At 51.6% G+C, this 47,218-nt stretch carries 39 protein-coding genes (1 of these 39 cut by a window edge); 13 read left to right on the top strand and 26 right to left on the bottom strand.

Features of this window, described 5'->3' with window-relative positions:
- On the bottom strand, positions 1-289 hold a 289-nt coding region (locus SQ11_RS09910), incomplete at its 3' end, for a cytochrome P460 family protein (protein WP_041513997.1).
- A gap of 418 nt (positions 290-707) precedes the next feature.
- Between SQ11_RS09910 and SQ11_RS09905 the strand changes: the two genes are divergently transcribed.
- Positions 708-1,685, top strand: coding sequence for a helix-turn-helix domain-containing protein (locus SQ11_RS09905; RefSeq protein WP_198140835.1), 978 nt, complete (start codon positions 708-710; stop codon positions 1,683-1,685).
- 289 nt (positions 1,686-1,974) lie between these two features.
- Here SQ11_RS09905 and SQ11_RS09900 read toward each other — a convergent pair whose 3' ends face one another.
- The 10 genes from SQ11_RS09900 to SQ11_RS09855 all read right to left on the bottom strand — a co-directional run bounded on the left by SQ11_RS09900 (position 1,975) and on the right by SQ11_RS09855 (position 15,383).
- Positions 1,975-3,807 carry an asparagine synthetase B gene (locus SQ11_RS09900; RefSeq protein WP_232297962.1) on the bottom strand — a complete coding sequence of 611 codons (1,833 nt, stop codon included), beginning with the start codon at positions 3,805-3,807 and terminating at the stop codon, positions 1,975-1,977.
- A 154-nt stretch (positions 3,808-3,961) separates the two neighbouring features.
- Positions 3,962-5,197 carry a pyridoxal-dependent decarboxylase, exosortase A system-associated gene (locus SQ11_RS09895; protein WP_041513995.1) on the bottom strand — a complete coding sequence of 412 codons (1,236 nt, stop codon included), beginning with the start codon at positions 5,195-5,197 and terminating at the stop codon, positions 3,962-3,964.
- Positions 5,194-6,780: an acyl-CoA ligase (AMP-forming), exosortase A system-associated gene (locus tag SQ11_RS09890; RefSeq protein WP_041513994.1), complete on the bottom strand. Its 1,587-nt coding sequence runs from the start codon at positions 6,778-6,780 to the stop codon at positions 5,194-5,196. Before SQ11_RS09890 ends, SQ11_RS09895 begins: the two co-directional genes overlap by 4 nt.
- A gap of 54 nt (positions 6,781-6,834) precedes the next feature.
- Positions 6,835-8,187: a PEP-CTERM-box response regulator transcription factor gene (gene prsR, locus SQ11_RS09885; protein ID WP_041513993.1), complete on the bottom strand. Its 1,353-nt coding sequence runs from the start codon at positions 8,185-8,187 to the stop codon at positions 6,835-6,837.
- A gap of 197 nt (positions 8,188-8,384) precedes the next feature.
- Positions 8,385-10,466 (bottom strand): XrtA/PEP-CTERM system histidine kinase PrsK, encoded by a 2,082-nt coding sequence (prsK, locus tag SQ11_RS09880; RefSeq protein ID WP_041513992.1) that lies wholly within the window; start codon positions 10,464-10,466, stop codon positions 8,385-8,387.
- A gap of 22 nt (positions 10,467-10,488) precedes the next feature.
- Entirely contained in the window at positions 10,489-11,844 is a 1,356-nt protein-coding gene (locus tag SQ11_RS09875) for a TIGR03013 family XrtA/PEP-CTERM system glycosyltransferase (protein ID WP_232297961.1), read from the bottom strand.
- A gap of 782 nt (positions 11,845-12,626) precedes the next feature.
- Positions 12,627-13,292, bottom strand: a complete 666-nt coding sequence (locus tag SQ11_RS09870) for a response regulator transcription factor (protein WP_041513990.1) — start codon at positions 13,290-13,292, stop codon at positions 12,627-12,629.
- A 28-nt stretch (positions 13,293-13,320) separates the two neighbouring features.
- Positions 13,321-13,806 carry a DNA-binding response regulator gene (locus SQ11_RS09865; RefSeq protein ID WP_232297960.1) on the bottom strand — a complete coding sequence of 162 codons (486 nt, stop codon included), beginning with the start codon at positions 13,804-13,806 and terminating at the stop codon, positions 13,321-13,323.
- A gap of 241 nt (positions 13,807-14,047) precedes the next feature.
- The gene (locus SQ11_RS09860; RefSeq protein WP_041513989.1) at positions 14,048-14,842 is read right to left on the bottom strand and encodes a serine protease; all 795 of its coding nucleotides are present in this window, start codon (positions 14,840-14,842) and stop codon (positions 14,048-14,050) included.
- Between the two features lie 283 nt (positions 14,843-15,125).
- The gene (locus tag SQ11_RS09855; RefSeq protein ID WP_004175790.1) at positions 15,126-15,383 is read right to left on the bottom strand and encodes a DUF2024 family protein; all 258 of its coding nucleotides are present in this window, start codon (positions 15,381-15,383) and stop codon (positions 15,126-15,128) included.
- Between the two features lie 276 nt (positions 15,384-15,659).
- Here SQ11_RS09855 and SQ11_RS09850 point away from each other — a divergent pair, with 276 nt between their 5' ends.
- A complete protein-coding gene (locus SQ11_RS09850; protein WP_041513988.1) occupies positions 15,660-17,342 on the top strand; it encodes an OprO/OprP family phosphate-selective porin in 1,683 nt (560 codons plus the stop codon).
- An 88-nt stretch (positions 17,343-17,430) separates the two neighbouring features.
- Here the strand turns inward: SQ11_RS09850 and SQ11_RS09845 are convergent, their stop codons facing one another.
- A complete protein-coding gene (locus tag SQ11_RS09845; protein ID WP_041513987.1) occupies positions 17,431-20,532 on the bottom strand; it encodes a DUF748 domain-containing protein in 3,102 nt (1,033 codons plus the stop codon).
- Between the two features lie 138 nt (positions 20,533-20,670).
- Positions 20,671-21,042 (bottom strand): DUF2784 domain-containing protein, encoded by a 372-nt coding sequence (locus SQ11_RS09840; RefSeq protein ID WP_041513986.1) that lies wholly within the window; start codon positions 21,040-21,042, stop codon positions 20,671-20,673.
- Positions 21,043-21,358: 316 nt separating this feature from the next.
- On the opposite strand from SQ11_RS09840, the gene SQ11_RS09835 reads away from it, so the two are divergent.
- The 3 genes from SQ11_RS09835 (at position 21,359) to SQ11_RS16460 (ending at position 24,259) form a co-directional block, all read left to right on the top strand.
- Positions 21,359-22,339 carry a sulfite exporter TauE/SafE family protein gene (locus SQ11_RS09835; protein ID WP_041513985.1) on the top strand — a complete coding sequence of 327 codons (981 nt, stop codon included), beginning with the start codon at positions 21,359-21,361 and terminating at the stop codon, positions 22,337-22,339.
- Between the two features lie 388 nt (positions 22,340-22,727).
- Positions 22,728-23,528, top strand: a complete 801-nt coding sequence (locus SQ11_RS09830) for a DUF2490 domain-containing protein (RefSeq protein ID WP_232297959.1) — start codon at positions 22,728-22,730, stop codon at positions 23,526-23,528.
- Between the two features lie 347 nt (positions 23,529-23,875).
- Positions 23,876-24,259 carry a hypothetical protein gene (locus SQ11_RS16460; RefSeq protein ID WP_156972458.1) on the top strand — a complete coding sequence of 128 codons (384 nt, stop codon included), beginning with the start codon at positions 23,876-23,878 and terminating at the stop codon, positions 24,257-24,259.
- A 19-nt stretch (positions 24,260-24,278) separates the two neighbouring features.
- On the opposite strand, the gene SQ11_RS09820 is transcribed toward SQ11_RS16460, so the two are convergent.
- The 4 genes from SQ11_RS09820 to SQ11_RS09805 form a co-directional block, all read right to left on the bottom strand.
- Positions 24,279-24,812 carry a TlpA disulfide reductase family protein gene (locus SQ11_RS09820; protein ID WP_041513983.1) on the bottom strand — a complete coding sequence of 178 codons (534 nt, stop codon included), beginning with the start codon at positions 24,810-24,812 and terminating at the stop codon, positions 24,279-24,281.
- A gap of 224 nt (positions 24,813-25,036) precedes the next feature.
- A complete protein-coding gene (gene dsbD, locus SQ11_RS09815; protein WP_156972457.1) occupies positions 25,037-27,001 on the bottom strand; it encodes a protein-disulfide reductase DsbD in 1,965 nt (654 codons plus the stop codon).
- Complete coding sequence (cutA, locus tag SQ11_RS09810) at positions 26,998-27,327, bottom strand: divalent-cation tolerance protein CutA (protein WP_041513982.1); 330 nt, start codon at positions 27,325-27,327, stop codon at positions 26,998-27,000. The genes dsbD and cutA overlap by 4 nt, the downstream gene beginning before the upstream one ends.
- Before the next feature lie 61 nt (positions 27,328-27,388).
- Positions 27,389-28,294 (bottom strand): SDR family oxidoreductase, encoded by a 906-nt coding sequence (locus tag SQ11_RS09805; RefSeq protein ID WP_041513981.1) that lies wholly within the window; start codon positions 28,292-28,294, stop codon positions 27,389-27,391.
- 55 nt (positions 28,295-28,349) lie between these two features.
- Between SQ11_RS09805 and SQ11_RS09800 the strand changes: the two genes are divergently transcribed.
- Positions 28,350-29,399 carry a CDP-6-deoxy-delta-3,4-glucoseen reductase gene (locus SQ11_RS09800; protein WP_041513980.1) on the top strand — a complete coding sequence of 350 codons (1,050 nt, stop codon included), beginning with the start codon at positions 28,350-28,352 and terminating at the stop codon, positions 29,397-29,399.
- A gap of 121 nt (positions 29,400-29,520) precedes the next feature.
- Here SQ11_RS09800 and SQ11_RS09795 read toward each other — a convergent pair whose 3' ends face one another.
- From SQ11_RS09795 to hemC, 9 genes are all read right to left on the bottom strand, one after another.
- Complete coding sequence (locus SQ11_RS09795) at positions 29,521-30,501, bottom strand: methyltransferase domain-containing protein (RefSeq protein ID WP_198140834.1); 981 nt, start codon at positions 30,499-30,501, stop codon at positions 29,521-29,523.
- 237 nt (positions 30,502-30,738) lie between these two features.
- Positions 30,739-31,629, bottom strand: coding sequence for a hypothetical protein (locus SQ11_RS09790; protein WP_041513978.1), 891 nt, complete (start codon positions 31,627-31,629; stop codon positions 30,739-30,741).
- A complete protein-coding gene (locus SQ11_RS09785; protein ID WP_041513977.1) occupies positions 31,626-32,249 on the bottom strand; it encodes an adenylyltransferase/cytidyltransferase family protein in 624 nt (207 codons plus the stop codon). The genes SQ11_RS09790 and SQ11_RS09785 overlap by 4 nt, the downstream gene beginning before the upstream one ends.
- Positions 32,250-32,266: 17 nt before the next feature.
- Entirely contained in the window at positions 32,267-33,385 is a 1,119-nt protein-coding gene (locus SQ11_RS09780; protein ID WP_041513976.1) for a citrate/2-methylcitrate synthase, read from the bottom strand.
- A 122-nt stretch (positions 33,386-33,507) separates the two neighbouring features.
- Positions 33,508-34,488 (bottom strand): malate dehydrogenase, encoded by a 981-nt coding sequence (locus tag SQ11_RS09775; protein WP_368730365.1) that lies wholly within the window; start codon positions 34,486-34,488, stop codon positions 33,508-33,510.
- A gap of 399 nt (positions 34,489-34,887) precedes the next feature.
- Positions 34,888-36,093 carry a heme biosynthesis HemY N-terminal domain-containing protein gene (locus SQ11_RS09770; RefSeq protein WP_041513974.1) on the bottom strand — a complete coding sequence of 402 codons (1,206 nt, stop codon included), beginning with the start codon at positions 36,091-36,093 and terminating at the stop codon, positions 34,888-34,890.
- A gap of 114 nt (positions 36,094-36,207) precedes the next feature.
- Positions 36,208-37,266, bottom strand: a complete 1,059-nt coding sequence (locus SQ11_RS09765; RefSeq protein ID WP_041513973.1) for a uroporphyrinogen-III C-methyltransferase — start codon at positions 37,264-37,266, stop codon at positions 36,208-36,210.
- Positions 37,263-38,066, bottom strand: a complete 804-nt coding sequence (locus SQ11_RS09760) for a uroporphyrinogen-III synthase (RefSeq protein ID WP_041513972.1) — start codon at positions 38,064-38,066, stop codon at positions 37,263-37,265. Before SQ11_RS09760 ends, SQ11_RS09765 begins: the two co-directional genes overlap by 4 nt.
- The gene (gene hemC / locus SQ11_RS09755; RefSeq protein ID WP_041513971.1) at positions 38,063-39,028 is read right to left on the bottom strand and encodes a hydroxymethylbilane synthase; all 966 of its coding nucleotides are present in this window, start codon (positions 39,026-39,028) and stop codon (positions 38,063-38,065) included. The genes SQ11_RS09760 and hemC overlap by 4 nt, the downstream gene beginning before the upstream one ends.
- 123 nt (positions 39,029-39,151) lie before the next feature.
- On the opposite strand from hemC, the gene ppc reads away from it, so the two are divergent.
- From ppc to SQ11_RS09720, 7 genes are all read left to right on the top strand, one after another.
- Positions 39,152-41,965, top strand: coding sequence for a phosphoenolpyruvate carboxylase (ppc, locus tag SQ11_RS09750; RefSeq protein ID WP_052494143.1), 2,814 nt, complete (start codon positions 39,152-39,154; stop codon positions 41,963-41,965).
- 82 nt (positions 41,966-42,047) lie between these two features.
- Positions 42,048-43,403: a tRNA (N6-isopentenyl adenosine(37)-C2)-methylthiotransferase MiaB gene (gene miaB / locus SQ11_RS09745; protein ID WP_041514013.1), complete on the top strand. Its 1,356-nt coding sequence runs from the start codon at positions 42,048-42,050 to the stop codon at positions 43,401-43,403.
- 168 nt (positions 43,404-43,571) lie between these two features.
- Complete coding sequence (locus SQ11_RS09740; protein WP_041514012.1) at positions 43,572-44,552, top strand: PhoH family protein; 981 nt, start codon at positions 43,572-43,574, stop codon at positions 44,550-44,552.
- Positions 44,536-45,045 (top strand): rRNA maturation RNase YbeY, encoded by a 510-nt coding sequence (gene ybeY / locus SQ11_RS09735; protein WP_041513970.1) that lies wholly within the window; start codon positions 44,536-44,538, stop codon positions 45,043-45,045. Before SQ11_RS09740 ends, ybeY begins: the two co-directional genes overlap by 17 nt.
- Before the next feature lie 76 nt (positions 45,046-45,121).
- Positions 45,122-45,976 carry an HlyC/CorC family transporter gene (locus SQ11_RS09730; RefSeq protein WP_041513969.1) on the top strand — a complete coding sequence of 285 codons (855 nt, stop codon included), beginning with the start codon at positions 45,122-45,124 and terminating at the stop codon, positions 45,974-45,976.
- 18 nt (positions 45,977-45,994) lie between these two features.
- Entirely contained in the window at positions 45,995-46,510 is a 516-nt protein-coding gene (locus SQ11_RS09725; protein ID WP_052494142.1) for an inorganic diphosphatase, read from the top strand.
- Between the two features lie 100 nt (positions 46,511-46,610).
- Positions 46,611-47,218 carry the beginning of an ATP-binding cassette domain-containing protein gene (locus tag SQ11_RS09720; RefSeq protein ID WP_041513968.1) on the top strand. 1,318 nt of this gene lie beyond the right edge of the window, so the window shows 608 of its 1,926 coding nt (coding positions 1-608); it begins with the start codon at positions 46,611-46,613; its stop codon lies beyond the right edge, outside the window.

Here is a 47,218-nt window from a genome sequence, read left to right as displayed (position 1 = left end):
CCTTGATGAGTATGGCGCCGTCTCGAAATTTACCTGTTTTTTTCCAGTGCTCCCAGCTCTCAGGGTCAATGTAAACGGTATGGAATTCTTGGAAATTGGCCTTTCCGTTATTCATATCATTTGGGGTGAGAGGCGTACCTACGTAAACCCATTCGCGAAATCCCGTAGGGCGTTCCAACACGTTATTTTTGATAGTGAAGTATTCTTTAGCAGAAACGCTGCCAGACGTTAAGGAAGATCCCAAGGCAGCCAGGATCAATAAACCGGTTAAATATTTGTCAATTCTCATTCAATTCTCCTATCGATTATAAGATTCGGTGGATTCACGTCTTTGCAGCTATTTCGGTGATCCTTCGTAAAGCAATTTACTGATTCTTGGTATTTCGCTTTTCTGAACTCCCTTCCAGTAATATTGCTGTTAGCAGTTTAATAGGCGTGAAATGTCTTTTAGTCCGAGAAATAGGTCCTAAAGTCCAAGATACAGCTCGGTGACTTTTCTATTTTGGTTACAATACGGGAGATTAAAAAGCGAAGGATGTACTATGATGCTTCTGCCAGCGCAAACCACTTCGCGCACCGGAATGCCAATTCCACCTCTATGTCATTGTGATAAATGATGCGTTTGAGCCGATATTGTTTTTGCAAGCATGGTCGCTGTGCGTAACCGGCCTTTAATGCGAATCTCCTCATCAGATCTCGATAGTCTGATGAACGCCTTGGACGTGAATTTCGTCACATTGACAGAATGTTTAGTTAGTTCAGGGTATCGCCTGGACATGGGCGGGATCAACGTGCCAGGCATCCATTACAACTTATCCGGAAAAGGGCGATTTATCGTCGGCAATGAGCCGCCAATCGATATCGTCCCACACACATTAATTATCGTTCCACTGATGTCGTCGTTTCGAATCGAAGTAGCCGGAAAGAATCCATCCCTCCCCCTCATTACTGTAGATGGTCGTGCGCAAGCAAAAGGACAAACGATTTCAGGTGGAACAATCAGGCGATTTGTTGCAGGCGACGAGGAATCGCCGGAGGTTCTGCTGATCTGTGGCGTCTTTCGCACTTCCTATGGCAGTGCAACAGATCTCTTCGCGAACCTAACGGGACCCATCGTCGAACAATTCGATTCAGCTGATATGTTGGATACGCGTTTGGAAATGGCGTTAAAAGAACTTATCGCGCAGGAGGTAGGCGCTAAGGCCATGAGCGCTGCTTTGATGAAGCAAGTTATCGTCGCGCTGTTGCGCCGATCACTGAGCTCACTTAATGTCTGGGTTGAACGATTCTCAATCTTGAGCGATTCAAAAATTACACGCGCTTTTGCAGACATGGCCGCACGCCCTGGTGCCAACCATACGTCCGACAGCTTGGCGCAAACCGCCTGCATGAGCCGGTCTGCATTCTTCGCCCGGTTTACTGAGCTAATCGGACGGTCCCCAATGGATATATTGAGAGACTTACGGCTACGTCAAGCCGCTCAACAGCTCACGGCAACAAAATTGACCATCGAGCAAATCGCAGGTAACAGCGGTTACGGGAGCCGGAGCAGTTTTGTGCGCGCATTTAGGAAGGCCTACGGTAACGGTCCTAATGAATACCGCGCGGAAGCGCAGAAGAAGAATCGGTCGGGCAGGGCAGAAGGAGCCGAAGCGAGCGAACTGCCCGACTCGTCAGCATCGTAGTTCTAAGGTTCGAGGCCCCTCCAGGATCTTCTGTAGAAGTGAAGACCGATTCGAGCTTTAAAGCACGCCAAGGACACCAGCGCGTCAATCGACACCGCGAACACGGCGATCTTCGCCGGAAACACGCCGTCCCAAAAATCAAACCTGAGAAACTAAATCAATGGAATCAGGGCTCGAATACATCTCAATCTTGCGCCAGCTTGAATTTAGCACGTTTGATTGCCAACGTGCCATAACAGGATGCCGGGGTGATCAATTGAGGGAAGAGGACTATCGATCTGCTTGAGGGTTACTGTCCGTGAGTTCCGCGCTGCCTGTACCATTGCTCCAGCATCATCAGAACCCAAACCATGGTGCCATGATAGCCTGCATGCTCGTCGAGGTGCTGCCCAAGTAGCTTGTCGATAAAATCGGCGCGTATAATATTCCTCGACTTGAGATCGCTTAAGCTATCTGCAGCCAGGGCCTGCAATGGTTTGTGATGCTGGAGCCACACCCCGAAAGGCAAGCCGAAACCATGTTTCTGCTTGGTGATGATCTCTTCCGGCAGAAACCCTCGCAACGCTTCCTTAAAAAAATAACGCAGCTTTGTGCCCTTGAGTTTTAGCTGAGGTTCAAGTCGCAAAGAAAAAGCAGTGATCTCGTCGCTAATGAGGGGGAAAGCCACATCCATTCCCGCCAATTCGCAAGTTTTTGCCACTTTAGGTAAATCATTATCGGCAAGCGTGAACTTGCGATCAAAGGCAAGCATGCGGTTTATCAGGCTGTTAGCATTGGTCTGATGATAGATTTCGTTCAAGAGGCTAGCGGGATAGCCTGCATTGACAGTAGCCAGGAACTCTTGGGTAAAGACTTCTCCATGACCATAACGCTCCAGAAGATTATAGGTTTCCGTACGCGCCGGCATCGCGATCGACGCCTGTTCTATATAGCTGCGGGCCTTTCGCACCAGAGGCAAGGCAGCTCCACCTGGCACACCAAAAACCAGCGGCTCCACCACTCCCTTGCGCAACGCTGAAGGCACTTGTTCATAAAGAGAAAAAAGATGTTGTTTGGCGTAGCGCACGTTGCCGCCGAATAACTCGTCTCCGCCATCGCCGCCCAGCATTCTGCTCAGGCCGTCCTCTTTAGCCATGCGCGCGCAATAGAAAGCAGGAATGGCGGAAGAATTACCGAAGGGTTGATCGAAAATCGCTGCAACCTGTGGAATAGCACTCACTATGTCATCAGGAGTAACATAGTATTCTTTATGCCGAGTGGAAAAATGCCTCGCCGCAATACGCGCATATTCCATTTCGTCATAACCGGAAGCATCGAAACCGATGGAGTAGGTGCGGGCCGCCTCACCGCTGACTTCTCCCAATATTCCGGCGATTGTCGAACTGTCGGTGCCCCCGCTGAGAAAAGCTCCGGCTTTCTCTTCTCCAATCGCCTCCCGCACGCTTGAGCGCAATACATCCAGAAAATCCTGCTTAAGTTCCTGAAAGGGACGTTTCTCGTTTTCCAGGAATCGCATTTCCCAGTATTTATGAGTCTCTGCCCGCCCCTTCCGGTAAATCAGATACTCGCCGGGCAGAAGACGCTTTTGTCCCTGATAAATCGTGTCGGGACCGGGCACCATGTGAAAATAAACATAGTTATATAGGCCCTGCGGGCAAATCTCGGATCTTGTTTGGGGATGTAAAATGATGGCATCCGCCGATGAGCCAAAAACCAGGCATTCACCCGAAATCTGGAAAGAAAGCGGATGAATCCCCATGCGGTCTATAGCGACAATGGCTTCGTTCTCTCTTTCATGCAGAATACAAAGGGAAAATGCCCCAGTCAGACTCTCAAAGACTTTTTCTCTTTTTTCTCGCCAATTGTCGGCCAGAGTTTTCACCATGCCCTCAGCGCGCGCAAGCTGGGCCAGACGGGGGTCGCTAAAGCCGGGACGTCCCCATATTGCTACGAGAAGCCCTTCTTTCTGATAAACCTGCGCGCCGTCGCCGGTTGCGGCGACTGCCAGGGCGCTGCTTCCCCCAGCCAGCACCCGCGCCTCGCTGCCATCAAAACGGGTAAGCGGCCCAGCCATTCGCTGAACAAGCTGCACGTTATCATTGAGGGTAGTGCCGTAGCCCATCCAACCACACAATCCGCTCAAAATAGCCCCCTCATTTTCCTCAACATTACCGTTCCATTATTTTTGATTAATGATGATTTGATGCCATATTTGCGGCTACGGCGTGCATTATCTTCCAGAAAGATAAACATTTTATGACTGACAGCCTAGCAGCCTAGACCAGTACTTCAACAGGTGCGGGATGGCTGAGGAATGCGGTAGGGCTTGCGGTCAGACCGTAAGCCCCTGATTGAAAGACAACCATCAGGTCTCCAATTTCGGCTCTGGACATCTCCATCTTATCCGCCAATAGATCCAGCGGCGTGCAGAGGGGACCCACCACCGAGACAATTTCACGTTCGTTACCGTACACCTTGTTGCCGACAACGACGGGGTAATTTTTGCGGATTACCTGGCCAAAATTACCCGAGGCGGCGAGGTGATGATGCAGGCCTCCGTCCGTCACCAGGAATACCTGTCCTCTAGACATCTTTCGTTCCAGCACACGGCATACATAAATACCTGCTTCCGCTACCAGATATCGTCCCAATTCGATTACTACGCGCGCCTCCGGAAGCTGCCGCTTTACCTCGGGTAGCAGACGCTGCAAGTTTTGGCCAACTGCTGCTATATCCAAAGCCTCGTCGCCTGGAAAATAAGGAATGCCAAAACCGCCTCCAATGTTCAGCAGGCGAACTGGGCTCGGCGCATGCTGGGCAAGAGAGATGCCGAGCTGAAAGGTCTTTTCATGAGACTCCTGAATGGCCGCTGCCTTCAAGTTTTGAGACCCGCTGAAGATATGAAATCCTTCGAAATCTAGTCCAAGCTCGCCGATTCGGGCGAGCATGGCCGGAACGCGCTCCGCATCCACCCCAAACTGCTTGGGTCCTCCACCCATTTTCATGCTGGAGGACTTAAGCTCGAAATCGGGATTGACGCGAATCGCTACCCTCGGACGGATCCCAAGATGAGTACCCAGACTGGCGATGCGCTCCATTTCCTGTTCGGATTCCATATTCAGGACAATGCCTGCGGCAATCGCACAAGTGAGTTCGTCCTGGCCTTTTCCCGGCCCGGCAAAACTAATCAGATGCGGTGGCATCGGCGTATCCAGCGCAACTCTCATCTCGCCTGCCGATGCCACGTCAATTCCATCCACCAGGCTGGCCATGTGTTGCACGAGTGCAGGCATGGGATTTGCCTTCATGGCGTAATGCAGGTGGATCTCCGCGGGAAGATGCTGGCGCAGGTAAGCAACCCGTCCGGCAATCTGCCGACGGTCATAAGCATAGAAAGGTGTTCTGCCGACCCGCTGCGCCAAACGTGTAAGAGACATGCCGCCAATCTGGAGACAGTTATCATGTATGGGAAACTGCGTCACGGAGGCATGTCTTGGGCGGTTATTACTCATGTGCCGCTTTCCATGAAGACATTCTGAAATTCCTGAGCAAGCAGTTTACGATCTATCTTGCCGTTGGGATTGCGCGGTAAATTACCTTCTCTGACTTCGATCCGGGTCGGCATCATAAAAGCGGGAAGATGAAGCTTGCAAGCAGCCAGCAACGCATCGGGGTCCAGTTTCGTATCTTTCCGCGATGTTACGATCAGAATAATTGCCTGACCCAGTACTGGATGAGGGATTCCAATGGCGGCAGCTTCTCCCACAAGTTCCGTGGCATAGATCACCTCTTCCACTTCGGTGGGGCTGACACGATAACCCGATGTTTTAATCATTTCATCGCGGCGGCCAATGAAATATAGGAAGCCTTCTTCATCCATCCGCACCGTATCCCCCGACCACACCGCCAATTCCGGAATAGTCAGCCCCGACTGACAGGTAGGAATAGGTTTAAAGCGCTCGGCGGTTTTTTCCCGGTCATTCCAATATCCCATGGAAACCAGGGCGCCACGATGTACCAACTCTCCCGGCTCACCAGCCGCACACAGCGAGCCATCTTCGCGTAGCACCAGCACTTCAGCATTGGGGATGGCCTTGCCAATGGAGTCAGGACGCCTATCCACTTCCTCCGGGGAAAGAAAGGTCGAACGGAACGCCTCGGTGAGGCCATACATCAGAAACACCTGGGTATTGGGAAATTTGCCGCGCAGCAAGTCTAAAGTTGCTCCCGGCATAGCGCCGCCGGAATTTGTAATGTAGCGCAATAAAATGTTCGCCGGCCAATTCAACTGAGCCAATTGAATCCACAGGGGAGGCACTGCGGCAAGACCCGTAATGCGCTCCTTTTCAATGGCTTCGATGATGTCTCGCGGCAACAAATAGTTCATCAGGACACTCGTCGCCCCAACATGAAAGGCCGTGGTGAGTTGACTCAGCCCATAGTCAAAACTTAAGGGCAGTACCGATAGAATACGGTCTTCGGGATGGTTGTTCAGATACTGAGCAACACTTGTCGCCCCTGCTACCAGATTGCGATGGGAAAGGACCACGCCTTTTGGCTTACCGGTACTACCGGAAGTATAAAGAATCGCAGCCATGTCACTATCGATACTATGATGTGCCTTGGCATGTTTACTGGCGGCGAGAGCTTCATCCCAGGATAGGACATTCAAGCCGGGAATGACCGGCGCAATCGCTGCCGGGCCGACCATCATCACGGTGTGCAGATCATGGCACTGCGATAGAACCGGGGCGAGCGATTTCAACCGGTCGGCTGAAGTGACCAGGATTCTTACGTTGCAGTCGCGAAGAATATAGACTACCTGTTCCGGCTTGAGAAGCGGGTTGACTGGCACGAAAACACCTCCAGCGGATGTGGCCCCAAAAAGTGCCGCGACCGTTTCCGTACGTTTCTCCAGATAAACCGCAACGCGTTCCCCTCGATCCAGTCCCAGAGCAAGCATTGCCTTCCCAGCCGAGTCAACCATCTTGGCCAGGGCGGCATAGCCCATGCGCTTGCCCTGATAAACCAGCGCTTCCTTGTCTGGAAAGTGATCTGCGGACTTGAAAATGAGCTTGTGAATAAGATCTGCCATCAAAAAACCTGCTTATCAAATAGGTTGCGAGATAAAGTGATCGAAGAAAATTGCTTACTTTAACCCATAGCGGTTCATTAGATCATAAATGGTGGGGCGGCTGACGCCTAATAATTCCGCCGCCTTGACCACACTGCCATCCACTCTCGCCAGCGCTTTCATCAAGGCATCGCATTCCGCCTTTTCCCGGATCTGACGAAGGTTAATGGGTTCCATCGGCGCGACCGACGTCTGCAACCCGAGATCCTCCGCGCTGATCATGGGGCCGTCGGCCATGATAACGGCCCGCTTGATGCAGTTCTCCATCTCTCGGACATTACCTGGCCACGGATGGCTTTCAATCGCGGCAAGCGCCTCTTGACTAAAATTCAGTGAGGGACGTTTTTCCTGGACCAGGAATTTATTCTTGAAGTGATGCGCCAACAACGCGGCGTCACCCGCTCGTTCACGTAGAGGAGGAATTGTAATGACGATTTCGCTCAGGCGATAATATAGATCCTCGCGAAAACGTCCTTCCTCTATTAATTTCTTCAGATTCTGGTGCGTTGCACATACAATCCGCACGTCCACCGGGATCTCCTTACGTCCGCCAACTCTTTCGATCACTCGCTCCTGCAAGAAACGAAGAAGCTTTGCCTGGAGCGGCATGGGCAAATCGCCTACCTCATCCAGAAAAAAAGTACCCTCGTTGGCGAGCTCGATCTTACCCAGCGTCTGCTTGGCTGCACCTGTATAAGCGCCTTTTTCATAGCCGAACAATTCACTTTCCAAGAGTGTTTCAGGAATCGCCGCGCAATTGATTGCCATGAAGCGCTTTCCCTGCCTGGCACTCGAGTGGTGCAGCGCTCTTGCCAAAATTTCCTTTCCCGTTCCACTCTCGCCCAGCAGGATTGCCGTGGCATCCGATGACGCCACTTTCTCCACGTTACGACATACCTTGATCATTCCAGGATCGCGGGTGATGATACCGGTTATGGGCAAATTTATCTGAGTTTGCAATAATCTTCGATTCTCCTGCTGCAATGCATATAGATAGAAAGCTCTTTCCACCACGAGGCCCAGCATCTCGGGATCGAAAGGTTTTTGATAAAAATCGTAAGCGCCTATCCCGATCGCTTTCAGAGCATTTCCATGATCCTGATTACCCGTAAGAACAATCACCTTGGTATCCGGCGCGAGCTCCAATATCTGTTTTAGCGTACCCAGCCCTTCAGAGGCCCCATCCGGGTCGGGGGGAAGACCCAAATCCATCGTGACGACCGCCGGCTCATATCGCCGAATCAGCGTCAGTGCGCTTTCACGATCGCCCGCCACCAGTACTTCATAGCTATCGAAGCTCCAGCGGAGCTGTTTCTGCAAGCCGGGATCGTCTTCGATCACCAGCAGACTCTTCTTATCCTGATTCACTTATGCCTCTCATTCGTTTCATTTTTCCGAACCCTCATGTACATGCACCCAAGCTTGCCACGATTCCAAGAGGACCCATCCGCGGAGAAGCCGCGGAATCCCACCGCTTTTCCAAATTGATCAGGCCATAGGGAAAGCTGGCTTTTTCTATTATCAGAAGCTATCTTTGTTATCAACTTAAGAACTAAAAGTTGGCTTTACGTAATGACTTGGGTAGCACGGTCGCTTTGATGAAGCGGCAGGATTACACGGAAAATAGTACCATCCGACTCACTGCTGACCACCTCAAGTTCTCCCCCCAGTTCAGATACATATTCCTTACTTTCAAATACCCCTATACCCATACCTGCTGACTTGGTTGTTTCGAAAGGCTTGAAGAGCTTTTCACGGATGAATTCTTCGCTCATGCCGTGTCCTGTGTCTTTTATTTCAATTATCGCGAAACCTTTTTCTCCTCTCAACCCAACCCGAACCTGGCCGTCTCGCGGAGTCGCCTCGATTGCATTCTGTATGAGATGACCTATGACGCGCTCGAGACGCGACGAGTTGGCATATACCGCAAGGCTGGAGTCCAGTACTTCAAGAACTGGCTTGGGCTCGGCAATGGATTTACTCTTTACCGCCTCTTGTAGTAATCCGTCAATGAACAGGGGTGCAGCTTTCTCCGAAGAGTCGTCACTACTTAATTTCTCTAGAAGGCGCTTCATTTTCTGAACGGACAAGTATACCGTTTCGATCATATCCTTTTGAAATTCAGGATTTCTTTTATGCTTCTCGGCATTGGAAAGCAAAAGCGATAACTGGGAAACCAGATTCTTCAGATCGTGTACGACAAAGGTTGACATACGATTAAAGGATTCGAATTGACGCGCCACCAGCAACGCATTGGCCGCTTCGTGTTGCGCAAGATAACTTGCCGCCTGGTTACCGGCAACCTTGAGCAGGTCACTCACTTCCCAGTTAAGTTTTACACTGCTTCTGGGCTCCGCCAGCACGACAAAGCCAAACAATTTCCGGTGCTGAATCAGCGGCACCACCAGCCATGCCTTGGGAATGGCTTGCAACCATTGAGGTAAAGTGATTCCCGAGTACTTTTCCGGATTGGTCGCATATTCCTCCAGCTCGATGACCCATTCCTTATACTCCAGAAACTTGCAGAATGAACTGTTAACGGGCTCCAGTCCGCTGGCCATGGGCATATTCCAATGGGTCACGGGCTCGCAATTGCCGGATTCCCGGCTGATCCACAGGCCGCCGCCAGGACTTTCCACCAGTTGGGCCAGGGCCTGGATTACACGTTCGCCCAGTGCATGTTCGCCCATCGAAAGCGTGCGCGTAAAATGCAGCCATTCTTCTCGATAGTCGTAGTTGTAGCTGAAAAAATGCTTGCTGATGGAAACCCTGAGCCAAGAGCGTATGGTACCGGAGAACAGCACCAGCAATAGCAAGACCACCGCGCCAAACAGGAAAGTGACCTGCATGACGGTGCCCCAGCTTCCGCCAAAAAAACGGAGGTAATAACCGGCTGCAGCCATGGTCAGTAAATACATGGCGGCACCAAACAGTGCAGCCGAATAGAATAGGATGCGGCGCGACACCGTAATACCCAACGACCATTGTGGATTTCGTGCAGCCGATACGGCAATAAGCGGAACAACCAAGGCGTTGACTATCCCGCGCGCCGCCCAAATCTCGGGGTTCACATGCTTGAGCAGCAATGCATCGCTGTACAAATAAAAATCATAGGCAAAAATCGCACCGATACCGAGACAGGCAAATTTTATTCCCCATCGCTGTTTTATCGGCGTATTTCTATAGAGCTGTTCCACCAGAATCATGCCAACGACTGCCATTGCCACGCTTCCAACGATGCTATTACTAAAATCCATGGTTTGATGGGACGATGGATTGAAGTCTCCATGAGCGTAGAACGCCACGCCAAGGCATGCCAGATAGAGTGCTGCGATAACCGCTAAAACCGGTCTAATCCTGGAGACTGAAGAGGACTCCACTTGGCGGAAAGGTCCAAGCAGCAATATCAGAAAAGCGGACCACCCTGCGTTTCTGAGGATCTCCACGACATCCGTCAGGAGTGAAAGGGAAGGGGGGCGACTTGCCTGATAAGCAAGGGTTGCCGCCCAAAGGGCGGAAAACACGCACGCGACCGGTAGTACGATTCCGTGTAACCGGCCCCGCCAGCGGGTTAACAGGAGCATGGCCAAAAGAAAATATGCCGCCGCCGACACTGAGTAACTGGCTGTCGCGATACTGGTCAGCATGGTCTATTGCCGCGCCCGAGAATCATCTCCCGCCCTTGCCGAGCACAACAACCTCGACGGTATCTATCAGGATTATGACGTCAAGGAACAAACTGTGGTTCTTCACATAATACAAATCATACTGAAGCTTTTCGATTGCATCTTCCAACGAGGCCCCATACCCATAGCGAACTTGGGCCCATCCTGTTATCCCCGGCTTGATGCTGTGCCTTACATTGTAATAAGGAACTTCCGTGCAGAGCTGGTTTACAAAATAGGGTCTTTCCGGACGAGGACCAACAAAACTCATTTCGCCATTCAAGACATTGAATATCTGAGGAAGCTCATCAATTCTCAGTTTCCGGATAATCCTGCCCACGCGGGTTGTTCGGGGATCGTCTGCCGCCGCCCATTGGGGTTTTCCGCTCTTCTCCGCGTCATTTCTCATACTGCGAAACTTTAGAACCATGAAAGTTCTCCCGCCTTTTCCGACTCTCTCCTGCCGGTAAAATACAGGTGCGCCGTCCTCAATAAGAATGCAGAGGGCGGTAACAAGCATGACAGGTAGCGTGATAAGCAGAAGAAGTCCGCTTGCGATCAGATCGAATGCACGCTTAATGCCCGATCTAAGAGGACTCTGATCGAACCCCCCACCAAAAACCAGCCAGCTTGGATAAAGGGAATTTACCCGGATTTGACCTTGTTCGCGCTCGAAAAAAGCGGCCGAATCCGTTACTTTAATTCCATTCAGCTTGCATTCCAGCAGATCCTGGATAGGAAAGCCGCCGCCACGCCGTTCCTGAATCGCGATAACGATTTCCCTTGCATTGTATCGATTAACCAAGGATATCAAGGGTTCCACCCTCGGTAAAACAGCGGAAGACGGCACGTGGAGCTCTTCATCCGACAATGGAACAAAACCGATGATTTTGAATCCCCTGTGGTGAGGATCTTTTTTAGTCTGGTCAACGAATTCCTTTGCCCTACTGCCTATGCCTAACACAATGGCCTTCGACTCCAGAATTCCCAGGCTCGACCACTTAAGAAAAGCCGCTCGCGTCAGAAGAATCCCTGACAAAGCAAGAAGCATCACCAGCCCTAATATCCCACGACCGGAATAAAGATCGGGCAGCAGATAAAAAATCAGGGTCATGATTCCGAATCCCAGCAGCATCGACGGCATGAGACGGAATAAGGTGTCTTTAATATCCGGCCGGGAATCCAGTTGATACATCCCCATTGCCGCCATACTCAAGATCATGACGGAAGTGAAAGTGCCCGCCACAAGAAACAGGGAGGAGAGGGAAAAAGGCAACGACTCGATTTGACTAACGAAACGAAGCCCCGTACCCAGATAAAAAGCAATCATCAGCACAAAAACCTCTGTACTGATAAGCAAGACTGTAGTTCTGGAAATGTAATGATTATAAATACGAAGCAATTTTGACCCTCCTGGCGCCTGTGGACGATAGGCACCGCTGCCGCATTCTGGTGTTCTTATTACCTAGCCGCGAAATAGTACCTGGCGCGTGACCCGCTAGCAGGCACAGGCATAAGGTTCAACTTTGCAGTGTAGGATACGCCAATCCGGGAATTTCTGAATCTTGCTGCACCTGCCCGTCATGCAAAAGAGTGGTTAATGCATACTCTGAATAAATCCGAGCGGATTTTTCCTTCAGAAACTGTTTAACCCAGACAATCCTGTTCGGCGGCTCGTGCATTTTTTAGAACTGCGCAACTATCCTATATGTGCACGATTCTGATCTGGGGATAACTTCCTTTAAGGAACAGCTGCCAGGATTAACCCTCTTTGCGTCAGACCATATTCGCATCATATCAATTTCACCGGCAAGAACAATTGGACTTTAGTACGCCAATCGAGAAATGGGTAAATTGAACCAGAATATGCCTCAGATATCCGTTGGACGGCTCTCTCCCAACCAGCAAAACTGTCTCGCAATCTGTCCGCCATCATCTCGCGCTCTAATGAATTCCGGGTTGAAGAATTTCTGCAATCCTTATTTCTTCACCGGCAGCACGACCATCCAGCAATGATGGGAATGAGTGACGCTAAAACAGGGCTTGTCGGAACGGCAAAGCAGCTTAAAAATTAGAGAAGCTCGGATATTTGAAGGCCGGACACGCGAATACGGACCGGAAAATGAAGGACCCGGTATTATATTAGTGTCCTAAACTCGCCGGATCCGGGGGTGGCATGGAACCCTTCACGATTAACGCCAGTTTCAGCCGATCAGCAACGTCCAGCTTACGAAAAACCTCCGTCAAATGGGCCTTCACCGTGCGCTCGGTAATGTCTAACCGCCGTGCAATTTGTTTGTTGGATTCGCCGTCTCCCACAAGCGTGGCGATTTCATATTCACGCCGCGTAAGATTTGCAAGCAAATCGCTGACAGCTTGCTTGATTTTGTTCTTCTCCTGCGTAATCATCACCAGTTCGTTCAGGAGATGCCAGCTGAGTGTTCGCCGAATCCACAATTCACCTTGCTGAACAGCTTCAACAACGCTTTTAAGCTGCTCCGGCTCAATATCAGCTCTGCAACAACCTCTTATACCCGTCCTGAATAACCCCCATTCGATCTCATCGGAAATGGCAGGGCTCAAAATAATTACCTTGGTGTCCGGATTCAATTTCATCAGACCTGAAATGCCATTCGGGCCATCCAGCTTAGGTAAATTATGATCAAGCAGGAGAACTTGCGGCTTTATCCGTACCAATTCACCCCTGACCGAATCGAGATTGGTTGAACAGAAAACAGGAGCAAGACCACGTACACCCTGCTCCCAGCGGAATAGGTCATCCTGAGATGGACTCGCAAGCAAGATCAAGTATGTCTCCCATCATCAATATTCATGATTAGTGCAATACCTTGTCCATCATTTTAGCAAGCATTTTGCGTGTCACCCAGATCTCGCCTTTATCCACCACACGCACAGCCTTTAAAAAATAGAATGGATCCGCTTCATGGTTCAAACAACCGCGCGCGCCATTAGCCAGTGCCTCTAAAATCTGCTCATCTTGCGCCGATTTATCGGTTAATAACACCACAAGTGTCTCGGGACATGCCCGCTGTAAAGCCCCTAACAAAGCAAAATCCCATTCGGTAGACTGATCGAAATTGATAAAAAGAATACGGGGTCTGAGCTGACTGATTCTTGCAACCACTTCTTCGATTGTTGTCATGTCCGCATCTGACTCAAGCTGATGGTCAATCGACGCATCACTTCCATCTGGCATAACATTTGTAAGTAACTTGATGCCTTGCCCGCCTCGCAGGGATTGTTCCAGTTTTGCACGTCTTCCCGGGTTTGTATCGGCGATCGCTACAGTAACTGTTTGCATGATTTCTCCTTCCCGCTCATTCATCATTATTAAAGGCAGTTAAGCCAGTTCCATTTTTTACCGCTGTTAACTTCCAAGCCATTTTCGTTCCAATCAATGAGGAAACGGCCTCTAACGCTTTCGACAATGATATCGTACCTTATACCTGAGATTTAATAGCCGGCGAATCAAAAGACTACACCGGTCAAATTAATTATAAAAGCTAAAAGCAACTTTTCGGATTCAAGCTCGGATTTTTCATTTATTGCTGTTTGCGCAGTAATAGGTCACGAATGTAGTTTCCGGGAATAGCATAGGTTATGCCACTGGGGTTGCTGAGCGCCGCTTCTTTTCTACCCTTTACGAATACCATGTTAACGACGCCGTATACAACCCCGGTTACGGGATCGTAAAGTGGACTCCCGCTGCTACCCGGATAGGCGGTGCCATCTAGCTGAAATACCACATAAGCAGTTTTTTGCAGCTGTCCAATCAATTTTGCATTGAGTTGCCTTGAGTTATGCGCGGGTAATACAATCGGCGTAATCGAGGAAACCATGGCCCGATGCGTGACTGGATAGAATCCCAGAATCATGCCAATTGGAAATCCTGTGAAAATCAGGGTCTGCCCTTCCCGAACCTTGCCGGCATCGCCAATCTCCATGGCCGGTAAAGCTGCACCGCTGATTCTCAGCAAAGCCAGATCATGCTCCTTATCGACCGTAACGATAGTCGCCTCTCTGAGTTCCGGCTCTTTTCCCTTGCCGGTAATTACCGTGTATGACTCCTTGTTTGCGATGTCCAGCACCTCAGGAACGACATGAGCACTGGTAATTACATGAAGACCATCGTCCAGCACAAAACCGGTGCCCAATATATTAACCGGTGGTGAGCGTGTCCTTTGAACGGTTCCTACCCCAACAATCGATGGCTTGATGTGTTCGATAGTCTTGACAACGTCAGCCGCCCGGAGTGGGGAAGCGAACGCTAGCCCAAAAATTGCAAAGCTTTTGATACAGTTGAAGATGAAGGACAGGAACGCGCGCGAGGCATTCATAGTCTTTTAATCCAAATTCGGTGCTTGACTACTTATTTTGCAATTTTGTGCGATGATCCACAAATATTTTTTACGCCACCTGATCTTCATCTTTTTGATAAGTTCGTTGCGGAACGGATTGCGCGGCTTTGCAACACATGGTTTGCATTACAATTCCAATGACCATCCATGTCTTTGCGCCTTGACTGCACTTCAAAACGATGCACTTCAATCCGTCCAACCGCTGAATCTAGGCATAAACCCACTCCTTTCGGAGTCTATTTTCTTGGATGCGAGACCAGGATTACTTGCAACCTTCCATCTTATAGATGAAATAACCATCCTTGTTAATTGCATCGGCAACATTATTGGGCGCGCTTTGGCTGTGGCAAAAACTACATTCCTTACTGGTCACCGTCGCATCGCCTTCACCGATTGAAGTCAGCCACTGCTTTGCATACTCGACCGCCTTTTTATCGTCCTTTACCGCTGTAAATACATCAAAATGCATGGTGTGACCGTCTTTTGCTTTGACATAAGTGTCATATACATGAATTTCCATAGCAATCCTTTGGTGGTTAGGGGAATTTGGGGGAAGAGTTAAGATATTCTCAAATAATCCGAATAGATTAACCCATAGACTATCACGGCGGCGAAAAAAGTGAAATGCGGACGCTTTCCAGTAAGGCGTCGCCGAATCCCGGCATGGCTGAGCGCCTAATAGTTCCAATTCATCATGTTTGTCACAAAACTGTTATAAAACCGCAATAAAACCGACATTTCTCTCCACTATTCTCGACGGTTCAGTTTCATAAACAACCGGAAAGAGAGTGATCAGATGAAATTATCCAAGCTTGCCGTAGCAATGGCTGCCATTTTAGGCGCGGGTGTGTCCTCCGGGGTCTATGCCATCGACTTGTATGTCGACACCAAAACTGAACAAATTTATGCAAAACCCGGGCCTGGGCGGGTCCACATGGGTTCTTTTGTGAGACAGGATGCGGCGGCGAAGGCATCAGACAAGGCGGCGGATAACACCGCGGATAAGACAACAGAAATCGCCGCGGACAAAACCAGCGCGGAGGAATTAACCGCGGTTCGCAGGGATATCGAATTGAAGGCCAAGATGATGGGGGCACGGCTTACCAGCGATCTTGCGTCGCTCGAAGAACGGGTCAAGGAAAACGAGAAAGTTCACATTGAGTTTCATGAGGGCGCTCCGCATTTTGCAAGTAAAGACGGTAATTTTACGTTTGCGATCAATGGCCGGATGCAAGCGGCTTCGCAATATAACTTCATCAATGATGTTTTACCCGCCACGGGCAGCAACCTGCCTAATGAATTGAATAGTGGCATGACGCTTCGTCGTGCCCGTTTGGGTGTTGAAGGCACTTTTTACAAGATCTGGGATTACAAATTCGAGTATGACTTCAGCCGGGGCAATGGTTCGGTGGAGTCCGGCATAACCGATGCTTTCGTGCGCCTGAATGTAAACAAGCCATTTTCGGTAAAAGTCGGCTCATTCAAGGAACCCTTCAGCCTGGAAGAGGCCGCCAGCAATCGCTTTCTCACGTTTATTGAGCGTCACATGTCGGTCAATTCGTTCGTTGACAATCCCAACACCTATAAAACCGGTATAGGCGCCAACTATGCGGTTCCGCGGTTCCAATTTGGAGTGGCTTTTCAGACCGAACCGGTTGGAGCCTGGTCCGCCGCATCCACCACCGTCAATGCCGCCGGTAACAATAGCCGCAACAATGGAGCAGGTGACTCCGGCTGGGAAGGTATCGGCCGGATAACGGGAAGACCGTGGATGGAGGATGAAACCAAATTTTTGCATGTGGGTATTTCGGCGGGGCACACCCGCGTTAATACGCAATATCAGGCGGATGGCACGATCAATGTAGGGCCCAATCAAACCGGCGGGGGTGGCGGAATGGCGTTTTTTGCCTTTCCCGGAACGAATGTGGATCGCACCAACGTGCTGAATACCGGCAACCTAAGCATCGGGAACAGAGGCGCGCCAGGCTCGCGCCGGATAGAGAGTTACGACCGCTTCGGTGCGGAGGGCTGGCTGGTTCACGGCCCCTTTTCGGCCCAGGCGGAGTATTTGCGAACCAATATAAATGGGCAGGGCTATGACGGCGAGCATTTTACCGGTTATTATGGTTTTCTCAGTTACTTTTTAACCGGCGAATCCAAAGCCTACCACGTCAGAAATGGCGCCGCGAATCGAATAAAGCCCAAACAGAATTTTCAATGGAGCGGTTCGGGCTGGGGAGCTTGGGAAATAGCCGGCGGTTATGATTATATTAATCTGAATAGCGGGGTAGTGAGAGGAGGAAAAATGGATATGGTCAGGTTTGGCTTGAACTGGTATCCCCACACGCATGTCAAAATCCAGAACAACATTACCTACGTCTTGAACGTGGATACAAGCGGATCTCCCATCGCTCGTACCGCCGGCTTCAATAACGCCGATTTGAGCTCCTTCCTGACACAGGTTCAAGTCGATTTTTAAGACAGCAGGACTGTCACGTCCAAAACGAGCCTAGCCTGAGGAGGTTTCCGACCGATACCCGGAAATCTCCTCAAAATCAAAGTAATCTCTATCTGAGCGAGAATTCCACGCGGCTACCGGATTTCTTGCCACCGGCTTCAGCCCCGACTTTGGGTTCAAGTAAAAATACCCGGTCACCGGGCACACCGCCCTGCTCGATCAGCCAATCGCGCGCGGCCACGGCACGACGCTCGGCAAGGTCCCGCATCTCGTTGTCGCCGGCATTGATGTTAGCCAGCATCAATTGCTCCATTTCCGGCACCGGCAGGCTTTTCGTAAGCCCCACTACATTTTTTGGTTTGGCAAATTTTTCTTCCTTGTAGGCAAGTGTCAGATATTTGGCATATTCCTCAGGTTTCAGCTCGATTTCCTCCAGCGGACCGCTCGTCTCACCTTTTTTTACATTTTCCGACAGTTTTTGGGCCTTGATCTTGCGCTCAAGTATCGTGCGTTTCAGCGCCTCGGGATCGTGTTCCGGATCGGTCCTGCCCGTAATTTCGAGCTTGAGTGCCGGCCGGTCTGTCAGTGCCTTGGATAATGTTTGGAGGCGTTTTTCTGCTTCAGGTGTAATTTGCGCCAGGCCGGATGAATAGTCTATCGCCGACATCTCTTCACCATCACCGAGGATTGAGCCAAGCAACGCAAAAGGAGCGGTGGCTGCCTTGGTAAGCAGGTTGAGGATAACCTTTACAATAAGTCCGCCAATACTGAATTGCGGATCGTTGATAGACCCGCTGATCGGCAGATGGACATCGATTTCACCATGTCTGTTCTTCAGCAACGCCAAAGCAAGGTTTATCGGGATCGACAGTGCGTCCGGACTTTCAACTTTCTCGCCCAGAGTCAGCTGGTCAAGAAAAACGTTGTTTTCGGCCCTCAGCTCACCTTTCTCGACATGATAATGAATATCGACCGATAACTTGCCCTTCTCGATAGCGTAACCGACATACTTGCCCGAATATGGGCTGAAAGTCGGCATATCGATACCCTTCGCCGTTGCAGCGATATCGAGATAGAGCTCGCTGCCTAGGGTATCGATCTTACCGGCAATTTTCAGCGGTGCTGTTTTGTCCACTGTTCCGCGAATGTCAATTTCTCCCGGCTTTTTTGGATCCAATGGCCCCACGCGCCCGGCGAGACCCGTTAAATTTGCTCGATAATTGGGTTTGATGAACTGATCGTTGAAAATAATATTCCCACCCTGCATCATTATGCGGCCGATATGAACAGGCGTGGGTTTGGCTGCCGGTGCCGGTGCCGGCAACGTGGAGGAAGGGGTGTTCTGGTCCGCGGTGGATGGAGCAGCCGATACAGTTTTGACAGGCGGACCACTTTTATCATCTTGCCCGACAACGTCCTTGAGATTGAGTTTGCCCTCCGAAGAAAGTATGACATAAGCAAAGAAATCGGCAATCGCGACGGAATTGATATTGACGCGCATGGGTTCATTGACGAACTCGATACCGTTAATGTCGAGACTTCGCCAGCGCATGAGATCCGTCGCGGTCACCTTGTCGAGTACGTTAAAGTTGGTAAATCGGGTGTCGCCGTTCAATGCCACTTTCAAGGGCGACCCGTCCATCTTGACCTTGCCCTGGAAAGATGCCGCCCCACGTGTGAGCAGGGCCTTCAGCCGGTCGCCGGCCCACCCCTGCAGCGCGACAAGGTCTATATCTTTGGCATCTACAGCGAGATCAATCGCTAACGGTGCCCAGGCCAGGGAGCCATTTGTTTCAAGGCTGCCCTTCTGATTTACCGAGGCTTTTAACGCCAGCTTCAGTGGCTTGGCGCCGGTGAGATCAATATCGTCCACCGTCAAATCCAGCGGATCAACCACCATTGGCGCGACTTTTGTCAACGTGCTGTCTTCAAAACGCAATGCCGAGGCCACCAGCTTCAGTGTTCCAAGCCGGGCCGCCCATGGCTTGCCGGGGGCTTCCACCTCGACAGGTGTCGCTACCGGTATAGCCTTCCCGGGAGCCGGCGCAAAAAGTTTTGCCAGATCGAGACGGCCATCGGTTTCCCGACGCATTGACGCTTTAAATCCGTCGAACGTGACCGTGCCAACCATAACGCTCTGCTGCGCGGAATCGATCGTGGCGTCTTCCACGCTTAGTTTCGGCAGGTTCAGTACCGCCTCTGAATCACTCTTGCGGATCATTGCGGCATCCGCCAGAACCAGTCCGGCAAGCGAGGGCTTCTGGCCATTCAGATTGATCTCGGTCAATTTGACGTCGAGCCGGTCGAATTTTGCGGCATAGGGTGCTTCCACCGCCTGATTTTCGATCTCGAATTTGCGCAGCGCCGCGTTGCCTGCCAGAACCATGCTTGGCGGTTCACCATCCACCTGGGAGAATGTCAGTAACAAATCACTGTCAAAGCGTCCGGAAAGCAAGCTGATGCCAACCGGAATCGGCGAATACTCGTCGATCCGGGTCAGATCGATATCGTTGAGCTTGAGTTCAAGTGTCGCTTCGCGATTCTTGGTAAAAGGACGCACCTTGCCGTCGAGAACAAGCGGCGCGCCATTGATACGGGCACTGAAATGCGGCTCAACCCAGGCTTTCTCATCACTCTCAAAATTAGCAACGAAGGGTATCCCCACGCGGATTTCTGAAATTTCCTGATGACTGTTCTTGAGCCGGTCGATGAATTCGAAACGACCCCCTTCAATGATGATGTTACTCACTGAAAACATCGATTTACCGCCTTCGTCGGGACGTTTCATGAAATCTTCTATCAAGTCCGTGATGTTGAAACGTTGCTCGCCTTCACGGACTATACGCACCGCCGGCCCTTTCACCGACAAGGCGCTGATCACCGGCGCCCGCCGGGCGATGGAGACGATGCTAAGGTTGGTATACAGTTCGTCGACGGACAGCAAGGCTTTGTCGGCGTCAACACCCTCCGCTTTTTCACCCACGCGGAAACCACGTACCGTCAGTTCCAGTGTATAAGGCTGAATATCGATTGACTGTACCGTCACGGGCCGCTGAACGGCCTCTGATAGCAGCGTTTCGAGTTTGGTCTTGGCGTAACCCGGAAGCCACAAATAACCAAGCAGCCCAAAGAGAATGACGATCGCGGCCAAGATACCGAGACCCGTTCTCAAACGTTTGCCGGAAGCGAAGCGACGGAAAAATGAAGTCATGATCGTACGATTTTCTTGTTGGAATGAGTGATTAGGCAGAGTGCAGGGATAGGAGCCTCAGCCTTTTTGTCTTTTCAACTTTACGCGCAGCGGGAGAATGGGTCAATGACCGCGAAAGGAATCGATGGAGGAGAAGGACTAGGACTTGAGATGACGTGGTGGAAGCAACCTAAAAGTAATCGCGACCAGAAGCGCGAATAGCACATAGACCGTTGTCAGCACCCACTCCGGAACATCGTAGAAGAGGATACGATGCAGCCACCGCTGAATGAAATTACCGCCGGTTTCCGCGCCGCGCAGCGAATCTTCCCATACGGTAAGCGGACACACCATTCCAATGAGGGATTCGCCAACGACAAATAGGATAGCCGCCAGATGCGCAAGCCGAAACCGGAGATTCCGCACAAAACCCCACCTCATCCACGCGCCGATCCAGATTAATGGCAGGCTGCCAACGACGAACAACACAAACACAAAATGAATGATAAGTATGATATCGGCGAGCGGCACGACGGCCCCCCTGATTTATCCGGATTAGCCTAAATCCGGCAGTAGCGAACTCACCAACGAAATGAAGCCCAAGTAACGAAAAATCTCTCTGGATCATACACCAAACTGAAAAATGAGTGACGAACCGCCGGATTCAGAATTATGGGCTTTGTATAAAACCTGCCAGAAACTCATTCGCGAAAATACCACACGCGTGTTTGCTCTTCCGCAACCCCATAAAAAAATAAAAGAATAAGCATATTCGATTAGGTTATTTCGATTTGCTCGCGCCTGCCGGTATAGTTCCCCGCAAATAAATAGGAACGAAACACGGTTTATGAAAATTCGCAACCTGGATCTGACACAAAATCCTATCAATCTGGAACATGAGCAACTTGGGCTTCCCCCGGTTGAGGAACCCATCTCTCATCCTGCGGGAACGCACCCGCTTCTCCGCACCGCGATGTGGTTCATCGTTCTGGTATTAATGGTGTTGATATTGTTTTTGACGGGCCGCTTTTTTCTTTCCAATAATTGGTTGGGTGGCTGGCAAATTATCGGCGAGACGCTCGGCGGGAGCGTCTTCTGGAGCGCGGTGACGGTGGGATTTCTTGCCCAGGTTGTGGATGGCGCCTTGGGCATGGCGTATGGCGTTACGGCGACCACATTTCTGCTGGCAACGGGTGCCAGTCCAGGGGCGGCGAGCGCCAGCGTTCACATTGCGGAGATATTCACAACCGGAGTTTCGGGCCTCGCTCACGCCAGATTCGGCAATGTGAATAAACAGCTGTTTATACGCTTGCTGGTACCGGGTATTTTGGGCGGAATATTAGGGGCTATTCTAGTGACCCAGATCGACGGTGCCATGTTCAAGCCATATATCTCCGCTTATCTATTAATATTGGGAATATACATCCTGAGCAAAGCATTTCGCCCGCTTAGTTTGCGTACGCGAGCCCCAAGGCATGTGGGAAAGCTCGCATTATTTGGCGGATTCGTCGACGCGGCTGGTGGAGGCGGCTGGGGACCTGTGGTAACTTCAACCTTGGTAAGTTCGGGTAACGATCCACGAACCACCATCGGCTCAGTCAATTTCGCTGAATTCTTTCTGACATTGACAAGTGCCGCAGTGTTTACGCTGTTAATGGAAACCGACACATGGCCTATCATCGTGGGCTTGGTATTCGGAGGTCTTTTTGCCGCACCATTCGCGGCGGTGCTGTGCAGGAAACTTCACGCACGGACATTATTAATACTGGTGGGTACGTTGATCATCATTACAAGTCTTTACAATCTTTCCCGGGCGATTGCGGTATAGGCAAGACAGCTAACCTTAAAAGGCAGTCAGAGCGGGGTGATAGCGAGGCTGCATTGCAGCTGACGGTAAACTGCGACCTTCACAACCGGTCCTTGATTAAGTTAGAATAAACGCCGTTGTTCACATCATTCCAGGATTGAATTTCAAATTTTTGTGGCAGAAGGCACTTCTTACTCATTGATACAAGTACTTTTAGTACGCAATGGCCATAAAACCATCTTCACAAAATTCCCACATCCACACAATGTTTTCTTGACATGTATTATGTTAGTTTTCTAGCGTGAACTCATTCTTGGTATTTTTAAGTTTATATACGTAGGCGCCGAAGGCAGCATTAGGCTATGAGGAAGTAACGGGGGTTAAATTTCCCGCTCTTTAATGAAATTTTTTGATATCAAATAATATAGAAGGGGAAAATCAGGTGCTGAATAAAATACGTATCTCAACAGCATTGGTGCTATCAAGCTTAGCACTTTCAGGTCCAGCCACTGCTCAACAGTTTGCCGATGATGTGCAGGATTTTGCAGTATGGGGCAACGTCACGGCTACAGGAAGTTTTAGCGCTCTCAACCCAAACAACCCTACCTTGGCAAAAGTCAAGTGGTGGGCGGAAGGACAGGGACGCTTTGCCGACGATGCATCGAAATTTTCCCAAGCTATCGTACGTCCTGGCGTAGGGTACCAGCTCACCGAAACTACCAGTGTGTGGGTAGGGTATGCTTGGACACCGACCACTACTCCCTATGTCAAGAATACATACGATGAGCACCGTGTCTGGCAACAAGTGATATGGAGTGATAAATTTTCATGGGGGAGACTTAGTGCCCGTGGTCGTCTGGAGGAACGTTTTGTCCCCGATCATATAGGAACATCGGCCAACCCAGGGGATCCATCGCCCTCAAATTCGACGATGGCCGCACGTTATCGCCAATTGGTAAAAGCATCGATCCCACTCTCATTTGCGCCAGGCTTCAGCTACGTAATCCAGAATGAAGCTTTCGTGAGCCTTAACGATACTGATTGGGTTCCGCGGAGAGGTTTCGATCAAAACCGGTTCTTTACGGGGCTTGGCTATTCCTTCACTAAGCAAATTACAGGTGAAGTGGGTTATATGAATCAATATATTATCCGAAGGGGAGCCAATTATATGGGACATATTTTGTCGGTTAACCTACTTATGAATTTTTGAACGTTGTTTTCAGCATAACCCTCAAAGAGAGAGGAAGTTTGTTCTTCCTCTCTCTTTGTACTTATTAAACTTATAACCCTAGCTTCGTCCACTTCCTCCGCGTAGAAATTGCGGTTCGTAGAATTCGCCTGTTGTGGAAAAATATTCCGGCAGGACTGGCATCTTAAATGGGTACACTTTTATGAATTCATATGTATCCACAGTTACTACTTCCATCAAAAAACACAGATAAAAGAACCCCAGTCACGCTGCGGGGGTGGGTTCTGTTGATGCTTCTGGTATCACCGAATCTGCCTGCCGGAAGCTTACCTGATCCAGATGGTTACGATCAGTGTCTTCAGGAATCCATGAAGGGAATAACCAGCGATCGCGCTGCCGCCATTGCCATGCGCGCTTGCCGCAAGGAATCGTCGGAGGATAAGGTCACCGAAGCCGACCTCCCCACCGGTGCTTTCAGTAAGCTGGTCACCCATGCCGGATTTGGTTACGGCACTTTTAGCGGCAGTATTTACAACGGCAATGGTGATTATACGGTCACCCAAGTCACCGTTCTTATCACACCCATGGAACCAGGAAAAGGAACCTTGGCATCTGTAGACGGCAAGGAATACAATATTGAATTAACCGTGCAACCGCTTAGCAAAGGCGCACTTTCGATGTTGATTCCGTCGGACAATACGCTGGAATATTCATGGAAGGTGGTAAAGGCACGCGGCTATAAAACCCGATAATTTTACAAAACAGCTATCTCTACAGCAGCGGCTTGATCATGGATTCAAGCTTGCTGTGACTGAGGCGGCCCAATTTAGTACCAATGATATTGCCGCTGCGATCGATAACGACGGTAAAAGGCAGCGCCCCCTGGCGGTTTCCTGCCGCCCCAGCCAGATTGATGGCGTTCATATCGCCCACCAGTACCGGATAATTGATGCCAATCTCCTTACTAAAAGCCGCCGCTCTTTCTTGCTGATCCACGGCAATACCGATAAACACCAATCCCTTACTGCTGAATTTTTCCTGGAGCTCAATGAACTCAGGAATTTCATCGCGGCACGGTTCACACCAGGTCGCCCAGAAGTTGATCACCATAACGTTGCCACGCCATTGTGAAATGGATTGATTCTTGCCCTGCAAATCGGGCAAGGTCGCCGCAAGTAACGCCTCGGCTCCCCCATTTCCAGCAGATTGAGGATCACTGGTTAGCTGGGCCCGCAACAATAAACCAGCCGTCACCGCCATTATTGCAATACCCATGTACATGATCATCTGCTGCGATTTCGTCATTTAACATAAATCCGATAGTTGTAGGGAATTCACTTTAGGGGTAAAAGCCAAGTGATACCAAAAGTCTTTTTAATCATAGCACTAAACGGGAAAAATGAACGCTCGACCCATGGACATGCCCTAGCGTTTCTTGCCATCGACCCGGATTATGCAGATATAAGGCTACCCGGGAAACACGCAAATACGCCTTGTAGAATTGACAAGAAAAACGGGATCCATCGACACTAAATCAATATGGCATCAAGTACCGAGAGAAACCTTTCTGCATCCTGATATCCAATGAGCCTGATGCGTGGAATTTCACGACCCTGACGATCGATAAACAGGATACCGGGAGGGCCAAATAGCTTGAAACGTTTCAGAAGTGCCGCATCATCAGGTGTACCGGCGGTAACATCAACCTGCAGCAATACAACGTCTTTCAGCCGGGACTGCACTTTCTCATCGGTAAATGTGAAGCGCTCCATTTCTTTGCAAGAAATGCACCAGTCTGCATAAAAGTCCAGCATCACATATTTGTCCCGCGCCTGGAGAATATGCTGTTCAAGTTCTGCTACCGACTTTACACGCTGAAATGGTAAATGCCCCGCTTGGACTATGCTCTTCTTGGTTCCACTCGCATCAACATTCGAAACATTCAGTTTTGAAAGTGGCTGCAAAATGTCACGGCTGCCGGATAAAACACCTATCAGCAGGGCAACACCCGTCAGGAGCGCGATCATGCCCAGGCCTTTCAGAAATTTCCGAACGCCGGAAGCATCAGGCCGCAGCGGGTCAACAGCATGCAAATAAATGGCTGAGACGATCAATAGTGCCGCCCACAATAACATATGTGCCACCGCCGGGATTACCGGGGATATCAGCCATATAGCTACTCCGAGCAGCAATACCCCAAAAAAATGTTTGACGGACTCCATCCAGGGCCCCGCTTTGGGCAAAAGCACACCGGCGGATGCGCCCAGCAATAATAGCGGCACGCCCATGCCCAAGGCCATGACGAATAACGCCGAGCCACCCAGCACCACGTCCCGGGTCTGGCTGATGTAAAGCAACGCGCCAGCCAGCGGGGCGGCAACACACGGTCCGACAATTAATGCGGACAGCGCCCCCATACCAAACACCCCTGTCAGTTGTCCCCCCTTTAAATGCCCGGCCTCCTCGGAGAGTTTGCTTTGAAGAAAAGTGGGTAATTGCAATTCGTAGAAACCAAACATGGAAAAAGCCAGTGTCACAAAAACCAGCGCAAATGTGCCCAGAACCCAGGCATTTTGCAAAGCCGCGGAAAGCATCGCACCGGAAAGTCCGGCTGCAACGCCTGCGGCGGCATAGGTAATTGCCATACCCATGACGTAGGCTAACGATAAAATGAATCCGCGGGTCTTGGTAATATGCTCACCCCGTTTGGCGATAATGCCCGATAGAATGGGAAACATCGGAAAGACGCAAGGCGTGAATGAGAGAAGCAGGCCGATGCCGAAGAAACCGGTCAGAATCAGCCAGAAGTTGCCGCTCTCGAACATTCGCTCTATTCTGAGAGACTCGGTCTCAATCGCGGGAGATGCCGGGGACGCAAACAACTCCGAGGCGGCGTCCGGTTTAGCGGCTGAAAAAGGTGCTGCCGCCACGGCATCATTGCTTACCGCGTTGGCGACGGCTCCCACCGCCGCTTTTGCCATCGGGAGCGTCAGTTCAATCACCTTATTGATAGGCGCATAGCAGACACCTATCGGTTCATTGCAGCCCTGATAAGTGGCGACAAGGGTCAATTTATTGGTTGAGGCCGCGCCCCGCTTCAACGAAATTACCGCTTCGAATGGCTTATGAAAAACCTCTACCTGGCCAAAAGTCAAATCGCTTTTTACCGCTCCCTGGGGGAGCGAGATTTTCTCGATCGATGTTTCAGTGTTTTGAGGCTTGAACGCGACCTTATCCCGATAAAGATAATAGTTTTTTGCCGGCTCGAATTGTGCCACCAGGGTATTCTCGTCGCGCACCTTGACCGTCAGTTTGAAGGCCTGGTCCGGGGGTAATAATTCCTGCTCATCTTGATCAAAACTCGCGCCGAGCTGCTTCAGCCCCGAAAGGAAGCCGGACGGCGTCCTCTCCTCAGCGAACCCGTTTATACTGGAAAAACAGAGTAATAGCAGGAAGTATCGGATCAGGTGCAAGGGTAACCTGGCGGTATTCATTTTTTATCTGAGACTAACGTTTCGTCGGCAATCCACTTCAAATAAGCAGGCAAACCATTGGTTATTGGGACAGCAATGATTTCGGGTAGTTCGTAAGGATGCATCGACTTTATCAACTGCTCCAGCTGGGCGTAATGCTGCGCGAGGGTTTTGATAAGAACCGGCACCTCGCTCACGGTTTCGTTTTCCCCCCGCCAGTGATATACGGAGGTGCAGCTTGCCATCACGTTAACGCAAGCTGCCAAGCGGTGCTCAATCAACCTTTGAGCCAGCGCCATGGCACTCTCTCTATCGGGCAAATTGGTAATAATGAGTATGGATTCCATCGCAGCAGCAGGAAATTTTACTCGCAAACACCATTAAATCATCCCTTCAGGGTCCAGAATTTTACCTTCTTTCCGCAGCAATTGCTGCGCTCCCCGCAATACCGCCGGCCACAGTGGGATAGCGCAGGTTTACATGCAACTCGTACTTTATGCGGGTATTTGTGAGTCGCCGCGATTCTCGCATGAACGACAACATGCCGGGGGATATGCTGCCTTCGGCCTGGGCACGGGCAATGCGCGGCGGTCTAGGCAAATCAAATTGATCCGCTATCAAATCAAAATACTCACCCATTTTCAAGTTGGAGTCGTCGCAGGCGTGATAAATTCTGCCCGGTCTCGCGTGGCGCAGGGCAGCAAAAATAATGCGGACAAGATCGTCGGCATGGATGTGATTGGTGTAACTGTCGTCTTCAGGCAATAGTGCCGGAGAAGCATCGCGCAGGCGATCAAGCGGGAGACGATCCGCTGCGTAAATACCAGGTACGCGCAAAATCGAGACATTGGCGTGATTGCGCAGACCCCAGTTTCGCACCTGTCTCTCCGCATCAACGCGACGCAACGCACGTTCCGTTTGCGGATTGATCAAGTGGGTTTCATCCACCCAGGCTCCTTTGCAATCTCCATATACGCCACTGGTGCTGATGTAAATAAGCCGTTGTGGTAACATTGCTCCCTTCATCTTTGGCCGCTTTGTCAATGCCGACAGGAGATTCGCGGTGCGGGTATCTCGTTCGCCATGATGGGGCGGTGGTGCCAGATGCAGTACCGCATGGGCCATTCCCGCAAGCTTCCCGAGGCTGTCGGGTTTGTCGAGATCTCCATATACCGGTCTAATGCCACGCAAATGCAAGGCGGTACGACTCTCCGGTCTCCGATAAAGGCCCAGCAGCCGATAATGGGCCTGTAGCGTCGGTGCCGCGCGCAAGGCGATGTTGCCGCAGCCAACAATTAAAAGGGTTCGTTTCATAATACTTACTTTATTTACCGGTAATTTTTATCTTTGTTGACTCACTCGTAATCGAATGTCGCACCAAATAACCATCCAGCCCAGTGGACACATTTTATCTGCTCAAGCCGGCGAAACGGTACTACAAGCCGCGCTACGCGAAGGATTTCCGCTTCCTTACGGTTGCCGTAACGGAGCCTGCGGCACTTGCAAGGGCAAAATCATACAGGGAAAGGTCGATTTCGGCAGCCATAACGAGGACACCCTAACGGAAATAGAGAAGCAGGCAGGTATGGCATTGTTTTGTTGCGCTCTGCCGTTGTCGGATCTGGTAATCGAGTGCCGCGAAATCGGGGCAATCAAGGATATTAAAGTCAAAACCCTGCCATGCCGCGTGCATAAACTGGAACGCGTCGCGCCCAACGTAATGGTTATCTCCCTCAAGCTTCCCACCAATGAACGATTGCAATTCCTCGCCGGGCAATACATCGATATTCTCATGAAAAATGGCAAGCGCCGGAGTTTTTCGCTGGCCAACGCGCCTCATGATGATGAATTGCTACAGCTTCATGTCCGCAACTACCTTGGCGGCACGTTCGCCGAGCATGTGTTCACGCACATGAAGGAACGGGATATCCTCCGTTTTGAAGGACCGCTCGGTACGTTTTTCCTGCGCGAAGATTCGGACAAACCGATTATATTCGTGGCTAGCAGCACTGGCTTCGCACCGGTTAAAAGCATCCTTGAACACGCCTTTTATGTGCGAAATCTGCGTGGCAGCGAGCGGCAAATGGTACTCTACTGGGGCAACCGCACAAAAGCCGATCTGTATATGGCGGATCTGGCGGGAAGCTGGCAGCAAGAACACGACAATTTTACTTTTATTCCGGTGCTATCGGAGGCGCTGCCGACGGATAACTGGAGCGGAAGAACCGGTTTGGTGCATCAAGCCGTGCTGCAAGACTTCGAGGATCTCGCCGGATATCAGGTATACGCCTGCGGAGCGCCGGCGATGGTTGAAGTCGCCCATAAAGATTTCACCAGACTGCGCGGCTTGCCGGAAGATGAATTTTTTTCGGATGCATTTACTGCCTCCACTGCTTCGACAGGCGCACCCGAATCCTAAACCTAAATCCCGCAACGTTTGGCGTAACGTCCTGACGTCGATAAACATGTCAGCATCTTGTGGCTGCTTCAGCGCGTCATGGTAGACGGCGCGATTAGCGTCGAAGTCGACAGGTAGGTCTTCACAACGAGTCGCGCGCCTCGAACAGTTCCGCGTGGACACTCCAGACCATGTGCTTGCGCCTGTCATTATAGGTAATCCACCTTAGGTCGCGCCGGTAAGCGTCGTCATGTGGACTTGGTCCACCTTCTACTACACTACCGATTTTGCCTATCGGATGGAATCCTAACCGTTGCGCCAATCTACGAAGCGACTCCTCTGCTGTACCCAACTCAGTGCCGTACGCGCCATAGCCCAGCCAGTTGCTACGGTCGACGAAGCGCTCGTCCTGATCGAAGGGGCTACTCAGTAGCAGGAGGCCGCCGTCGTGTATTCGATGTCGCAGTGTACGGAGGAACGCCTCCAAGTTTGGCACGCGTTCAATCACCGCCGAGCATACGATCCCGTCGAAGCGACGGAAGGGAAGACGTTGTTCGTCAGCGACCACGAAAACCACGTTGTTGCGAACGACGGAGGACACATCCACGACGATCTCCGGGCCTTCTACGTACTTTCCAGAAACCGTCGCCTCCCCCACGCGAAATGAGACGCGGCGATGCCGTTGTATCGCTTTGGCAACCCGAATATGAGTTTCGGAGGAATCAGCGCCTACGACAACTCGAGCCCGCCGCGCGAGTTCGTGGGAGAGTCTTCCTACCGAACACCCTAGGTCGAGCACTGTGGCACCGAGAGGGAGTTTAGTGAAGAGCATCTCGGCCATCGACCGATAGTACATATTGTTTGCTGAGCACGAATAGAAACCCGTGACGTCGTGCAGATCGAGATGGGTGCGCGCTGCCTTGTCGTCCGCGATCACATCGCGAAAGTGGGTCTGAATGTAGGCGCGCGCATAAGCCTCGGAGTCATATCGTCCTTTGCCAAAGTCATCCTTCCTTCCGGCCGAATGAGGTGGTCCAGAAAAGAATCCTATCCCATCCTCTACACAGAAGTTGCGTTCGCATCGTAAACAATGAAGAACCCCGGCCTCGAATGTTGAGGTCATTTCAGGAACCGCCTCAGTTTTACCGGCGTATGGCACAGCTTCGAGAGGGGGTAGGTTGTGAGCGTCATTTACACAGACGGGACAGACTAAGTCACCGCCTATGAGGTCCAAACGCATAGCGTTCTCCTGGTAAAAAAGACATGGCAATGACGTTGCTCCTCCCCGCGCGATGCACCTTCATCCAGCAGTCATAAGGTTCGGGATCTCTGAAAATCTTGAATCTGGTGGGCGCATCTCTCACGCGGGGTGTCGCAAGCTTTTCATATAGGCAATCGCCTGATCAAGCGCTCCTGGGATCTGTCCATCACTCGCATAGAAGAAATGCTTGGGCTCCTCAAGCATGAAAGTCCCACGAATCCCCATCGTTATGAAGGTGCTATCTCGCGGCACTAAGACGACGGCCTTACGAGCCAGGATGGGGTCCGCGCAAACGACCCCATATTCCATCGCAACCGACGAAGACCCTGGAGTCAACAGAACAACGATATGTTCAGCAATACGCATAAGTGCTTGCACGCGAAGAAACAGGTTCAAAATGTCACGTGCATGGGTCATGGAGGTCATGCATTCAAGTCCCCTCAGCCGCAACTGATGGCAAACCATAACGGTGCGTTCAAAGGGCAGAATTGGCTGTTCCCCCGCCAAGCGCTCCAAAGTTGCTGTAGGATTGTCGAAGAGACGAACTGCATAATCTGCCGGGAAGAATGCCCCCAATATAAGGACGCGAGGCCGGGGAGCAGTACGGATTCCGAATCGCCCTTGTAATGGGATTGGAGCGACGCGGGAAAATCGCTGACTATCAACACAATCACATAAATCGTACGTTTCCCCTTCAATAAAGGCTTCCAGACCGCCAGCGATCCGTCCGTTCTCAGAACAAGGTTTATTGAAAACCCAAGCTAGATACCTACTCGTGGTTTCTAGTCCGTACATATCGAGAACTGTCATGCTTTGATGAAGCAATGCCCTCCCACGGCTACCGTCGGTGTACAGACTTAATTCACGAGAGAAAAGCGGATAGGCAAATGTACGCTCACCGACCGGAACATGAAAGTAGTAGTTTGGCGACATGATGTTACGGAGAATCGAATCGGCCAACCCACCCTTTAACACAGGGTACTGACTCATAATACCTTCCGGGGAGCGGTGCTCGCGTACAGGTTGTGCTCAGCAATATAGGCAACGAGCTCAGGAGTCAGTAGCGGGGTCGGTATTCCGCGAGCAAGTTGATTTCGGATCTGCGTTGATGACGCGCCTCGAATTCGCGGAACAAACGATTGAACAGTGCACCGGGCTGGGGTGCTACAAACGATCGAATCTTCGTCGCGTAGGCAAACAATAAGTTGCCGGACCACTTCAAGTGAGTGCTCTGGGAACTGTGCGACATACCATTGTAGGGTACTTGCGCCTAATATGAGGTAAACATCATCACCTAGATGCGCTTCCTCAATGGTGCGGTGAATATCCCACAATTCGGCATTCTCAAACCGATCCTTATCTCTTGCTGAGAATTGGGTAAGAACACCAGGGCACGCTCCAAAAAGCAAATCAATCATTTTCTGACGATGAGCTAGATTGACCAAAACCTTATATTTGACAAGTCGGTCGGCTACAACATAGACCAAATCTAAGTCAAACTCCTGCATTGCATCCTGTACGAGGAATAAATGCGCAATGTGTGGTGGGTTGAAACTCCCAACAAATATGCCGATTCGCCATCCCCGAGTCTCGCGCGAAGTAATAGACATGTTTCACCCAAAGCATTTCAAGGGGATTCTGGACCAGCAGCGACCTTCCTGATATAAACCGACCGTGGATGCATCACACCGGCTAGGCCACTTTTCTGCTGTTTACGCTGCTCAGCGATATGAGCGCTCCAGCCCGCGATACGGGCACAGGCAAACGCCGTTACCAGGAGGTCCGACGGCACCCCGACTGAACGCAATACGAGTGCAGAGTAATACTCCACATTCGTCAGCCATGGGTGTTCAGGTTTGTGACGCCGAAGGAAACTGAGGATCCGCTGCTCAAGATCGTGTGCTTTGGCATGCATCTCGGGGTCCAGGACCTGAAGTATATCCTTGAATATCTCAGATCTTGGATCTATGGTCTCATACACAGGATGACCGAATCCCATGAGTCGTAAACCTTTTGCCAACTGATCACTGCACCACTTCTCGATATCCGCAGCGCATAGAGCTTCATCGATTTGGTTCAATACAAGGGGCGGCGCCCCGCCATGCAGCGGCCCCTGAAGTGCGCAAATTGCACCTATAACGGCAGGGTAGTAAGAAGCGCCTGTTGAGGCAATGACACGTGCATTCAAAGTAGAGGCATTCAGGGCATGCTCTGCCATCAAGACCATGTATGTATCCATAGCCTTTGCATGTTGCTCACTCGCTTTTTCACCGCTAAGCATATAGAGAAAATTTGCGGCATGACCAAGCTCCCGAACCGCTGGCAGAGGCTTTAGGCGCTGTCTGAGACGGTGGACCGCCGCTACAATCATAGGTAACGTCGCGACACACGATATCATGGTCTCCAATTCCGACTTCGCATCATCCCAGATCGCGCCTTCAGCGGCCAACACCGCCTTAACCACGTGAATCGGACGTGAATGGGATGGGAAACAATTTAAGACAGTCTGGCTGAGTTCAGAAAGACATCTACTGGCTACTAAACCGCGCCGGAAGTCCTCCCGCTCTCTGCCTCTTGACAGCGAACCGTGCAACAGTAGATAAAATATATCCTCAAACTCTGCATCTCGTGCCAACTCCTGAATATCGACGCCCCGAATACAAAGTCGCCCGGTCCTCCCATCGATTAGACTAAGCTCGGTCTGGGACGCGATCACCTTATCGAATTGCACTTTTGTTGCTCGCATAGATTTCTCCAAGGCATTGCGCGGATTCATCCGCACAGGGTATTGTCCCTTGGGTTTCCTAAATGTGCGTCTCGTACACCAAAAAAAGATTCCTGCCGCTGACGCGAGTCGTCCCTGTTTTTCTAGAGCAAGTGCTTAACAGCATCCTGCTCGCTAATCAGCTCGGCTAACGCTCTCTCAATTCGATCTTGGCTGAATTTGTCGAATTTCAACCCTTCGACGATGGCGTACTTTCCTTCGGTGCAGGTGACCGGGTATCCGAATACGACGTTCTTTGGAATGCCATATTCGCCCTGGCTGGGAACCCCCATCGTGACCCACCTACCTTGCGTGCCCATGACCCAATCGCGCATGTGGTCGATTACCGCGGTTGCCGCGCTAGCGGCGCTCGATTGTCCACGCGCTTCGATGATCGCCGCGCCCCGCTGGGCAACAGTAGGCAGGAATACATCCTTGCCCCAAGCATCGTCGTTTATCATACCCTTGACACTCGCGCCTTCAACGGAAGCAAACCGATAATCCGGGTACATAGTAGAACTATGATTGCCCCAGACAGCCAAATGCTCGATCAAGGAGACGGGCCTGCCCGTCCTAGCGGCGAGTTGACTGAGGGCACGGTTGTGATCCAGCCGCAGCATAGCGGTGAAGTTCTCCCGAGGGAGGCTCGGCGCGCTCCGCATCGCAATCCAAGCATTTGTATTCGCCGGATTTCCAACGACCAGCACTTTGACATCCCGACTCGCGACAGCGTCGAGCGCCTTACCTTGGGCAGTAAATATCGGCGCATTGGCGGCTAGAAGTTCGGTTCGTTCCATACCCAGACTGCGCGGCCGGGAACCCACTAGAAGTGCATACTCAGTGTCCTTGAAGGCGACCGTAGGGTCGCTATGGGCTTCCATTCCATAGAGCAAGGGAAAAGCGCAGTCTTCCAGCTCCATCATTACACCCTTTAGTGCTGCCTGCGCCTTCTCGTTCGGAAGTTCGAGCAATTGCAGTATGACCGGCTGATCTTTTCCTAACATCTCGCCACTGGCGATGCGATAAAGCAAAGCATAACTCACTTGACCGGCAGCACCGGTGACGGCAATCCGAACGGGTTTCATGCTCATTGCAGCTCCTAGTTGATACGGTAGAAATCGGGTAACCTAGTATAACGAGGCATTCTTATAGAAACTTTTAATATAGATTGACTATTGCGTCTCCACGCTAGCACAAAAATCAGGGTCCGGTAACTCCGCGTACCCGATGGATGGGATGATAATATCAAATTCCTCCTGGGTGAGATCGATCATGTATCGTGCATACTCGCCGCCATAACCTTCCTCGATTGATCACCTTGTCGATCTAGCACTCTGGCTGGTAGAGAATTTTGTGTCACTTGATTCTTGCCTCCTGGGTGAACCACCGTCCAACCACAGGATTTAGGTTGAATCTTTATCTCGCTCGTATCGATGCATTGGCAATATATACTCAGATACTCAGGCAACGTAATTCCGCTGAACTTATCCCAAACGCTCCAACCGCTTCAACGCGAGTTTCAGTCCTTTACCGTAATGATCCTTTGCCAGCTCGGGTCTGCCGATCTTCTCATTTAATTGTGCCAACACAAGATGGGCTGGATGGCTGGGTTCAACCGACAAGCTCGCCTCCAGATAATTCTGGGCTTTACCCCAAAGTTCGCAATGGATGCAAAGTTTGCCGAGAGCAAGCAGCAGAGACGCGTCGTTAGGATTAGACTTAAGCCATGTTTCGGCACGCTCAATTTGCCGGATTACATCAGTTCCCAAGCACTCGGCGTATAGTCCCGCCAATTCGGAATCCCACTGTCCATCCAGACTCTGCTCGATAATCTGATGAGCGGTTACACAGTCGCCTGTTGCAATGCATGCATGCGCCGCGGCCGCGGCCAATTTACTATCTTTCTTATCCACCGAAGATATCGTTTGCCAGTACTCTTTCAGGGCGCGCGGATTCAATATCCTGCTTTTGAGATTTTCCGCGTGGGCATTGCATCGCAATCGCTGTATCAGCGTCTTATCAAAGGCATTACGCTGCTCCAATTGCCGGAGAAGATCCAATACCGCATCCCAGTTTTTCGATCCCTGGTAGGCCTTCAATTCCAGCCGCAGTGCGGCAGTGTGCTGGCGCCCGCTTTTGGCACGCAGCGATTGCAGTATTTTCAGCGCTTCTCCCGAGCGACGTTCATCCAGCAGTAGTTCAGCCTGTGTCATAAGTCGCAGTACTATTTCTTTCGGCGCATTATTTTCCGCTGCGGCGATAAACTCATCGCGCTGAGAATACTTTCTTAATTCATGTGCGGAACGTGCTGCGATTAAGGCATTGATTGCATTAACCGTGGGCGGCTCTTGCGGATCCAGGGCCGCAGCGGATGCTTTCTCTGCTTTGGCGTAGCGGCCTTCAAAGAAGGCCTTAAGACCGTCCAGCATCATTTCTCGCGCTTTATCCCGGCGCCGGCGCAAGCGAAACTCGCCTACCTCCGTAGGCAGTCGCAGGGTAATGATCGCCAATCGCACAACAAAATAGGCAACAACAAATAGCACCACCAGCAGAACTGCCAGCAGATTAAGCGATAGTTCAACACGATAGGGCGGCGCCACCACCAGCACGTAACCACTGTTGTACCGGGTTGCGAGCGTTACCGCTACTGCCACCGCAAACAATGCCAATAGCCAAAGTACCCACTTCATCCGAAACCCGGCAGTGAACTCATCACGAAGGCGAAGGTCAAGTAACGCGAAAAATCCTTTTGGATCATCATGCTAACCTGATAAATAAGCAATCAACAGCCGCTTCAGGATCATCTATTTCCCCCGTTCGTGCGCAAGACGATAATTACGCACTGCGTCGAGACTCGCGGAAATACGGGGTAATTCGATGCCAATTTCACTGTCTTGCAATTGATGCAATACTTCCAGCATATTGATGACTGCTCCCGATTTGCTGTCGTAATACCGGGTGATCCAGTCAAGGGAGGTGTTGATATCGACCTTGAAGCTGGCCCCATCGCGTGCGAGCAGCGCATGCCGAGCGGATAATAAACGCAACTTTAAATTCTCGCGCAAAAAATACGCCTGGGAGGGAGACAGCAGCGCGGCATCCGGTTTATCCATGCGCTGGATACGCACCAACCGCTTTATGTCCTCCCACACCTCTCGCAGAGGCTTGAGCCATGCACTTTCCGCCGCTGGAGCCTGAGCCGGAGAAGAGTTGGGTTCCGACGGCCGGAACTCCATTGCCAATGGCAACGTATCGGCTGCGACTGCAAGGTTATCCAGACGCAGGCTGATTCCCACGGTATCAACATATGGCGCTGCTTTCAGGAGATCCATGTCTTTTGCCAGGATTTTACGTAAAGGGGATAACTGCGGGCGGTCAATACGTTGCAGGCGGGTATCGGCCTCTTGCATGGCAATCAGAGCAGCTTTCACATTACTTGCCAGTTGCAACTGTTGACTGGCGATAAGCAGCAATTGCTCCACCTCTTCCAGGGTCACTTCATCGCGGTTACGTGTAAGCTCCTGGTAGAGCGCCTCCAGGGCAAGTTGCTGACTCTGCGATTCGGCCAGTTTGGCTTCAAGCAGACTGAGCTTTGTTTCAGCACGGCGCCCCGCCTCCGTCGCCTCGGTTGCAAGATAGCGCGACTCTTTACCGGAGGTATTCGCTTCAGCCAGGCGTTTTGCCAACTCAAGCTGCAAACCCGCAATCTGGTCACGAGTGTCGTACCATTGCCACGCTACAATGAGGGTAAAAATCAGGATAAAAATCAAAACGGGATTGATGCGCTTTGGCAATATCTTAGGCATTCCCTTGCGCAATCCCCGTGGCTTATCGGTTTCGGTCTGTTGAACTTCCGCACTCATGATTTTCCTAAAGTGCAATCGCCGCCCCTGGCCTCTGGCTGGAAATATTCTAACAAGCCTTGCACCAAACCTTCATCTCCGGCAGCGGTACGAATCACTTGATCCAATCCAAGTTTTCTTGCGGTTTGTGCGATGCGCTCATGGGATACGAACAACGGCGTTTTCTTGAGCCATACCTGCCCCGGCTCGCCAACCATATCGAATAAATTACGCAGCCCTTCGCTACTTGTTATGGTAATTGCATTTATCTCGCCCCTTGCCCCGGCTCGCAGTAACGGAGCAGCATCGGTACCCGGCTTGACGCGGCGGTAGCATTCCGCATATTCAAGCGTGGCGCCTCGTGCCAACAGGCCATCCCCCAGCAACTCACGTCCGCCGTCTCCCCGAAAGATGACGATGCGTTTACCTTGGACTTGCCGCAATTCGGTCATTTCGAGTAATGCCTCGCTATCAAAACGCATGGCTGGCGCGATCACCTGATTGACGCCAAAATTTCCTAGCACCCTGGTGGTTCCCTGACCCACCGCCGCGACTTTCAAGGTTGGCGGCAATGACCGTTTTGTCTGGATCAGGCTCATCGCCTTATTGACCGCGTTGGGGCTGATAAAAATAGCCAAATCGAATTCATCGAGGCGCGCGACCAGATCCAGTAGCGGACGCTGATCTCCTATATCGAGGATTTCAAGCACCGGAAACAAAACCGGATTACCACCCGCCAAACAAATCCTGGCGGCAAGATCGTCCGCCTGGTGCGCCGGGCGCGTGACCAGGATATTGATCCCGGTCAGAGGCTTGTTCACGGATGGCTCACTGTTGCAACCATGGTTGATTCCAGCATCGCCAGAATTTCTGCCGCTCCTTGCTCCTTCAGATTCCGCGCGAGCTGTGCACCCATACCCATTCCTGTTTCAGGGTCACCGCTTATTTCATTACTTATCATGCGGGTCCCGTCGGGACTGGCGACAAACCCGCGCAGCCGCAATACTCCCGCGGTGATTTCCGCAAAACCACCCAGCGGTACCTGGCAACTCCCGCCCAGCGCCCGGCTCATGGCGCGTTCCGCCTCCACACACTGAGCGGTTTCAGGATGATGCAATGGCTGCATGAGCTTGATCAAATCCGCTCGATCGGCCCGGCATTCAATTCCCAATGCCCCTTGGCCCACCGCCGGTAAGCTAAGTTCAGGACTCAACAGTGCAGTAATGCGGTCAGCCAGTCCCAATCGCTTGAGTCCCGCCGCCGCCAAAATAATTGCCGCAAACTCTCCTTCATCCAGCTTGCGTAAACGGGTCTGCACGTTGCCACGCAGAGGCTTCACCTGTAAATGCGGAAAATGCGCGCGCAACTGGCTTTCGCGCCGGAGGCTGGAAGTCCCTACCACACTCCCCGCAGGAAGCTCGGAGAGATCTGCATACTGATTGGAAATAAAGGCATCACGCGGATCTTCGCGTTCGGCGATGGCAGCCAGCGCAAATCCTTCCGGCATATCCATCGGCACATCCTTCATCGAATGTACCGCGATATCAGCACGCCTGTCCTCCAGCGCTTGCTCCAGTTCCTTGATGAACAGGCCCTTGCCGCCAATCTTGGAAAGAGACATATCAAGTATCTGATCGCCGCGAGTAGTCATACCAAATATGTTGAACTCGGTTTGTGGGTATAATTTCGACAACCGCTCCCGGATGAAATTTGCCTGCCACAAGGCAAGAATACTTTCCCGTGTAGCGATAATGATTTTTGCAGGATTGGATGAATTGGGCATTATTATTACAGTCAGTAAAATTACGGGATCATTTCCAATGTTCATTTTAGCATGCCGGCCGCCAGCCTGGATCGAAGTGCGCAAGGCACCCGCTCACCTGTGCGTTGCATGGGAAGTCGTGTTATGAAATCTCTTGCCCCCCGGAATACGAGTGTGGATAGAAATCATACCGATGAAAAAAACAGGCCGGTAAAGGATGACCCCTTGCGGGAGGACATCCGTCTGTTGGGACGCATGCTGGGCGACACATTGCGTGAGCAGGAAGGCGAGCCTACTTTCGATCTGGTTGAGAATATCCGCCAAACCGCGATTCGTTTTCGCCGAGACCAGGATCCGGAAGCCCGGCATGAGCTGGATATGATACTCAATCAGCTGAGTAACAAGGCGACGGTAGCGGTGGTACGCGCCTTCAGCCATTTCTCGCAACTTTCCAATATTGCCGAAGACATGCATCACAATCGCCGCCGCCGTACCCATCTGCGGGCGGGGTCGCCGCCGCAGGCGGGCAGTGTGGCGCTGGCGCTGGATCGGGTCTTCTCCAGCGGAACCGATGGCAGGGCATTAGCCGGATTTTTCGCCAAAGCGTTGGTTTCACCGGTATTGACCGCTCATCCCACCGAGGTACAGCGCAGAAGCATACTGGACTGCCAGTTGACCATTGCGCATTTGCTGAATGAACGTGATCGCATGCAACTTACCCCTGACGAATTACGCAGCAACGAAGAGGGGTTGCGTTGCGCCATTCAGATATTATGGCAAACGCGCATGCTGCGTCCTGAACGTCTTTCGGTATATGACGAAATCAAGAATGGTCTAGCCTACTACCGGTATACTTTTCTGACCGAGGTACCGCGTCTTTACGCGGAAATCGAAGACTTGCTCGAACGCCGGATGGGCGTAGCCGCACCGCATATTCCGCCGTTTTTACGCATTGGCAGCTGGATAGGTAGCGACCGGGACGGGAATCCTTTCGTTACACATGACGTAATGCTGCACGCGGCCGAACGTCAATCGGCGCTGGCATTGGATTATTACATGGGCGAAGTGCATCAGATTGGCCGCCGGTTAAGCCTGACAGAGCGCCTGGTAGGTGTGGACGATGAGCTGGCAGCATTGTCCGAGGCATCGCCAGACCGCGCGCCCAGCCGGGTCGATGAGCCCTATCGGCGCGCATTAATTGGTATTTATGCGCGTCTTGCCGCTACCAGCCAGGAACTCGGTCATGTCATCAGGCAAAGGCGGCCCGTCGGTCCCGCCGCACCTTACGCGGAAAGCACGGATTTTGTGCATGATCTCGATATCGTCATTCACTCACTCAAGCAGCACAAATCGAATTTGTTGGCACGCGGGGAGTTGCGGCATCTGCGACGCGCCGCGGAAGTCTTCGGCTTTCACCTTGCACCGCTGGACATGCGCCAGCACAGCAATGTGCATGAGCAGGTTGTGGCGGAATTGTTCGAGTACGGGACACGTCGTAAAGGTTATTCCGAATTGGCCGAGGCGGAACGTATACAGTGGCTGCTGAGCGAGATCAGCAGCCCGCGTCCGCTTCGTTCGCCTTATCTGGATTATTCCGAACTTGTCCAGAGCGAATTATGCATTCTGCAGGTGGCAGCGGAAATTCAGCGGCGCTTCGGCCGGGCCGCACTGCCAAACTACATCATTTCCAAAACCGACGGCATTTCCGACATACTCGAGGTCGCCTTGCTGCTAAAGGAAGTGGGGCTATTGCAGGCCGGGGAAACGCCTTATCTTCACGTCAATATCATTCCATTGTTCGAGACCATCGCGGATTTGCGCAACTGCAGCCATGTCATGAACGATTTATTCTCGCTACCGTATTATCGCGAGCTCCTGGATTCGCGTGGCAATGTGCAGGAGGTCATGCTGGGTTATTCCGATAGCAACAAGGATGGCGGCTTCCTCGCCGCTAACTGGGAACTCTATAAAGCCGAAACCGAGCTAACCAAAGTATTCAGCAAGCATAAGATTGAATTGCGCCTGTTTCATGGGCGCGGCGGCACAGTCGGACGTGGGGGAGGTCCAAGCTATCAAGCGATACTTGCTCAGCCACCGGGCAGCGTTAATGCTCAGATACGCATTACTGAGCAGGGTGAAGTCATCGGTAGTAAATATGCCGACCCGGAAATTGGGCGGCGTAATCTGGAAACGCTGGTAGCCGCCACGGTCGAGGCCACGTTGTTAAGCCACGATCCCCTCGGTGAACGCGCCGCGGAATATTACCTGATTATGGAAATGCTGGCGCGCGACGCGTTCGCGGCTTACCGCAATCTGGTCTATGAAACCCCCGGCTTTAAGCGCTATTTTCAAGAATCCACGCCGATCAGGGAAATTGCTGGACTCAATATTGGCAGCCGCCCGCCATCCCGCAAGCAATCCGATCTTATAGAAGATCTACGCGCCATTCCCTGGGTATTCAGCTGGAGCGTCAATCGTGCAATGATTCCGGGCTGGTATGGCTTCGGCACGGCTGTGGAAGCTTTTGTCCAGCGCGAAGACCGGGGCGGAAAAGGACTGGAATTTCTACAGGAAATGCATCGCACTTGGCCCTTCATGCAAACACTGCTTTCCAACATGGATATGGTGCTGGCAAAAACAGATATGGGTATCGCCTCCCGTTATGCCGAGCTGGTAAGCGATATTGAGCTACGCGAAGAAATTTTCGGCCGCATCCAGGCGGAGTGGGATCGCAGCGTAAAATGGTTGTTTGCGGTAACGGGCCGCACAGAATTGCTGCAGGACAACCCTACCCTGGCTCGCAGTATTCGTAACCGCACCCCCTATATCGATCCGCTCAATCATTTGCAGGTTGAGCTGTTACGCCGTTACCGGTCGGGTGATGCCGCCGATACCGTAAAGCGCGCGATACAACTCACCATTAACGGTGTGGCTGCCGGGTTGAGAAACAGCGGATAACCCAATCAAGAAAAGCTATGTGGTCGCGCGCATCGGGTATGCGGCATTCTCAAGACAATCTAACAAGACTTCCGATACGGTCATGATAAAAAAACTTTACATTAAAACCTTCGGTTGCCAAATGAACGAGTATGACTCGGATAAGATGGCGGATGTGCTTCATGCTGCGCAGGGCATGGAGAAAACCAACAATCCCGCCGATGCCGACGTAATTCTGTTTAACACCTGTTCGGTACGGGAGAAAGCCCAGGAAAAAGTATTTCACGATCTGGGACGCATCAGACATTTGAAAAAATCCAATCCCAATCTGCTCATCGGCGTGGGGGGCTGCGTCGCCAGTCAGGAAGGCGCTGAAATTGTAAAGCGTGCGCCATACGTGGATCTGGTATTTGGCCCGCAAACCCTGCATCGGTTGCCGCAATTGATTTCGGCACGCCACGCTACCGGCCGTCCGCAGGTGGATATTTCCTTTCCTGAAATCGAAAAATTTGACCATTTGCCGCCCGCACGGTCTGAAGGCGCGACTGCGTTCGTTTCCATTATGGAAGGATGCAGCAAATATTGCAGCTTTTGCGTAGTGCCTTATACGCGGGGCGAGGAAATCTCGCGCCCTCTGGGCGATGTACTGGTGGAAATCGCGAGACTGGCAAATCAGGGAATCAAAGAAGTCACGCTGCTGGGCCAGAACGTGAACGCGTATCGAGGTGCAATAGAGCATACGGAAGAAAGTGAAATGGCGGACCTGGCGCTGTTGCTTGAATACATCAGTGAAATTCCCGGTATCGAACGCATTCGTTACACGACGTCCCATCCCAGAGAAGTCACTTCGCGGCTGATTGATGCCTATATAAAATTGCCAAAGCTGGTAAGTCATTTGCACCTGCCGGTTCAATCAGGCTCGGATCGGATACTGGGGGCAATGAAACGTGGCTATACCACGCTGGAGTACAAATCCATTATCCGCAGGCTCCGGGCTGCCCGTCCCGATATTTCACTTACATCAGATTTTATTATTGGCTTTCCCGGTGAAACAGAGGCCGATTTCGAAGAGACTATGAAGCTGATTGAAAGTGTGAACTTTGATGATTCCTTCAGCTTCGTTTATAGCCCCCGCCCCGGCACACCCGCCGCGGGACTATTCGACGATACGCCCTACGAAATCAAATTGGAGCGCCTGCGACGCTTGCAGGAGAAGATCGAGCAGCAGGCCCAGGCCATCAGCCAACGCATGATCGGTTCAATACAGCGCGTTCTGGTGGAAGGGGTATCCAAAAAGGATGCCAGCGAACTTTGCGGGCGTACCGACAACAACCGCATGGTGAATTTCCCCGGCGACCCGATACAAATCGGTCATTTCATGAATATCCGGATTACCGCCGCGCTATCCCATTCATTGCGCGGTAGAATCATGAATGACCAGCAGCCTGTCGGTATCTGATAAATCGAAGCGGAATATGGATCAGCCACATGCATTTGCAGCCGATTTCCTTTAAGTTCGGCGAACGGGCGAACATGAGGACATATTCCGGGATTCCTTGCCTTCGTTTCTTGCAAAGTGTGCGTGTCGCTGCGAGAATTAACCCCCTACCATGGTTTTACCGAGCCTTTGAAAGTCCAGCCCGTCGAAATTTCATTTTCTCCGATCGATAATCAGCGTCTTGCCAACCTGTGCGGGGCGCTTGACGAGAACCTCAAGCAAATCGAAACCGTGCTTGATGTCATCATTGCGCGGCGTGGAGAACATTTCCGTTTGCGTGGCAAATCGACTCAGACCTTGCTCGCCGCAGAAGCGCTGCGAAATTTTTACAATCAGGCGCAGCACCATCTAAGCATCGAGCAAATCCAACTGGGATTGATCGAGGTGACGAATCCCCATCATTCGGTAAAACACGCCGCCGCCGGCTCTCTGGCACAAGCACCGGCAGGACCGGTGCTGATAACCCAGCGCAGTGATTTGCGCGCCCGCACGCCGCGGCAGGTGCAGTATCTGCAACAAATCCAGAAGCATGACATCACCTTTGCCATTGGTCCGGCAGGCACCGGAAAAACTTATCTAGCCGTGGCGAGCGCGGTCGATGCGCTTGAACGCGGCGTGGTGGCGCGCATTGTTCTGGTGCGTCCCGCGGTGGAAGCCGGCGAACGCCTGGGATTTCTGCCGGGTGATCTGGTGCAAAAAGTAGACCCCTATTTGCGGCCTCTCTATGATGCGCTTTACGATCTGATGGGATTTGATAAAACCAGCAAACAGTTCGAGCGCAGCACTATCGAAATCGCGCCGCTCGCTTTCATGCGCGGACGCACGTTGAATCAGTCATTCATCATTCTTGACGAAGCGCAAAACACGACGCCCGAACAGATGAAAATGTTCCTGACTCGTATCGGTTTCGGCTCCAAGGCGGTAGTAACCGGTGACGTCACTCAGATCGACTTGGCCAAGCATCAGAAAAGCGGATTGGTGGAGGCAAAACAGGTTCTGGAAAAGGTGCGCGGTATCGCTTTCACGCATTTCGGCGCTGACGATGTGGTGAGGCATCCATTGGTACAAAGAATCGTCAACGCCTACGAAAAATATGAAAAGCAAAGCTAGCGTTTCCGGATTTCCTGGAGGGGCTACTCGGAAGGAAGCGAGGTTGAAATTGACAACGCAATATGCAACTCATGACAAGAACGTACCCCGCCGACCTCAATTCCGCAGATGGGCAAAGGCTGCGCTGATGCAAGATGCGGAAATTGTGCTACGCATTGTGGATGAACCCGAAGCCCGCAGCCTCAACCAGGATTTTCGCAGCAAGGACTACGCCACTAATGTGCTGACTTTCGTATACCGCGATGTGCAGCCCCTGTCAGGCGATATCGTGCTGTGCGCGCCGGTGATAGAGAGGGAGGCTAATCAGCAGGATAAAAGCCTGACGGCACATTACGCTCACCTCACCGTGCATGGTATTTTGCATCTACAGGGGTATGACCACGACAGTGACGCCAGCGCAACGATAATGGAAAAACTGGAAACCGATATTGTCACCAAGCTAGGGCATGACGATCCTTACAAGAATACTGGCGGGAAGACTGAAGAACTCTGATTCCGGATGAAATGGTTTCTTTTACCTATGTCGTCCTTAATTAACTGACTTCCTACTTACTATCCGACATATTAATATGGATGATCCTTCCAAACCTGGCTGGCTCGAACGCGTCAGCGCATTGGTCCTGCGCGAGCCTGGAGACCGCGAGCAACTCGTGGCATTACTGCATTCTGCGTATGAACGGAATCTGTTCGATTCCGATGCGCTGAACATGATCGAAGGGGTAATACAAGTATCGGAAATGCAGGCGCGCGATATCATGATTCCGCGTTCGCAAATGGATGTCATTGATATCGGTGAATCCCCGGACAAGTTTATTCCATTGATCATCGAGACTGCCCACTCGCGCTTTCCTGTCATCGAAAACGACAAAAACAACATAATCGGCATCTTGCTGGCAAAGGACCTACTGCGCTATTACGCCGGGGAGGAAGAGTTCAACGTGCGCGAGATGCTCCGGCCGGTGGTATTCATTCCGGAATCCAAACGCCTCAATGTGTTACTCAAGGATTTTCGCAGTAGCCGCAATCACTTGGCCATCGTAGTGGATGAATATGGCGGCGTGGCGGGGCTAATTACCATCGAGGATGTGTTGGAGCAGATCGTCGGCGACATTGAGGATGAACATGATTTTGACGAAATCGAAGATAACATCGTCCCAGACCCAGGCGGCGGTTACCGGGTCAAAGCCGTGACTGAAATTGCGGATTTTAACGAAAGACTTGGAACGGGGTTGAGTGACGTAGACTATGACACCATCGGCGGCCTGATACTGAATAAATTTGGCCGGCTCCCCAAACGGGGTGAGTCGGTCATCGTCGGTGCTCTCAGGTTCATCGTGCTGCGCGCTGATAGCCGCAGGTTGCATACGCTGCTGGTGGAAAGAAACGAAAGCGAGATCCCGGCACACGATCGAGAATATGGCTGACATTTAGGAATTCAGACTGTGAGTGATGCAGATCACTATCCGTCGCATGCAGACCACGAGACGCTATCCGAGCCACCGGTAGTAGAGGTAGTGATCGAAGTTCCGCGAGGCAGTTTCCTTAAACGTGGTTCCACGGGGAGTATTGATTTTATCTCGCCCCTGCCGTGTCCATTCAACTATGGCTCCGTCCCGAATTATGTAGGTCTTGAAGGCGATCTTCTCGACGCGTTGGTGCTCGGCCCGCGCCTGCCGTATGGCACACGGATACGAGTCAAAGCCTGGGGGGCCGTAACTTTGACAGACCGTGGCATGACCGATGACAAACTTATCTGTGGCGATCACTCACCCGACTTGCCGCAACGCCACCGCGTCATACAATTCTTCCATTTCTATGCAAAGTGCAAGGGGTTGTTGAATATCTGGCGAAGCCGGCCCGGACGCAATGCCTGCGAAGGATGGTGCGAAGCGGCGCAAGCGCTTGCGCGCGCTCGGCCGCGGGACGGCGCATGGCGGGGGCCACCGCTTGACTTTTGACGAAATCGCTTATCAACGAACAAATCATAACCAAGCAAAATAGAATTTTGCCAAGGCGTGTCAAGCGTGGCAGAATTGCGCCCCTGTTAATTATCCTATCATGCCTCTCCTTACTCTCGAAAAAGTCAGTCTCGCGTTCGGACATCACACACTGCTTGATCACGTGGATTTGCAGTTGGATTCCGGCGAGCGCATTGGCCTGATCGGCAGAAATGGCGGCGGGAAATCCAGCCTGCTGCGCATTTTGGCGGAAGAGAATAAACCGGACGACGGCAGGATCTGGCGCGCGCCAGCCTTGAGGCTGGCTTACGTGCCGCAGGAACCGGAGCTGGATTCGGCTCTCACGGTATTTCAGGAAGTATCCAAAGGACTAGGCGCAATCAGCCAAACGCTGCTGGAGTATCACGAGGTTTCCCATATGTTGAGCGACGGCACGGGGAATACCAGCGCGCTTCTTTCCCGCTTGCAGGATCTGCAAACTGAACTGGAAGCTCAGGATGGCTGGCGCATTCAGGGAAGGGTGGAAACCGCCATTGACAAGCTTAATCTTCCCACCGATGCGCTGATTGGACAGCTTTCAGGCGGACTCAGAAAACGTGTTGCGCTGGCCCGTGCGCTAGTGGTATCTCCCGAGGTACTGCTGTTGGATGAGCCGACGAATCATCTTGATTTTCTCTCTATCGAATGGCTGGAAGGGCTCCTTCGAGA

This window comes from Nitrosospira sp. NpAV (assembly GCF_000832065.1).
Classification (GTDB): Bacteria; Pseudomonadota; Gammaproteobacteria; order Burkholderiales; family Nitrosomonadaceae; genus Nitrosospira.
Note: the sequence above shows the minus strand (reverse complement) of the source record. Positions and strands in the feature narration are given on the sequence as shown.

What these genes read in the sequence shown, in the direction of transcription:
- SQ11_RS09860 (WP_041513989.1), bottom strand. Translation starts at nt 14,842, where the DNA reads ATGAATGCCTCGCGCGCGTTCCTGTCCTTCATCTTCAACTGTATCAAA.
- SQ11_RS09765 (WP_041513973.1), bottom strand. Translation starts at nt 37,266, where the DNA reads ATGAGTGCGGAAGTTCAACAGACCGAAACCGATAAGCCACGGGGATTG.
- SQ11_RS09855 (WP_004175790.1), bottom strand. Translation starts at nt 15,383, where the DNA reads ATGGAAATTCATGTATATGACACTTATGTCAAAGCAAAAGACGGTCAC.
- SQ11_RS09770 (WP_041513974.1), bottom strand. Translation starts at nt 36,093, where the DNA reads ATGAAGTGGGTACTTTGGCTATTGGCATTGTTTGCGGTGGCAGTAGCG.
- SQ11_RS09790 (WP_041513978.1), bottom strand. Translation starts at nt 31,629, where the DNA reads ATGAGTCAGTACCCTGTGTTAAAGGGTGGGTTGGCCGATTCGATTCTC.
- hemC (WP_041513971.1), bottom strand. Translation starts at nt 39,028, where the DNA reads ATGCCCAATTCATCCAATCCTGCAAAAATCATTATCGCTACACGGGAA.
- SQ11_RS09805 (WP_041513981.1), bottom strand. Translation starts at nt 28,294, where the DNA reads ATGAAACGAACCCTTTTAATTGTTGGCTGCGGCAACATCGCCTTGCGC.
- SQ11_RS09890 (WP_041513994.1), bottom strand. Translation starts at nt 6,780, where the DNA reads ATGGCAGATCTTATTCACAAGCTCATTTTCAAGTCCGCAGATCACTTT.
- SQ11_RS09845 (WP_041513987.1), bottom strand. Translation starts at nt 20,532, where the DNA reads ATGACTTCATTTTTCCGTCGCTTCGCTTCCGGCAAACGTTTGAGAACG.
- SQ11_RS09820 (WP_041513983.1), bottom strand. Translation starts at nt 24,812, where the DNA reads ATGACGAAATCGCAGCAGATGATCATGTACATGGGTATTGCAATAATG.
- SQ11_RS16460 (WP_156972458.1), top strand. Translation starts at nt 23,876, where the DNA reads ATGAAGGGAATAACCAGCGATCGCGCTGCCGCCATTGCCATGCGCGCT.
- SQ11_RS09800 (WP_041513980.1), top strand. Translation starts at nt 28,350, where the DNA reads ATGTCGCACCAAATAACCATCCAGCCCAGTGGACACATTTTATCTGCT.
- SQ11_RS09775 (WP_368730365.1), bottom strand. Translation starts at nt 34,488, where the DNA reads ATGAAACCCGTTCGGATTGCCGTCACCGGTGCTGCCGGTCAAGTGAGT.
- SQ11_RS09795 (WP_198140834.1), bottom strand. Translation starts at nt 30,501, where the DNA reads ATGACCTCAACATTCGAGGCCGGGGTTCTTCATTGTTTACGATGCGAA.
- SQ11_RS09730 (WP_041513969.1), top strand. Translation starts at nt 45,122, where the DNA reads ATGGATGATCCTTCCAAACCTGGCTGGCTCGAACGCGTCAGCGCATTG.
- ybeY (WP_041513970.1), top strand. Translation starts at nt 44,536, where the DNA reads ATGAAAAGCAAAGCTAGCGTTTCCGGATTTCCTGGAGGGGCTACTCGG.
- dsbD (WP_156972457.1), bottom strand. Translation starts at nt 27,001, where the DNA reads ATGAATACCGCCAGGTTACCCTTGCACCTGATCCGATACTTCCTGCTA.
- prsK (WP_041513992.1), bottom strand. Translation starts at nt 10,466, where the DNA reads ATGCTGACCAGTATCGCGACAGCCAGTTACTCAGTGTCGGCGGCGGCA.
- SQ11_RS09895 (WP_041513995.1), bottom strand. Translation starts at nt 5,197, where the DNA reads ATGAGTAATAACCGCCCAAGACATGCCTCCGTGACGCAGTTTCCCATA.
- miaB (WP_041514013.1), top strand. Translation starts at nt 42,048, where the DNA reads ATGATAAAAAAACTTTACATTAAAACCTTCGGTTGCCAAATGAACGAG.
- ppc (WP_052494143.1), top strand. Translation starts at nt 39,152, where the DNA reads ATGAAATCTCTTGCCCCCCGGAATACGAGTGTGGATAGAAATCATACC.
- SQ11_RS09865 (WP_232297960.1), bottom strand. Translation starts at nt 13,806, where the DNA reads ATGCAAACAGTTACTGTAGCGATCGCCGATACAAACCCGGGAAGACGT.
- SQ11_RS09835 (WP_041513985.1), top strand. Translation starts at nt 21,359, where the DNA reads ATGAAAATTCGCAACCTGGATCTGACACAAAATCCTATCAATCTGGAA.
- SQ11_RS09905 (WP_198140835.1), top strand. Translation starts at nt 708, where the DNA reads ATGAACGCCTTGGACGTGAATTTCGTCACATTGACAGAATGTTTAGTT.
- SQ11_RS09785 (WP_041513977.1), bottom strand. Translation starts at nt 32,249, where the DNA reads ATGTCTATTACTTCGCGCGAGACTCGGGGATGGCGAATCGGCATATTT.
- cutA (WP_041513982.1), bottom strand. Translation starts at nt 27,327, where the DNA reads ATGGAATCCATACTCATTATTACCAATTTGCCCGATAGAGAGAGTGCC.
- SQ11_RS09780 (WP_041513976.1), bottom strand. Translation starts at nt 33,385, where the DNA reads ATGCGAGCAACAAAAGTGCAATTCGATAAGGTGATCGCGTCCCAGACC.
- SQ11_RS09900 (WP_232297962.1), bottom strand. Translation starts at nt 3,807, where the DNA reads ATGGGCTACGGCACTACCCTCAATGATAACGTGCAGCTTGTTCAGCGA.
- SQ11_RS09850 (WP_041513988.1), top strand. Translation starts at nt 15,660, where the DNA reads ATGAAATTATCCAAGCTTGCCGTAGCAATGGCTGCCATTTTAGGCGCG.